Source organism: Ensifer sp. ZNC0028, assembly GCF_000799055.1.
GTDB lineage: Bacteria > Pseudomonadota > Alphaproteobacteria > Rhizobiales > Rhizobiaceae > Ensifer.
Map to the genome: position 1 here is coordinate 1 of NZ_JTLA01000132.1, position 57,671 is coordinate 57,671.

Genomic DNA, 57,671 nt, shown 5'->3' on the forward strand with positions numbered 1-57,671 from the left:
GGTGCTGCCGGCGGAGAGCCAGCCGGCACAATAGCCGAACACGAGGGCGGTGGAGCAGACCCACCGCTCTTTCTGACCTTCGACCAATCTCGCGGGGTCGCTGGGCGTAGTGACGCGCAAAAGCTTGTTGACGGCATCCATCACGGGCGCAACGGACCGCGCGTCGAGACACCGGACGATCCCGAAACCGCGTGCCGTCACGATCAGCAAGCTCGACAGACCATTCCCTGCCATGTGATCAACAGTTCGACACGAAATACGGCAACTGCCGTATTTCGCCTACCGGTTGCAAAGGATAGTTTTGCGCGGCCCGCGTCGTGAATTCCATGTCCTTTCAACGTCTTGCGCCCCCCGCGCCACGTCGCCGGCCCACGGGGACCTGCCTTGAAGAAGAACTGCCGTACCGCCATCCACCTCGCCACGCTCCTGCTGTCGTCCGCATTGTCGCAATTTGCGCTCGCACAGGATGTCGGCGACCCCAGTGATCCCGAGACCTGGCGCACGCCCGAATTCAAGGCGCAGTGGGGGCTTGCGGCAATACACGCCGAGTATGCCTACATGCTGGGCTACGACGGCAGCGGCATCAAGGTCGGCGTGGTCGACAGCGGCCTCGACATCACGCATCCGGAATTTGCCGGGCGTTATGCGGAAGGCATTACCTTCAACCCGGACAAGCCGTGGAATTCGGTCGCCGAGGGTCACGGCACCATGGTTTCGTCTGTCATTGCCGCCAATCGCGACGGGGTCGGCATGCATGGTATCGCTCCTGGCGCAACCATCGTCGCCGTGGGGCGTCGGACAGGCCGGGCTATGTCGATTTCGATGCGACCAATTACGGCATCCGGGCGCTGGTAGATCAGGGCGTACGGATCATCAACAACAGCTATGGCGGTGGGTTCGCAGGCGAATTGTCTGCCGAACAGTTCGAAGCAGAAATGCCGGGCAATCTCGCCACCTATCGCTATGCGGTATCTGAGGGGGCGCTACTGATCTTCGCAAGCGGTAATGCGGGCGGAACAGAGTCTTCGTTGTTGGCGGGCGCGCCATACCTGTTTCCAGAACTGGAGCCAGGGTTTCTGGCCGTCGCTGCAACCAGCCCCTCGCGCATAGCCAATTGGTCAAACCGATGCGGCGTCAGCATGAATTGGTGCCTCGCGGCACCTGGGGGCGACGATGTCGATCGATGGGACGAAGAGAAAGGCGAATGGGTATGGGCCAACCCGGAAAACAACATCATGGTTGCAACGCCCGGCGGCGGCTACTCAAGAGAAACCGGCACGTCGCTTGCGGCCCCTTTCGTTGCGGGCACGGCAGCCTTGGTTGCACAGGCTTTTCCTTACATGACGATGCACCAGGTGCGGCAGGTCTTGCTGGGGACGGCGACCGACTCCGGTGATCCGGGCGTTGACGCAATCTTCGGCTATGGCCTCGTCAGCGCCGGCAGAGCGGTGCGTGGTCCGGGCAAGTTCGACTGGGGCGATTTTCACGCGGACGTCCCCGACGGGCAGAGCAGTTGGTCGAACGACATCACGGGACAAGGTGGCCTGATCAAATCAGGCGATGGCGTGCTGATGCTGCACGGGAACAGCACATATGGCGGCGGCACGCGCATCGATGGCGGCATTCTGGCACTTTCCGGCAGTATCACCTCCAACACCGCTGTCGATAAAACCGGCACGCTTTCGGGCGACGGCATCATCCGCGGCAACATCGACAATGGCGGTGCGATCTATCCCGGCTGGGGCGGACAAGGCGGCGCTCTGACCGTGGACGGCAACTTTCGCCAGTCAAGCGACGCCTGGTTCCTCGTCAATCTCGATGCACCCGACGGCACCAGTCGGCTCGACGTCGCCGGCACTGCGGACATTGCCGGCATGGTCGATGTCATGATCAGGCCCGAAAACTACAAGGGTAATGGTCGCCACACGATCCTCTCCGCAGCCGGTGGCGTGACGGGCCGGTTCGAGGACGACTGCGGCTGCTACGCGTTCCTCGATCTCTCGCTCGCCTACGATCCGACCACCGTCTATCTCGATGTCGCCCGCAACGGCGTGGCCTTTGCGGACCTTGCGACAACCCGCAACGGAGCATCAGCGGCTCGAGCGATCGAGCGCCTCGGCCTCGGCCGATCCCTGCATGATCTCGCGGTGACCCTTGACGCCGGCACCGCCTCCGATCTTTTCGGCCAGCTGCCCGGCGAAGTCTACGGCTCGACCGTGACAGGCCTGATCGAAAACAGCCAGGTCATCGGCAACCAGATGAACGACCGGCTGCGCTCGGCCTTCGAGACCGTCGGCGCGAAGGCGCTGCCGATCGTGGCAGCGGACGATCTCACCACCGGGTCGATCGCGGCAGCGGAACGTTACGGCGCCTGGGGTTCCGCCTTCGGCGCCTGGGGCCATACGGATGGTGACGGCAACGCCGCCGCGCTATCGCGTTCCACCGGCGGCTTCGTGGCCGGTCTCGACGGCCTCGTCAACGATGACTGGAGGCTAGGCTTCCTCGCCGGCTACAGTTCGTCGAGCTTCAAGGTGGACGACCGCCGTTCGTCCGCCTCCAGCGACAACTATCATCTCGGTGTCTATGGCGGCACGCAGTGGGGCGCCCTGTCGTTCCGCTCGGGCCTTGCCTATACGTGGAGCGATATCGACAGCAGCCGCAATGTGATCTCGCCGGTGCTGGTCGGCAGCCTGACCGCCGACCACCGTGCCGGCACCACCCAGGCGTTCGGCGAACTCGGCTATGGCATGCAGGCGGGCAGTCTTTCCTTCGAGCCCTTTGCCAATCTCGCCTATGTCAACGTGCATACCGACAGCTTCACGGAGAAGGGCGGCGCAGCGGCCCTATCCGTACGCGGCGGCTCGGACGACATGACCTTCACCACGCTCGGCCTGCGGTTGGCGACCGATTTCGACCTTGGAACGGCAAAGGCTACCGCCCGGGGCGTCATTGGTTGGCGACACGCGTATGGCGACGTCACGCCGGAGGTTTCCCAGGCGTTTTCCGGCAGCGACGCCTTTTCGGTCGCCGGCGCACCGATCGCGCGCGACAGCGCCCTCATAGAGGCCGGTTTCGACTTTGCCGTCTCACCGACGGCAACGCTTGGCATCTCCTATCAGGGGCAGATCGCTTCGGCCGCTCACGATCACGGGGTGCGGGCCGATCTCGCCATCAAGTTCTAGCGGCTGCTGGCCACGCCGGTCACGAAGCGATCTGCTCGGGCGCCGGCGTCAGGTTTCGCGAATGGCTTGGCGGCGCGCCCATGATCTTGCGGAAGGCGCGGCTGAAGGACGCCTCGGAATCATAGCCGAGACGGTTGGCGACATGGGCGACGCGCTTTCCTTCGCGCAGCCACTGATGCGCCTGGTGCATGCGCATCCGTGCCACATAGCGCGCCGGCGTCTCGCCGACGGTATCGGCGAAGCGCTGGGCGAAACCGGAGCGCGACGCGCCCATGAGCTTTGCCAGTTCCGGCACCGTCCAGTCCTTCGTCGGGTCGAGATGGATGGCGGCGAGCACCCGGCCGACCTCCGGATGACGCACGGCGGCAAGCCAGCCGGTCGCCGTGCCGCAGCCGTGCTCCACCCAGGCGCGGATGATCGTCGCGGTCAGCACGTCGGCAAGCCGCGCCAGGATGCCGCCGGAGCCGACGCGCTGCATCGCTGCCTCGCGCGTCATGGTATCGAGCAGCGACGGGATCGACGGCTCGCTCGAAGCCAGATCACTGGTGCGCATGACCGACGGCATGAGCTGCAGGAGGGGATGAAGCCGGTCGACGTTGAACTGCATCACCGCGAAGAACAGCAGGTTCTGGGTATCGGAATTGGGGCATTGCACGTCGACGATGCCGTCGCAAAGCTGCCGTTTCGGCAGGTCGTGGATCGAGATCGTCGGCAGGCCGGGCTTGCTGGCAAGCACATGCGCGTCGCCACGCGGCAAGAGCACGGCATCGCCCGGCGTCAGCTCCACCCAGGCGCCATCGGGGCTCTGAAGATGGGCCGAACCGGACGCCAGAAAGTGAAAACGCGCGGGTTCCTGGGCCGGATAGGCGGTTGCCCATGGCGCACAGGGCTGGCAGCGCCCATATTCCACTCCGTCTAACCTCAGGCCGCGCAGGATGTCGGTCAGCGCATCGGTCATGAGTCACTCCAGCTTTGGACAAACGGCACAGTGTTTTGGATTTTCTAGCATAGAAACTCCAGTAAGCCATGCATATTTTCATCTCACCTGCAATGGAGATAGAAATTATGGATGGCATCGTCGCAAGGCCTTCAGGCGAGGCGGATGAACAAGAAAAGCCGCTATGGGCGGCGGTCGTATCCCTGGCGCTCGGCGTTTTCGGCCTGGTCACGGCGGAATTTTTGCCGGCAAGCCTGCTGACGCCGATGTCGGCCGATCTCGGCGTTACCGTCGGTGCGGCCGGACAATCGGTGACGACCACGGCCGTCGTTGCCGCCATCGCCGGCCCGGGGATCGTCGTCTACACCGGTCGCTTCGACCGCCGCAACGTGCTGCTCACATTGACGGCGCTTCTCATCATTTCCAGCCTGATCGCCGGCTTCGCATCCAGCCTTCCGATGCTGCTTGTCGCGCGCTTCCTGCTCGGCATCGGCCTTGGCGGTTTCTGGGCCCTGTCGCTGGCGCTTGCCATGCGGCTCGTTCCCGGCCGGCTGATGCCGCGCGCCATGGCGATCGTGATGTCCGGCGTGTCGATCGCGACCGTTTGCGCGGCCCCGGTCGGCGCCTGGATCGGCGCGACGCTCGGCTGGCGCTACGCCTTCCTGCTTGCCGCCGCCGTCGGCATCGTCACCTTCATCGTCCAGGCGCTGACCGTGCCGCGCCTGCCGCCGAAGGGAACGACCGGGCTCAACACCATTCTCAACGTCTTGAGGCGCCCGGCGATCCGGCTTGGCCTGGCAACGATCCTGCTCGTCGTCACGGGTCACTTTGCCGGCTTCACCTATGTCCGCCCGTTCCTTGAACAGGTGCCGCAGTTCGGCGTCGAGGCGATCACCGCGATCCTGCTCGCCTTCGGCGTCGGCGGTTTCTTCGGCAACATTGCCGGCGGTTTCCTCGCCGAGCGCAGCACGCGACTGTCGATGATGTCGGCCGCCGCGGGCGTCGCCGCCACGACGCTGGTCCTGGCCCTGGCGGGCGCGCTGCCGTCCGTCGCGATTGTTGCCACCGCCGCCTGGGGCTTCGCCTTCGGCGCCCTGCCGGTCAGTGTCCAGTCGTTCCTGAGCCGGGCTGCCGGCGACGAGGCCGAAGGCGCGGGGGCCGCAACGCTCACCACCTTCCAGATCGCCATTTCCACCGGCGCAATCCTCGGCGGCCTGCTCGTCGAACTACAGGGTCCGGCCGGCGTCTTCCTCTTTGCGGCCGTGGCCGCGATGCTCGGCACCTCGCTGGTGTCTGTCTATCGCGAGCGGGTTCTTCAACCAGCGGAGTAACAACAACCGCATCAGCTTGGTGCGGGAGTGGCAACTCGCACCTGCGCCTGCCGGGCTCCCAAAGGTTCGGCAGGCAAAGCAATTCTCAGCGCCGCGCAGCGACCAGGGGTCACGGCGGGCACTGCACACAGCGAGCGTAGTGGGCTTGGTCGGAGACCACACACCCCTCCACCCACGTCGCCAAGATCAATTCCCCGGAAGCCGCCGCTCCTTCCAGGCTGCTTTCGGCACTTCGCCACCGATCGCTATGCTGAAGGAGGTCACTTCGGTCGCATCTTCATTGACGACGCAATTGAAGTCGACGTCATACCAAGTCGATTTGTTCTGGTAGGCTCCACCGCTGGCGTCCATACGGTTTTTGGCGATGAAGCCGCCCCTCGGTCCGAACGGCACCAATCCTTCGGGCGGGGTATCCGGCCGTTGGCTGCGGATCTGTTCCAGCGCCTCGAGATTGCACAGTTGCAGGATCCGCCTCTTGACCGGCAGGTTGATCAGGGCCTGCTTCACCCGCGGATCGGCAATCGACTTTGCAGAATAAAGTTCCTTTGCTTCGGTCAACTTGCTCGGAACGGGCTTGAGTTCGACCTTTGCCGCAGCATCGGCCGGCTTGGTCTTTGTGGTCCCTTCCGATTTGGCCGTCTGCGGCTTGGCGTCAGGCGTCTCTTTTGGTTCGGGCTTGGCTTCGGCCACCGTTGCCGCAGGCTTTTCATCCGCCTTCTGCGTGGCGCTGTCAGTGGATCTCGCAGGCACGGCAAGCGTTGACGGAGGCTTCGGCTCCTTGACCGGTTCTTTTTTCTCGGTCGAAGGCGCCGTTGCCGGCTTATCCGCCGGCTTTGCCTTGTCGTCCACGGCCTTTGCCGGCTCGGAAGCCTCGGTCTTTTTCTCCGTCTCGCGCGCAGCCGGCGGAAGCTCTGCCTCCTTGTTGTCCTGCTTGGTCTTGGCCATCGCCGAGGCGAAGGATTGCGGCAGCTGTTGCGCCGGCTTGGGTTGCGGCTTCGGGTCTGCCTTCGGCTGGGGCTTAGGCTTGGGCTGCGGTTTCGGCTGTTCAGCCTTCTTCTCTTCGCCCTTTTTCGGCGCCGCCTTCTTTTGCTCTGCCTGCTTCTGTTCGGCCTTCTTCGGCTCTTTGGCCTCTGCCGGCGGCGGAACGAGCTCGACGTTGACGGTCTGCTCCTTCGGCGGCTTCGGCAGCTCGAACGGCAGGTCGTACAAAAGGAAAAGGGCTACGACGAGGTGCAGGGCGACCGACACCGGCGCGCCCCATCCCATCCGTTCCCGCCAATTTCCCGCAAAAAGCTGCATCGCCAAGGAGATAAACCAATCGACGGGCGGAACCTAGGAGCTTCCGCCGATCTCAACAAGAGGCATAGGCCTGCATATGCAGCCGGAGTTTTGCGCTGCAGCGTGCCGGTCATCGGTCGAGGGCCAATGCAATCCCCGCCTTCTGGGGTCATCGCCATCAACCGATGAGCTCTTGTCAAAAACGTTCCCGGCAAAAACGAGGCGGCGAAATCTGTTTCGGGTCCCGCGCTTATTTCGCACAATCATACCTATTATATAATTTCTATAGATTTAATTTTTAAGCACGCCTCGAGCGGCTCTGGCCGGTGGCGCAATGACATTCTTTGGCTTTGGGGACCCTTATGCAGCGAACTTCCACTCACCGAAAACTTTTCACAAAAGCCTTTGCCGCGACGGCAGCGCTGGCGGCGAGCCTGATCGCCACTTCGGCGCTCGCCGGCGAAACGCTCGACAAGATCAAGGCGCGCGGCGTCATCAAGGTCGGCGTCGGCACCACGCCGGGCTTCTTCTCGCCCGACAGCGACGGCCGCTGGCAGGGCTTCTTCGTCGATTTCGGCCGCGCCATCGCCATTACCGTCTTCAACGATGCCGAGAAAGTCGAGTTCACCAATTCGTCGCCGCAGCAGCGTCTGCCGGCGCTGCAGTCTGGCGAGTTCGACATTCTGCTTTCGGGCGTCACCCAGACGGTGAGCCGCGCCTTCAAGCTTGGCTTCCACTTCGGCCCCGTCGTCTTCTACGACGGCCAGGGCCTGCTGGTGCGCAAGGACCTCGGCGTATCCAAGGGCGAAGAACTCGACGGCGCGACGATCGGCGTCCAGAGCGGCACCACCGGCGAACTCAACATCGCCGATTTCTTCCGCAAGACCGGCAAGGCTTTCACGCCGGTCACGATCGAGGAAACCGGCGAGTTCCTGAAGGCGCTCGACAGTGGCCGCGTCGACGCGCTCACTCAGGATGCGACCGACCTTGCCGCCAAGCGCACCCAGCTCTCCAAGCCCGACGATTACGTGCTTCTGCCGGAGCGCCTGTCGAAGGAGCCCTTGGCGCCGGCTATCCGCGCCGGTGACGACCAGTGGCTCGAAATCGTCAACTGGACCGTCTACGCAACGATCCAGGCGGAAGAGTTCGGCATCACCAAGGACAATGTCGATACCTTCCTCAAGAGCGAAGACCCGGCGATCAAGCGCTTCCTCGGCGTCGACCCGTCGCTCGGCGAAGCCATCGGTCTCGATCCGAAATTCGCCTACAACATCGTCAAGACCGTCGGCAATTACGGCGAGATCTTCGAGCGCAATGTCGGCAAGGGTACGCCGCTCAATTTCGAGCGCGGCTACAACCAGCCCTGGACGGCTGGCGGCCTGCTCTATTCGCCGCCGTTCCGTTGAGCCGGTTCATGGCATTTCCCATGATACGCCACATCCAACCGGGCCCTTCGGGGCCCGGACCTGTCTCGCGCCTCCTTTCGTGGATCGGACCGCTGCCGTTGCAGCAAGGCCTGCTCTTTGTCGGCGTGCTGCTGCTTTTTGGCTTTCTCGGCCAGAACACCGCCGAGAGCATGCACCGCATGGGCCTGACGCCGGGCTTTGCCTTCCTCTCCCATCAGGCCAATTTCGAGATTGGCGAAAGCGTCCTTCCTTACGCAGCCGGCGACAGCTACGCCCGGGCGCTGGCCGCCGGCATCGCCAACACGGTCAAGGTCGCACTCGTCGGCTGCCTGCTTGCAACCGTGCTCGGTGTCGCGCTCGGCATCATCAGGCTCTCGGGCAATCTGCTGCTCGCGACCTTCGTGCATGGCTATGTCGAGCTTCTGCGCAATACCCCATTGTTGCTGCAACTGTTCCTCTGGAGCGCGATCATCCGCGCGCTGCCGCCACCGCGCGGCGCCTATACTTTCCTCGGCTGCGTCTATCTCAGCAATCGCGGCGTCTTCCTGCCCTCGCTTTCGGTCGACGGTCTGCCGGCCGCCGTGTGGCTGCCCGCGCTGCTCCTGACCGCCTTCGCCGCACTCATCATTTCCAGGCGCCTGCTGGCGGGCGCAACGTTCTATCTGCCGAAAACCGCCGGCACCGTGCTCGGCGCGCTGGCAATCTTCTATCTCGTGCTCACCTCCCTCGGCTTCAGCGCCTCGGTCGACGTGCCCGCCAAGGGCGGCTTCAACATTCGCGGCGGCCTGTCGCTGACACCGGAATTCGCCGCGCTGCTGATCGGCCTCGTCGTCAATGCCTCCGCCTCGATTTCCGAGATTGTGCGCAGCGGCATCCAGTCGGTGGCGTCGGGTCAATGGGAAGCCGCCCGCGCACTCGGGCTGAAACCGACGCAGATCATGCGACTCGTCGTGCTGCCGCAGGCGCTTCGCGTGATCACACCGCTGATGATTTCGAGCTTTCTCGATCTGACGAAGAACTCGAGCCTCGCGGTCGCGATCGGCTATCCGGATCTCGTCAGCGTCGCCAACACCACGGCCAACACCACCGGTCAGGCGCTCGAAGCGATCATCCTCATCGGCGCCGTCTACCTGACCATCAGCCTTTCGGTTTCGGCCCTCATGAACCTCTACAACCGGCGCGTGGTCCTGCGCGGAGAAGGAAAACAATGAGCCAGATCGAACTTGCGCCGCCGGTTGCACCCGACTGGCACCGCTGGCGCGAAGGCCTCTTCAGTGGCTGGGCCAATGGCCTCGTCACGCTGGCAACGCTCGCCGCGCTCCTCTGGCTTGCTCTTCCCTTTGTCCGTTGGGCCGTCATCGACGCCGTCTGGACCGGCACGGCGGCCGATTGCGCCGCGGAAGGCACTGGCGCCTGCTGGGCCTTTGTCGGCGCCAAGTTTCGGTTCATGCTGTTTGCCTTCTTCCCGCCGCCGCTACAATGGCGCCCCGTGCTGGTGATCGTCCTGATCGCTGCGCTGCTGACGGTCTCCGCCCTTCCCCGCTTCTGGAGCCTCCGCCTGGTGCCGATCTGGTTGTTGGCGCTTCTCGGCATCTGGCTGCTGATGGCGGGCGCGGCCGGACTGGAGCCGGTCTCGACCAATCATTGGGGCGGACTGCCGATCACCCTCACCGTCTCGATCGCCGGCCTCGCCTTCGCCTTCCCGATCGCGCTGCTGCTGGCCCTTGCCCGCCAGTCGGACATGGGCATCGTTCGGTCCCTGGCCATCGCCTTCATCGAAGTGCTGCGCGGCGTGCCGATGATCGCCGTTCTCTACGTGGCGATGCTGATCGTGCCGATGGCGCTGCCGAGCGGCGCGGCCATCGACAAGCTGCTGCGCGCACAGATCGGCGTCACGCTGTTCTTCTCCGCCTATCTCGCCGAGATCATCCGCGCCGGCCTCCAGGTGATCCCGGCGGGTCAGAAGGAGGCGGCCCTATCGCTTGGCCTCGGCCGGATCCAGATGCTCCGGCTGGTGGTGCTGCCGCAGGCGCTGCGGGCGGTCATCCCGGCCATCGTCAACCTGTCAATCGGTATCGTGCTCAACACCTCGCTGTTGGCCGTCATCGGCATCTACGATCTGCTGAATGCCGCCAAGACCTCGGCCACCGACCCCGCCTGGCTCGGCTTTTACAGCGAGGCCTATATCTTCGCGGCACTGGTCTATTTCGCCATCTGCTTTTCCGGTTCGCGCTACAGCCTCTGGCTGGAGAGAAAGCTCAACAGTGGCCATCGCCGATAGCCACATCCGACGGGGGTTGCGTGCCACGCGCCGCCGGGCCAAGAGTGCGCCGAAGCGAAATCTGTGACCGGGCAAAGCGCATGGGACAAAAAAACATCGCCGTCATTGGCGGCGGACCGAGCGGCTTGATGGCCGCCGAGGTGCTGTCCGAGCGCGGCCACGCGGTCACCGTCTATGACAGCATGCCGACGGTGGCGCGCAAATTCCTGCTCGCCGGCAAGTCGGGTCTGAACATCACCCATTCCGAACACTATGCCGCCTTTGCCGAGCGCTTCGGCGATGCTTCGCCACAGCTGCGTGCGGCGTTGGACGCCTTCACGCCCGACGATGTCAGGCGCTGGGCAAAGACGCTCGGCACGGAAACCTTCGTCGGCTCCTCGGGCCGCGTCTTCCCAGAGGTGATGAAGGCGTCGCCGCTGTTGCGCGCCTGGCTCAAGTCGCTGGAAGGTCGAGGCGTTCGCATCCTGACGCGGCACCGCTGGACAGGTTTTGAGGGCAACGCGCTTGCGTTCGATACTCCCGACGGCAAGGCGCTTGTCAGCGCCGATGCGACCCTGCTTGCGCTCGGCGGCGCCAGCTATCCGCGTCTCGGGTCGGATGCCGCCTGGGTTTCCTGGCTGGAACAGAGGGACGTGTCTGTCGCCAAATTCCAGCCTGCCAATTGCGGCTTCGATGTCGGCTGGAGCGAGACCTTCCGCGAGCGTTTCGCCGGCGCGGCGCTGAAGGGCGTCACCGCGACGTCGGACGCGGGCACCGTCCCGGGCGAATTCGTGGTCAGCGAGACCGGTATCGAAGGCAGCCTCGTCTATGCGCACACGAGCGCGCTTCGGGACCGATTGTCCGGCGGGGAACCGGCCGACCTGGTGGTCGACCTCGCCCCGGGACGTACCGTCGGGAAATTGGCAAAAGACCTTGGCCGCTTCGACAGCAAGACCAGCTTCGCCAATCGCCTGCGCAAGGGGGCTGGCCTCGAAGGGGTGAAAGCGGCGCTGGTGCGTGAGGTTTCGCCTGATGCCGCGCGCTTGCCGCCGCCGGAACTTGCGGCCTTGATCAAGGCGCTGCCGATCCCGCTCGTCCGCCCGCGCCCGATCGCCGAAGCCATCTCGTCCGCCGGCGGCATCGCCTGGTCCGCGATCGATGACGACTACATGCTGAAATCAATGCCCGGCACCTTCGTCACCGGCGAAATGATCGACTGGGAAGCGCCGACCGGAGGCTATCTGCTGACCGCCTGCTTTGCCACAGGCCGTGCGGCGGCGCGCGGTATCGATCGCTGGCTTAGCCCGCCGGCATAAAAAATCGCCGCGCCCTTGCCAGGCGCGGCGATCGTTTCAAGTGGCGTCAAAGCCTTACTGGTCGTTCAGCACCAGCCCCTTGGTCAGTTCCAGCGCCTGGCGCTCGAAGAGACCGCGGTAGATGCCGCCGTCGAGACGGATCAGCGCGTCGTGCGTGCCCTCCTCGGCGATCCGGCCGTGGTCGAAGACCAGCAGCCGATCGAGCGCGCGAACAGTCGACAGCCGGTGCGCGATGACCAGCGTCGTGCGCCCGAGCATCAGCCGCTCCATCGCCTGCTGGATCAGCACCTCCGATTCCGAATCGAGGCTCGATGTCGCCTCGTCGAGGATCAGGATCGGCGCATCCGCGAGGAACGCGCGGGCAATGGCGATGCGCTGGCGCTCGCCGCCCGAGAGCTTGACGCCGCGTTCGCCCACCAGCGTGCCGTAGCCTTTCGGCAGCGCCGTGATGAAGTCGTGGGCGCTTGCAAGCTTCGCCGCCTTCTCGATCTCGCTCTGCGTGGCGTTCGGCCGCGCATAGGCGATGTTCTCCGACAGAGAGCGATGGAACAGGATCGGCTCCTGCTGAACGATCGCGATCTGCTGGCGCAGCGAGGTCTGCGTCACCGACGCGATGTCCTGACCATCGATCCGGATCTCGCCGGCTTTCAGGTCGTGCAGGCGTTGGATCAGCTTGACGAAGGTCGTCTTGCCCGAACCCGAATGCCCGACCAGGCCGACACGCTCGCCCTCCCGGATGGTCACCGAGAACCGGTCGTAGAGCGGCTTGCGGTGCGCACCGTAGTGGAACGTCACATCCTTGAACTCGATGCGGCCGTCGGTGATCCGGATCGGCTTGGCATCCGCCTTGTCGTCGATGCCGAGCGACTGGCCGTGGATGTCGACAAGCTCCTCCATGTCGTTGATCGAGCGCTGCAGGTTGCGGATGTGCTGCCCGACTTCACGCAGGTAACCCTGCAGGATGAAGAACGAGGTGAGCACGAAGGTGATGTCGCCGGCCGTCGCCTGGCCCTTCGACCAGAGGAACAACGCAAAGCCGATCACCGCCGCGCGCAGGATGAGCAGCATGGCGCCCTGCGACGTGCCGTTGGTCGTGCCGCGGATCCAGGTGCGGCGCGTGCGGTCACGCCATTTGGCGAGCACCTTGGCAAGACGTGCGTCCTCGCGGCTTTCGCCACCAAAACCCTTCACGACGATGTTGCAGCTCACGGCATCGGCGAGCGCCCCGCCAAGCTTGGTGTCCCAGCGGTTGGCAAGGCTTGCCATCGGCGCGACATAGCCGAGCGACAGCACGATCGTCATCAGGATGAAGACGATCGACCCGATACCGATGATGACGCCCATCATCGGCCAATAGAACGACATCAGGATTGTCGATCCGACCAGCATCACGACGGACGGAAACAGGGCGACGAGCAAGGTGTCGTTCAGCAGATCGAGCGCCCACATGCCGCGCGTCACCTTGCGCACCGTCGATCCGGCAAAGCTGTTGGCATGCCAGTCGGTCGAGAAGCGCTGGATGCGATAAAACGCCGCCGATGCGATGTCGGTCATCATCTTGAGCGTCAGATCGGTGACCCCCAGGAAGGTGAAGTGCCTGAGGATGATCGCGCCGAGCGACAGCGCCATCAGCATCCAGAAGGCGGCAAGCGCCGCATCCCAGGCAAGCTGATCGGTCGCCACGCCGGAAACGACGGCGTCCACGAGCCGGCCCGAATAGAGCGGCGTCAGGACGTCGGCAAGCGTCGACAGGAGAACCATGCCGAGAATGACGCTGATGCGCAGCGGCTGCGCTTTCCAGTGCGACCAGGTGAATCCGAGAACGCTGCGGAACGCCCCGCCGCGCAGGTCAATACGAGTAAAAGCCATAACAATCGCCCGATGCGCGACGCATCGGCCTCAAACAAGATCAGAATGGAATATGCCGTTAAAAGGAACCCAGCTTCCGATGCGGCATCATTGGAGTGACCGTATCCTCAAGAGAGGAAGGGCCAAGGTCAGCGAAACGAAATCCGACCTGGAAAAGACGGAAAGGCGAAAATGCCCTTCCCGGCCCAGTTCAAGACTGCACGCCGCCCCGTAGGGAGAAAGAAAAAGCTGGCATCTTTTGAAACCTCCCTGATTGGTTGCCGGAAGACGAGCTATAGGCGAATCGCGCGCAACCGCCAAGTGCAGAAATCTTGCCATGGTGCCAATCGTCGCGGCTGCGACCTGTTTGCAACAGTCTCCGACATGCCTGCGGGGTTTACGGCGATGTGCTGTTCGTAGCAGAGTACGCCGCGATCGCCGACCGTGCATGGCACGAAACGGCGGCATCTTGGGGAGGGTCCGCGACAACCGGCACCGGCAATGACCGGACGGCGATGCGCGGTGGGAGTGAATTGACAAGGTTCCGATTCTATATCATTGCGGCCCTGCTGCCGCTGATCACCCTTGGCTTCATGGCGTTTGCAGGCCCTGCGCGTGCTGTCGAGAAGCAGGAACTCGTGGTGGTCACCTCCTATCCGCCGTCCTTCTTCGAGCCCTTCCGCGCTGCGTTCGAACGCGCCAATGCCGACATGCGAGTGACGATCGTGCAGCGCAACACCGCGAGCGCCAGCCGCTTCGTCATCGAGAAGGCGGATGTGCCGGCCGACATCTTCTGGGCCTCGGCGGCCGATGCCTTCGAACTCCTGAAGCGCAACGGGAGCCTGCGTCCGATCGCGCCGCGCAACACCGGCGCACCGGATCATGTCTTCGGCTACCCGGTGAACGACCCCCAAGGCTATTATCTCGGCTTCGCGCTGTCGGGCTACGGCTTCGTCTACAATCCCGCCCATCTCGCGCGCAGCAAACTGCCTGTGCCGGAGAACTGGCAGGATCTGCTGAACCCCGTCTATACCGGCCAGATCGGCATCACCACGCCGTCCCGTTCGGGTACGACGCACCTGATCGTCGAGGCCTTGCTGCAAACCTACGGCTGGGAGAAAGGCTGGGCGATGCTGTCGCAGCTCGGCGGCAATCTCTCAACGGTTACCGCCCGCAGCTTCGGGGTTGCCTCCGGCGTGGCGCAGCGGCGCTTCAGCATCGGCATCACCATCGACTTCCTCGCCACCTCGCCGGATTTCGCCGGCGCCGGCAACGTCTTCGTCCTGCCGCCCGACACCGTGTTCGTGCCCGCAAGCATCGGCATCCTCACCCGGGCGCGCAACGTGCCGGGAGCCGAACGCTTCGTCGATTTCGTGCTTTCTGAGGCTGGCCAGAAACTCCTGCTGTCGCCGGCAATTGCGCGCATCCCGGTCAATCCCGCGCTCAACAGCAACCTGCTGCCACAGGAAGACGGCGAGCGCCTGCTGAAATCCGGTGGCTTCGACGCGGCGCTGTCGGCGCGCAGATACGGGCTCGTCAATCTGATTTTCGACGACTATATCGTGCGCCGCCGGGCAACCCTTGCCCGACTGTGGAAGAGGGCCGCGGATCTGGAGGCGATGAATATCGAAGACGCGCAACGGCTGAGCATGCTGGCCCGGGCGCGACAGCTGTTGGGCCAGCCCCCGCTTTCGGCAAGCGAAGTCGCCAATGTGGCGGCGGCCCTGCAAGGCGAATGGCCGCGTGGCGTTGCCCGCTCCCCTGCCCATGCGGAACTCGCCAGCCGCCTGCGCGCGCGGATCGAGCAGAACCTCAGCGAGGCGGAGCAGTTGCTGTCCTCGGCCGCGCGATCCGGCGGATCCGTCAATCTCCATCCGTGGCGGCAGTGACGATGGCGGTGCTCGAAACGACCGCCCGGCAGCCGCGCTGGCGCTTCGGTATCGGCGCCCGCCTCGTGCTTGCCTTCGTCGCGATCGTCGGGCTTGCCGTCGGCGCCTGCGTGGTCGGCTGGCTTTCCTATGAGCGGCTGTCGGGCGAACTGTCGCGCATGGCCGACGAGCAGATGCCGCAGCTCGCCTTCGCGTCACGCCTCTCCAAGGCCGGGGCCGACATCGGCTCCGTAACGTCGGTGCTTGCCGGCGCCGAGAACCGTACCGAATACAACGAGATCCGCGCCGTCTACGCGACGCGCCTCCAGACCCTCCGCGCCCTGCTCGAAGAAAACACGGCGCAATCGAGCACGGCGGCGCTGCTGCCGCTCGCCGAGGCCATCGGCACCAACCTGAAAAAGATCGACCTTGCGGCCGGCAAGCGCTTCACGCTGCGCGAGGCGATGCGTTCGGACATCGACGAGTTACGTTGGGTCCAGGCCGATCTTCTGGAAGAAGCCGACCCGTTGGTCGACGACATCCGCTTCAACATCGAGGCGGAAACCCGCAAGGGCCAGGGTGCGGCCGCGCTCGCCGAACAGCAGAAGAGCGAAGCGCTGTTGACCGTCGTCTCCCAGGCAAACCTTGCGACCGGTCTCATCGGGCGGCTCGTCAACGCCACGACCGAAGAGGAAATGCAGGAGACCAACGCCTTCCTCGGCGACAGCGCCGACGAACTGGCAAGCCGCATCCGCTCGCTCGACAGCTGGCCCGACAGCATCACCGTGCGGCAGCTTGCCGGGCGCATTCTCGACCAGTCCAACGCCTCGACGGGCATCCCCAATCGCAAGCGCTCGGAAATGCTGCAGGCCGGCACACTTGCCGAACTTGCCAGCGAAAACGGCCGGCTGGTCGAGGAGCTTGGCCGCAAGATCGAGACGGAGGTGGTGGCGATCGAGGCAAGCGCCGGGGACGCCGCGCGACGCGCGGCCGCGGCAATCGAAACCGGGCGTAGCCTGCTCCTCGCGATCGCCATCCTCTCGGTGCTGGTGGCAAGCGCCATCGGCTACTTCTACGTCCACCGCAACCTCATCGCCCGTATCCGCCTGCTGGCGACGGCCGCCGGCGCGATCAGCGCGGGCCGGCATTCCACGGCGATCCCGCCGCCCGAGGCCGACGAGCTCGGCGACCTCTCGCGTGCGCTGACCCTCTTTCGCCAGACCCGCGACGAGCTGATCCAGTCGGCAAAGCTCGCGGCCCTCGGCCAGATGGCGGCCGGCATCGGCCACGAACTCAACCAGCCGCTGGCCGCCCTTCGCGCGCACATCCACAACGCCGCCACGCTGATCGGCCGCGGCAAGGGCGAACAGGCGGTCAACAACCTCGACAAGATGAAGGGGCTGACGGGACGCATGGCCGACCAGATCAGCCATATCCGCCGCTTTGCCCGACGGCCCGACGCGCAGCTGCGGCCGGTCGATCTGACCGCAGCAGTGCGGGACGCGCTCAGCCTGCTCGAACATCGTTTCGAGGAGGAGAGCGTGATGCTCGAGCTTTCGTTGCCGGAAGGCCTCCCTGCAATGGTCATGGCCGAACCGGTCCGGCTCGAGCAGGTTGCCGTCAATCTCGTCGGCAATGCGCTTGACGCGGTCTCTGACCAGTCGCTTCGGTGCGTGACGGTCAGCGTTGAGGTCACCGGTGGCGCCGCCCGCCTGATCGTCGGCGATACCGGGCACGGCATCGCCGCGGAAAACCTGCCGGCGGTGTTCGATCCGTTCTTCACCACCAAGCCGGTTGGTTCGGGGCTCGGCCTCGGCCTGTCGATCTCCTACAACATCGTCAAGGATTTCGGCGGCGACATCGCCATCCTCGAGACCGGCCCGACCGGCACACGATTCCTCGTATCCCTGAAAGGCCCGGAATGAGACCGGAAGCGGACATCATCCTGATCGACGACGACGCCAGCGTGCTTGAGGCCTGCTGCCAGGTGCTGGAATTGGAGGACTTCACCGTCGCCCCGCACGGTTCCGTCGTCTCGGCGCTCGCCGGCCTGCGCGCCGACAGCGACACCGTGATCGTCTCGGATGTGCGCATGCCCGATCATGACGGCTTCGACCTGGTCGCCGCCGTGCGCAAGATCGATCCCGATATCCCGATCGTACTGATGTCCGGGCATGGCGACATCCCGATGGCGCTGCGGGCGATGCGCGAAGGCGCCTGGGACTTCCTCGAAAAGCCGGCCGATCCGGTCCACCTGATCGAGACCGTGCGCCGCGCCCGCGATCACCGGCGCCTGCTGCTCGAAAACCGGCGGCTGCGGCTCTCCGTCGACAAGGACGGCTGGGAAACGCGGCTGATCGGGCATTCGGCGCCGATGGTGGCGCTGCGCGACAAGCTGCAGCGCATCGCGGCAGCCAGCGCCGACGTGCTGATCATCGGCGACACCGGCACGGGCAAGGAAGTGACGGCAAGGGCGCTGCACGACTTTAGCGGCCGCAAGGGCCGCTTCGTCGCCGTCAACTGCGGCGCCATCCCCGAGACTATGCTCGAGTCCGAGCTATTCGGCCACGAGGCCGGCGCCTTTACCGGCGCGCGCGAAAAGCGCATCGGCAAGATCGAGTATGCCGACGGCGGCACGCTGTTTCTCGACGAGATCGAATCGATGCCGCTCGCAGCCCAGGTGCGGCTGCTGCGTGTGCTGCAGGAGCGCGTGATCGAACGGCTCGGCTCGAACGTCGAACTGCCGGTCAACATTTGCGTGGTGGCGGCGACCAAGGCCGATCTTCACGACGCCGCGCGGCGCGGCGAGTTTCGCGAGGATCTTGCATACCGCCTCGATATCGCCCGGGTCGAACTGCCGCCGCTCGCGCGCCGCAAGGGCGACGTCGGCCTGCTGTTCCAGCACTTCCTCGGTCTTGCCGCCAAGCGTCAGGGACGCACCCCGCCACCGGTCGGCGCGGATCATCTCGCCGACCTCAATGCCCGCCCCTGGCCCGGAAACGTGCGCGAACTGCGCAACGTCGCCGAACGCTTCGTGCTCGGGCTTGAAGAACGTACCACCGCGGACCAATGCGTCTCAAGCGACGAGACGCTGGAAACGCAGATGGACCGGCTGGAACGGACCGTCCTCATCAACAGCCTCGCCAGGCACGAAGGTCGCGTGGGCGCGACGGCGGATGCCCTCGGCATCTCCCGCAAGACGCTCTATCTGAAGATGCGCAAATTCGACATCGACGCCCGCAGCGACGGCGACGAGGGGTGATGTTACCCTTTTGACCCCACCGCGCCGGCCCGAATGTTACCTTTCTTTCCCATCCGGGCGCGAGAACGCCTGGTTTTCTAGGTTTTTCAATCTGGCACGGGCCTTGCTCTCAAGAGGACAGCCGCCAAGCATTGGCGGTCTATTGGGAGGAGATACCTATGTTGAAAACCATCGCAGCAGCGATGCTGATGTCGGCTGCCTTCATCGTGACGGCGCACGCGCAAGACGGCGGCAAGGTGACGATCGTCACCTCGTTCTCCAAGGACGTGACCGATCCGTTCAAGGCCGGCTTCGAGGCCGCCAACCCCGGCTTCACCCTCGACGTCCAGAACAAGAGTACCAGCTCGGGCGTCAAGTACATCGACGAGACCAAGGTCAACAATCAGGTCGACCTGTTCTGGGCATCGGCCCCTGACGCCTTCGACAGCCTGAAGAGCAGGCAACTGCTCGCCAAGTTCACCCCGTCGGTGACGGGCCTGCCGGAAAAGGTCGGCTCCTATCCGGTCAACGATCCTGATGGTTTCTATTTCGGCTTTGCCGCATCGGGCTATGGCATCATGTCGAACGACCGTTACCTGGAAGCCAACAATCTGCCGAAGCCGGCCGAGTGGGGCGATCTCGCCAAGCCGGAATATTTCGACCACGTCGCCATCGCCGCCCCGTCGCGCTCCGGCACGACCCACCTGACGATCGAGACGATCCTGCAGGGCGAAGGCTGGGACAAGGGCTGGGGTACGCTGAAGGGCATCGGCGGCAACCTCCAGCAGGTGACCGAACGCTCCTTCGGCGTTCCGGATGCGGTCAACTCCGGCCAGACCGGCATCGGCATCGTCATCGACTTCTTCGCCTTCTCGGCCCAGGCGAGCGGCTTCCCGGTCAGCTTCGCCTATCCCTCGGTCACGACGGTCGTTCCGGCCAATATCGGCATCGTCGCCAATGCGCCGAACCAGGCCGGCGCCGAAGCCTTCGTCAATTACATCCTGTCGGAGAAGGGCCAGGAAGTCCTGCTCGAGCCGGCGATCCGTCGTCTGCCGATCAACCCGGCGCTCTACGCCAAGGCGCCCGAAGGCTTCCCGAACCCCTTCAAGGATCCGCGCTTCCAGTCGATGATCACCTTTGACAGCGACGTTTCGAAGAAGCGCACGGATGTCGTCGACACGCTGTTCGACCAGTTGATCTCCTTCCAGCTTGAAAACCTCAAGGGCGCCACCCAGGCGATCCATGCGGCCGAAAAGGCGCTTGCCGCCAACGAACAGCCGGCTGCCCGCGCGCTTCTCGACGAAGCCAAGGCCCTGGTTGCTGCCATGCCGATCACGGCGGAAGAAGCGGCGAGCAAGGAGACCCGTGACGCCTTTACCGGCGGCGAGGACAAGACCGCGCGCCAGGCGGAACTGGAACAGAAGTGGGCCGCCTTCGCGACGGAGAAGTATGCCGCCGCCAAAGCCAAGGCTGACGAAGCCCTGAACCTCGTCGACTAAGCGACGACAGCGACCGCCTGCCCATCCCGGCGGGCGGTCAAGCTCCCGCAAACATTCAAGCTTCGCCGACCCTGGCGCGCCTTTCGCGCCGGGCTGGCCGAACTCACTCCGGAGTCTGCCCCATGGCGCTCGTCGCTTCCGTTCCCATCCGGCCCGCCGCGGCCAAACCTGGCCAGATCCTGGCTGTCTCGGTGATCGCCCTGTTTCTGGCGATCTTCCTGGTCATCCCCGCCGGCACGGTCATCTACACCGCCTTCACCGAGAAGGGCACCGGTGCGCTGACCATCGTCAACTTCATCGACTTCTTCAACACTGACCTCTTCCGCCGGTCCTTCTTCAACTCCGTCTATGTGTCCGGGATGTCGGTCGTCTGGGCGAGCGCCATTGCGCTTCCGCTCGCGGTGTTGACGACCCGCTTCGACTTCCGCGGTTCGCTGATCATCCAGACGCTCGGCTTCGTGCCTTTGATCATGCCGCCCTTCGTCGGCGCGGTGGCCATGCAGCTTCTCTTCGGCCGCAACGGCACGGTGAACCTGCTTCTGAACGACTGGTTCGGCATCCGCATCCCGTTCATGGAGGGGCTGAACGGCGTCATCTTCGTGCAGTCGCTGCACTACTTCCCCTTCATCCTGATCAACCTTTCGACCAGCCTGCGCAACATCGACCGGTCGATGGAAGAGGCCGCCCAGAACCTCGGCTCCTCCGGCTTCCGGCTCTTCCGCCGCATCGTCTTTCCGCTTGCCATGCCCGGCTATCTCGCCGGCGCGTCGCTGGTCTTCGTCAAGGTCTTCGACGACCTGGCGACGCCGCTGCTCCTCAACGTCAAGGACATGCTGGCGCCGCAGGCCTATCTGCGCGTCACCTCGGTCGGCCTCACCGATCCGATGGGCTACGTCATCTCGGTGATCCTGATTGCCGTCTCGATCTTCGCCATGTGGCTTTCGGCGGTCGCCATGCGCGGCAAGGACTATTCGACGGTGCAGCGCGGCGGTGGCGGCCTTTCCAGGCGCAAGCTCAGCCGCGGCGAAAGCGTGATCGCCTATGGCGTCGTCGCGCTGATCCTGCTCTTGGTGCTGTCGCCCCATATCGGCCTGTTGCTGCTCTCCTTCGCGACCGTCTGGTCGTTCAGCCCGCTGCCCGATGCCTACACCGTTGCCCATTACGGCCGCGTCTTCGGCGAAAGCTCGCTCTACATCAAGAACACGCTAATCTACGCCAGCCTTGCCGGCCTGATCGACGTGGTCATCGGCGGCGCCATCGCCTATCTGGTGCTGCGCACCAAAGTCATCGGCCGCCGATGGCTCGACTGGGCAGCCACCGCAGCACTCGCCATCCCCGGCGTTGTGCTCGGCATCGGCTATCTCAGAACCTTCTACGGCATCACGCTGCCCGACGGCACGCCGCTGGCGACCCTCTGGGTCATGGTGGTTTTGGCGCTCGCCATCCGCCGCCTGCCCTATGCGCTTCGCGCCTGCTACGCTGCCCTGCAGCAGGTATCGGAATCGCTCGAAGAGGCCGCCGAAAACCTCGGCGCGACCAAGCAGCGGACCATCCGCCGCATCGTCCTGCCGCTGATGACCGGCGGACTGCTCGCCGGTTTCGTCACCAGCTTTTCGACGGCCGCCGTCGAACTCTCGGCGACGCTGATGCTGATCCAGAGCAATTCGGACGCGCCGATCGCCTACGGGCTCTACGTCTTCATGCAATCGCCGGCCGGTCGCGGACCAGGTGCAGCCCTCGGCGTCATCGCCGTGATCATGGTCGCGCTCTGCACGCTTCTGTCCCACTATGTCATCGAGCGCCGCCAGAAGGCGCTGGGTACGGCCAAGTAATTCGGGAGGAAAAACAATGACAGTGAACATCAACAGCGCTGCACTCGCCGCCGGCCCCGCCAAGGCGATCAGCATCAGCGACGTCAATCTCTACTACGGCGCGCTTCACGTGCTGAAGGACATCAACCTTGAAATCCGGCCGGGCGAGTTCTTCGCCTTCCTCGGCCCATCCGGCTGCGGCAAGACCACGTTGCTCAGGCTGATCGCTGGCTTCAACAATGCCCGCCAGGGCAAGGTCGTGATCGGCGGACAGGACGTGCTCGACATGCCCGCATGGAAGCGCGACATCGGCATGGTCTTCCAGTCCTATGCACTCTGGCCGCACATGACGGTCGCCGCCAACGTCGCCTTCGGCCTCGAAGAGCGTCGGCTTCCGCGCGCGGAGATCGAAAGTCGTGTCCAGAAGGCGCTGGACCTCGTCGGCCTCAAGCACCTCGCCGATCGCCGGCCGTCGCAGCTTTCCGGCGGCCAGCAGCAGCGCGTGGCGCTCGCCCGCACCATCGCGATCGAGCCGAAGGTGCTCCTGCTCGACGAGCCGCTCTCCAACCTCGACGCCAAGATGCGCGTCGAAGTCCGGCGCGAACTGCGCGAGTTGCAGCAGCGGTTGCAGCTGACGACCATTTTCGTCACCCACGACCAGGAAGAGGCCAACACCGTCTGCGACCGGATCGCCGTCTTCAACGAGGGCAGCATCCAGCAGGTGGGAACACCGATGGGGCTTTATGAGAAGCCGGCCAACCTGTTCGTCGCCAACTTCCTTGGCACCGCCAATATCCTCGACGGCAAGGTGGCCGGCAGCGGCGCTGCCAGGAGCTTCGAGGTCGTGGGCGGCGGCTCCATCCCGATCCCGGCCGGCACCGACGTGCCCGCCGGCGCCAAGCTCGTCTTCCGGCCGCAATATGCGACGATCGGTAGCCTCGAGCCCGGCGCCGTCGCGCTCGAAGGCATCATCGCGCATCGCGAATTCCTGGGCGCGACCGTGCGTTATGGCGTCAGGATCGGGGCTGCGACGGTGCTGATCGACGCGCCGTTCCATTCCGGCGACGCGCTTCTCGAACCCGGTGCGGCAACGACGCTCGGCCTCAAGCCGTCGTCGGCGCAATGGCTCGCCCACTAGAGAATACGACGCGCGTCCGCCGGTCTCGCCGGCGGGCGCCAGGTCCCCATTTCAAGCAGCGCCATACCGCTGACACCCGAGTTCCGCATGAAAAAAGATCTTCCAAGCCTCATCCTCATCCGCCACGGCGAAACCCAATGGAACGTCGCCGGCCGACTACAGGGCCGCAAGGACACGCCGCTGACGGCCAATGGCGTGCGCCAGGCGCTCGCCATTGGCCTGCGCCTTGCCGAACGGATCGCCGAGGAGGACAAGAACCTGACCTTCTGGGTGAGCCCGCTGGGCCGCGCCCGCCAGACCGCATCGATCCTCGCCGACACCTGGTCGATCCCCTTCGATCGTTTTGCCGAGGCGGCTGCCCTCGCCGAACGCTCCTATGGCGCCTGGGAGGGCCTGGCCCATGACGAGATCGAGCGCGATCTTGTGGACCAGTACGAGGCGCACAGCGCCGACCCGTTCGACTATTCGATGCCGGGCGGTGAAAGCCGGACGGCGCTTGCAGCGCGCCTCGAAGCCTGGCTCGACACGCTCGAGCGCGGCCGGCGCCATGTCGTGGTTACCCATAGCGGCTGCCTCAGGGCGCTGCGCGGCATCTACACCGACGCCTCGCGCGACGAGATTCTTGCCTATCGCGAACCGCAGACGGCCTCGTTCCTGCTCTCGTCAGGTCGCGAGACCATGCTCGACGTGCCCCTCAACATCCTGCGCGCCCTTGGCTGCGATGGCGCCGGAAGAACCGTCTGGATCTAATCGACCAGGCTGCCGCAACCAGCCACAAGAAAAGCCGCGCATGGAAGCCATGCGCGGCGTTCGATATTCAGAGGGATTGCCGCCCCCTTAGAAGCTCACCTTCAGCTTGGCGTTGACGCCGTGGTCGGAAACGCCGGAGGCGATCTGGCCGGTGTAGTTGACGCCAAAGGTCGCAGTCGGAGCGATCTTGAAGTCGATACCGGCTTCGACGAGTGCGGCATCCCGGGCTATCGGCGCGCCACCGACGGTAAAGCCCTGGCCGCCAGCAAAGGCAAGCGCGGAGGTCGGCACGACATAGCCGAAGGCATGGCGCCAGCCGACGGTGCCGCTCAGGACCGCCGCCGTTTCGCCGAAGGACACGTCGGTCGAGGTGCGCACGCCGATCGTTGTGAAGGTCGTGTCGGTGTTGTCCGAGCGGCCCGAGAGCGCCGCTGCTCCGCCCTTTTCACGGAAACCGTCCGTGTCGAGGTTGAGATAGGCGAGATTGGCGAAACCCTCGAAATCGAAGCGACCGGCACTTGCCGCATAGCTCGCCTCGCCGAAGATCTGGGCGGTGCGCGCATCATAGGCTGCCGACAGGCTGTCGTCGAAGCCGCCGAAGGCTACGCTGCGGGTCGTTTCGATGCGGTGCCAGCTATAGGTCGCACCCGTCGTCAGCGACAGCGCTCCAAGCCCTGTCCCGGCATAGGCGCCGATATGGTAGTTGTCGCTGTCTCCCGAGGAACGACGATCGACCACGTCGAAGGTCGAGCGGCTGTAGCCGCCGAAGAGGCCGGCGCGCCAGTTGTCACCGACAAGACCGTCGGCGCCCATGAGGAAACCACCGACATTGCGCTGGAAGCCGGCCGCGTTGCCGTTGCCGTCCGTGTCGCCCCAGGTGCCGAAGGCCTGGCTCCAGAAGGCGAAGCGCTCGGTATCGGCCGCAACGCTTTCGATGCCGCCTTCGCCATAGGCGAGCACCGGTGTCGCCTTGGTGCTGTCATCGCCGAAGGCCGCACGGATGCGGTTGGTGGCTGCCGCGTTCAGAAGCAGACCGTCCTGCAGCAGCATGCCCTTGGTCGAGGCATGGATCTCGCCCGAGAGCTGGTCGAAGGCAAAACGCGCCTGTGCGCCGTCGAGGTTGGTGAGCGCCGAATAGGCTGCATTGGAGAAGCCGAGACTTTCGGCGGCGATCGCCGTTGCCCGCTGGTTGGCGGACTCGGTAACGTCCGCGAAGCGGATGTCGTTGCGGCTGAGCGTCAACGTCACGTTGTTGGCGTCATAGCCGAGCGTCGGGTCGAGGAAGACGAGGCTCGATGCAACGTCGGCAAAGGTACCGCTCACGCCGCCGGCCGCCGTCAGGATCGTGTAGCTGGTTTGCGGCGCATAGCTGCCATTGGCCGCGAGCGCCAGGACCGAGCCGCCGTTGAGCGTCGCCTTGCCTGACGCGACGATCTTGTCGCTTTCACCCTTGTCGTTGGCCTCGACCTGATAGGTGGAGCCGGCCGCAAAATTGATATCGCCGGCAACGTTGAGCGTACCGATCGAATTGCCGGGCGCGATCACGCCGCCGTTGGCAATCGTGATGCTGCCGAACGTACCGATGCCGCCGATGGCGCCGTCCTTTTCGATGGTCAGGCCCGATGACGCGGCGATCGACCCTTGCACCGAGAGCAGGCCGGACTTGACCACGGTCGCGCCGGTATAGGTGTTCTGGCCGTTAAGCACGAGCGCGCCGGCGCCGAGCTTGGTGAGACCGCCGCTGCCGCTGATCGCCTTGTTGACGGCAACGACGTTGGCAGCGTCCGCCACGTCGAGCGAACCGCCGCCCGCTTCCAGCACGATATCGCGGTTGATCTGGTGCATGTCGCGGCCGGCGATCCGGAGCGCACCGCCGTCGAGCCGGAGCTTCGCCGCTGCGCTGCCGAGGGCTGCATCCTCTTCGACCACAACGGTACCGCCGTCGGTCACCAGCGTTTCGCCGATAAAGGAGTGATCGTCGATGCAATAGTCGCGGATCGCCTGCTGGAAGCGTGCATCCGTGCTCTTGCAGTCGAGCAGCGTCTTCTTTTCCTGGTCGGTCAGGCCGGCAAGGATCGGCAGGCCGTTCTCGTCGGTGATCTGGCCGAGATAGACGTCGTTGCGCATGTTGTTGCGGCTAAGGTTGAACACCTTGCCCTTTTCAGTGAAGGTCGAGGCTTCGTCACCCCAGACAATGCGGGTCTTGGCCGTCGCTGTCGCCGGATCCGTGTAGTTCTGCAGCACCGGGCCAACCCAGCGCACGGTATGCGCAACCGGCTCGTGGTCCGAAAGCGGCGTCTTCGAGCCATCCGGATTGGTCACGTAACTCACATCGGTGATGACGCCGGAATAGGGATCCTTCGGATCGTCGGCGAGCGTCCACCACTTGCCGAACGGGCGCGACGCCAGGAAGTGGTCGATCTTCACCCGGTGCCAGCTCGCCCAGGTGTTGGTGGCGTCCTCGCCGTGCGATGGCCAGGTGACGCTGCCGTCGTTCAGAGCATGCGGCGAGAACTGTTCGCGCTCGTTCGGAAGCTGCAGGATCTGGAACTGTTTCTTCAGGATGTTCATCGTCTGCGGCAGGTTGCCGGCAACCGGATACATCTCGTCGGCAAAGAGGCCTGACGGCACCGTCGAGGCGTTGATCGCCGAGGCGCTCTTGCCTTTCCACTCGGCGATATAGGCGTCGAGCTTCTGCTGGTCCTTGGCATAGTCGCGCAGGAGGCTCAGATAGAAGCTGTTGCTTGGGCTTTTGACATAGGTCTTCAGCAACAATTCCTGCTGGCTGACCGAATGCAGGCCGCGTTCCGAGACGTCGCCGGCATTGAAGTCGCCAGTGAGAATGATCGGCCGCGTCTCCCCCTTGGCCCACTGGTTGATACCCTTGGCCTCGCTGATGCGGGTCGTCGCCGGGTCGTAATAATTGAGGTGGGTGGTGCCGACGACCACCCGCGGCTTGCTGACGGTCGGATCGACTACCGTATAGGTCACGATGTCGCCAAGCGTGCTGGCGCCGAAGGTACCGGGCAGGCGCGAGAACACGCCGGTGTCGCTGTCCTGTCGTGTCGCGTAGGTGCCGAGGCCGGCATTCTTCAGGATGCCCGGGATGTCACGCGCGTAGGTGCTGTTGGCGCGGAACTCCTGGAAGGTCAGGATGTCGTAGTTCCCCTTGATGAAGAAGTCCGACATGACGCTCGGGTTGGCCTTGAAACGGTCCAGCCAGGTGTTCAGCGTCAGGATCTTCATGCTGTCGTCGGCGGCGCGCGCCTCGGCCGCCGAAAGCGTCAGACTCGTGCCGCAGAGAAGGATCGCCGTCGCCAGGCGCAACGGTTGCGTAAGGCGCGCAAAAGCCCGCACCCCGCGGAGGTCGTATCCACGTTGTCTCATTATCTTGCTCCAATGTCGCGATGCGAACACGCTCCGTCACAAGACCTTCATGGCGATGGTGTTGATGAGCGGAAGAGTTCACTGAAATGTACGATTACGGACATTAGGCGAGTCAAATGTCAGTTTTACAACATTTCATAGGGCGCCCTAAAATTTCGCGCGGCCCACAGGTGCTGCGCCGATTTCCTTGGAGATCGGCGTTGGCCCTATGGTAGCAAAACGTGCTGAGGGGCAATGAGGATGAGGGTGATGGACGATCGGGATGTTGTGGGTGGGGACAAGAAGGCGCGCAGGCAAGCGCAGCTTCTCAGCCATCTACAAACGAACCACTATATTTCGATCGAGGAGATTACCGGCCTGTTCGGCGTCACCACTCAGACGGCGCGGCGCGATATCATGGCGCTCGAACAGGAGGGCAAGGTGCGGCGCTTGCACGGCGGCGCGACCATTGCGACCCCGGTTGATCCCAACATCTACCGCCAGCGACGCATCGACAACGCGGAGCTGAAGGAACGCATCGGGCAACTGACCGCGGAGCTTGTTGCCGACGGCGCTGCCGTGTTTCTCGACACCGGAACGACGTGCGAGGCGGTGGCGCGGGGCCTTCTCAAGCGCCGCGACCTGCGCGTCGTCACCTATAGCCTGCGCGTCGCGACTACGCTCAGCGAAAGCAGCAGCTTTGCCGTCGCCGTGCCCGGCGGCTTCGTGCGCCAGGTAGATGCCGGCGTGTTCCGCGAGGAGACCGCCGACTACATCCGCAAATTCAAGTTCGACGTCGCCATCATCTCCGTCAGCGGCATCGACCAGGACGGCGATATCGGCGACGACGACCATGCCGAAGTCGCCGCTGTCTCGGCCGCCATGCGCCAGGCCGAGCGCGTCATTCTCGCCGTCGACAGCAGCAAGTTTGGACGGCGCGCGCTGGTACGGCTGGCATCGCTTGCCGATATCGATGCGCTGGTCACCGACCGGCTGCCCGACGAACAGATCGTCGCCCTGCTGCGCGAGCACGGCGTCAGCATTCATTGCTAGCGTCGGGGGGAGCCAGTACCGAGGGATGCCGGCAGCGATTTTTGCCGGGGGCTTGAAACCCTTCACGCGACACCACACATAGGCATCAACGAATTGCCCGTGGAGCGCGACGGATATGATCAACCGAAGGCTCCGGGCGTAGTTCGCGCGCAAACGCTGACCACGGATGTACTGGCAGTGTGACGCAGCGAACGGGAAAAAGGTCGGCGTTGCCGGCCTTTTTTGTTTTCAGCGCCGGCAAGCGCCCGTGCGACTGCTACCAGCGCACGGCCCAGCGACCGCCCAACGCCCCAAGCACCGTCAATATCAGGACCGCGATCGTGTACCAGGTCGCGACGAAGAGCGGCGAGTCGTCCGGGCAATGGGCGGCGTAGAAGGTCGCGGCAATGCCGCCGGCTGCAAGCCCCGCCAGGGCGCCGGCAAAGCCGGGGCGCGACGGCGCGCCATGGCGCAGCGCGACAAGGAACAGTCCAAGGGGTGCAAGGCCGATGAGCGGAATGAAGGTCATGCACACCAGATAATTGGTTCCGACGAGTTTCGCCGCCCAGGCGTCGGATGGCACGGCAAGAAGCTCGAACAGTACGCCACCGGCAACGAGCAGCGGCGCGATGCCAAGAAAAGGCACCAGCCGGCGCGGGTCCGCATCGGGCCAGGCAGCGACGCGCATGGCCGCAAAGGCGGCCGCGGCGAGCGCGATCGTCACCACGAACTTGAACAGGAACCGAACCGTCTCGGCAGCAGCGGCTATATCCGGCCGCGGGCCGAGCAGGATCGAAAACGCGACACCGGCGAGGACGAGCGCGCCGATCGCCACAGCGGGCCATACGGTGTTCATCGGCAGACCGGGGCGCCGATTGTCCGCTGCGAGAGCCTTGATGAGGTCGTTCGTATCCATCTCAGTTTCGTCCAAATCGGCGGGCGATTGCAGCAAGGCCGCGGTGCAGCGCCACCCGAACCGCCGTTTCGTTCATGTCCAGTTTCTGCGCCGTCTCGGCCACGGTGAACCCCTCGACCGAGATCGCGCTGACCACCGAACGCTGGCCCGGAGCGAGCCCCTCCAGCGCCCGGCCGATCTCCCAATCCCTGGCCGCCTCGGTTTCGACGCTCGGCAGCGTCTCTTCGAGCCCTTCGATGCCCACCGTCGGGCGGCGGGCCTGTCGGCGCACGGCATCCACGTATTTGTGCCGGGCGACGGCATGCAGCCACGGGATGACGGGTGCGTCCTCCCGCCAGGTATGACGTTTGACGTGCACCGCCAGCAGCGCCTCCTGCACGACGTCCTCCGCATCGACGCCGCCGCCGATAGTCCAGCGCCGGGCCCAGCCGCGGATCACCTGTGCCGCGTCCCGCAGGAAGTCGGCATAGGCCTTTTCGTCGCCGGCCACGGCCGCGCGAAGGAGCCCTGCGAGATGTTCGTCGTCCGCGCCGCTCACCCGGGCCCTTCCTCCCATTCGCCGATTCCCGGCATTTGTTACACGGCTATCGCAAATTCACGGCTGCTGTCTGCTCGGACCGGCCTCGCGAACCCATCACGAAAGCGTGTTGCCAACGTTATGTAACGCCCGACACCTGCGTGGCGAAAGACCCGATGTGCGCCTCAGTCACGAGCGCACTCGATCAATTCAACACGGAGACACATTCATGTCCACGAAGTCCACGATCAGCACCGCAATGTTGGCAGGTGCTGTGGCCGCGGCCCTGTCGTCGCTTGCGACCGCCGCACCGCTCACCGAAGCACAGGTCAAGTCCGCCATGGATGCGGGCAAGGAAAAATGCTTCGGCGTCGCGCTCAAGGGCCAGAACGATTGCGCTGCCGGCCCCGGCACCACCTGCCAGGCAACCTCGACGGTCGACTACCAGGGCAACGCCTGGAAATTCGTTGACGGCGGCACCTGCACGACGATGGAACTGCCCGACGGCCGCAAGGGCTCGCCGGAACCGCTCTCCCGCGACATGGCGTCCTGATCCACGACAAGACGGAAACGGGAGGCGGGGCAATCGCCTCCCGTTGCACTTCGGTTTTCAAGGGGATGGCCGGTCGAGGAACGCTCCCGCCCGCCATCAAAGCTCACAGGATTGGAACGGGATTGGCAATGCGCACTTCAACCAACGACGGCAGCGGACTTGCCCCGGTGAGCCCTCGCCTGCCGAACCATCAAATTGCCGGGCTGGCCGGAACGAGCTTCAAGCACCAGCACCTTCAGGCGATCCTCGCCGACGAAGCCCCGGGCGGTTTTTTCGAAATTCATGCGGAAAACTACATGGGCGCCGGGGGCCCGCCGCACGCGGCGCTGAGCCGCATCCGCGAGCAGTTTCCGGTCTCTCTCCATGGCGTCTGCATGTCGATCGGCGGCCCGCAGCCGCTCGACAAGGCGCATCTCGCCCGGTTCAAAGCACTGGTCGACCGTTATGAGCCGACGCTCGTCTCCGAGCATCTCGCCTGGTCGACCCACGAAACCACCTTCTACAACGACCTTTTGCCGCTGCCCTATACCGAAGCGACCGTTGCGCGCGTTGCCGCGCATATCGACGAGGTCCAGGAAACGATCGGACGCCGGCTGCTGCTCGAAAACCCCTCGACCTATGTGACGTTCCCGGAATCGACGATGGGCGAAACGGCGTTCATCCGCGAACTGGTGAAACGCACCGGCTGCGGGCTGCTGCTCGACATCAACAACGTCTTCGTCTCGGCCACCAACCAGGGCTATTCGGCGCGCGACTACCTCGGCGACTTTCCGCTGGAGCATGTCGGCGAGATCCACCTTGCCGGGCATGCGGAGCAGGAAGACGACGAAGGCGAGCTTCTGCTGATCGACAGCCATGACGGCCCGGTCGCAGACGCCGTCTGGAAACTCTACGAAATCGTCATCGCCAGGAGCGGCGCCATCCCGACACTGATCGAATGGGACAGCGCCATTCCCGACTGGCCGGTGCTGAAGCGCGAGGCCATGGCGGCGCAAGCGATCCTCGATGCTCACGGGCAGCGGCTGTCGCAGGAGAAGATCCGTGTCCGCGCCTGACGCAATGCTCCCCATCCCGATCGGCCGAGCCGGCAGCTATGCCGCCGGTTTCGTGCCGCCTTTGCTTGCACCCGACCGGCCGACACCGGCGCTTGTCGCCGGCCCGAACGGCAAGGCGGCGGTGAAGCGCTTCAATGTCTACCGCAACAACGTCACGGTCAGCCTGATCGAGGCGCTGGCGGCGACCTTTCCGGCAAGCGAGCGGATCACCGGCGAGGCCTTCTTCCGCGCCATGGCGCGCTTTCACGTGCGGGAGACGCCGCCGACTTCGCCGCTGCTTTTCGAATACGGCCACGACTTTCCCGATTTCATCGCGTGCTACGAATACGCGAAGGGAATGCCCTGGCTTGCCGACGTTGCCAGGATCGAGCGCGCCTGGCTCGACGCCTATCATGCCGCCGATGCGCCGGCGCTTGCGCCGTCAGCCCTTTCCCTGGTTCCGCCCGAGCGGCTTGGCGACGTCGTTTTCGAACCGCATCCGGCAAGCAGGATCGTCCGTTCCGATTATCCGGCCGTCACGATCTTTGCCGTCAACCGCGGGCGCGGACCGGTCGGGCGCATCGAAACGGCTAATCCGGAGAGCGCGCTGATCACCCGGCCCGGCCTCGACGTCATCGTTCGAAACCTCGCGCCCGGCGCCGATCTCCTGCTTTCGCGCCTGCTGGCAGGCGTTCCCCTCGCCGCGGCCGCCGCGGAAGCTTCAACCCGATCTCACACGCTCGATCTTACGGCCGCAATCGCCACCGCGCTCGAAGCCGGCGCCTTTGGGGCCATTCATCACGGAGGATGAAACCATGATGTCCGCATCCAGATTTTCGCAGAACGGCAGTCCTGCCGACCTGTCGCAATGGGCCCGTCGAGCGAACCGCGCCGTCGGCGTGCTTGCGCCGCTCTGGCTCTCCCAGCTTGTGCTGCGCTTTGGCCTTGCCGTCCCCTTCTTCCGATCCGGCATGAGCAAGTGGGACGGCTTCCTGCAGTTGAACGACGTGGCGGTGCTGCTTTTCAGCTCCGAGTTCCAGCTGCATCTGCCGGGCGGACCCTATTCCTATCCGGCTCCCGCCGTGACGGCCTTTGCCGCCGGTTCGGCGGAAATCATTCTTCCCATCTTGCTTGTCTTCGGCCTGGGAACGCGTTTTGCCGCCCTCGGGCTGCTGGTCATGACGATCGTCGTGCAGCTGACCGTGCCGGATGGCTGGCCGATCCACATTACCTGGGCCGCCATGGCGCTCGCGCTGATGGCTTCCGGTCCCGGCAAGCTGTCGCTCGATCACCTGCTGTGCGCCTGGCGCAACGGCGGACGATAGGCTCCACGATCCCGGCGCCTGCCTCTGCCGCAGGCGCCGTCCCTCAATTCGGGCGCAGCCGGACCGGGGTATCGACGATCAGCTTGGTCCAGTCGTCGATGAAGCGGGACCGCTGCAGCCGGTCCTGGGCGGCAAGCAGTGCCGGGCCGATGCGGATCGGCCGGCCGATACCGGACTCCACGAGTTTTGCCGGGCCGTCGACCTCGGCCGGCAGTGCGCCGTTCCACGAAAAGAAGAACGCTTTCTCCCGCGCCACCTCCTGTCCTCGTTCCGAGAGCAGATAGTCGAGAAAACGTCCGGCAAGATCGCGCCGTTTCGCCCCCACCGGGACCAGCGCGCCGCGGCTGAGGATCAGCGTATAGTCGCGCGGCAGCACGATCCTGAGCTTGGCGTTCCGGCGCGAGGCGGCATAGGCGTAGGAGCCGAGGATGTTGTAACCGATATAGACGTTGCCGCTGTCGAGTTCCGACAGCACCGCGTTGTTGCAGCAGCGCAGTACCGCCTGGGCGCGGCTCAGGCTTTCGAGCAGGCGGCCGTAGGTGGTCGAGGCCTGTTGGGCATCGAGGAAGGCGAGCAGATAGCCGATGCCGGACTGGCGCAGATCATAGGTGCCGATGCGGCCGCGATAATAATCCGGCTTGAAGCGCAGCAGATCGGTCAGCTCGCCATGGGTGTGCGGCACGTCCTCCGGCGGCACGAAGTCCTTGTGATAGACCATGACCGAGGGCTCGAAGGTGAAGCCGAAGACCTCGTCGCGCCAGTTCGCCCAGGCCGGCACGCTGCCAGTCTCCGGCGAGACATGCGACAGAGCACAGCCGTCGTTTGCAAGCTTCACCAACTGGTCGACGGAGGACGACAGCAGGAGGTCACCGAAGGGCTGCTGCAATCGGCAGGCGATGTCGGCATCGTGATAAAGCTCGTTGGTCACGTAGTCGGTATAGTCGATGGCGACATCCCGCGCCGTCAGCTGAAAATCGCGGATCAGCGGCTCCATCGCCTCGATGTCGGTCGCGCCGTTGATGACGAGCCGGCCGCGCTCAGCGTCGAGCGCCGGAAAGAACGCACGCGTCCCCTCGACCGCGCCGGCCGGGCCGGCAAGGCCAAGGACCGCGACAAGTGCTATCGAAGGAAGCTGTCGCCACATCCTCATGGTCCCTCCCGATAAAGGGGAACGTCGAGAATGACGGTGAAGTCGTGCGCGCCTTTCTCCAGAAACCGGACCGTGCCGCGATGGGCAAGCGCCACCTCAGCCGCGATTGCAAAGCCGAGCCCCATGCTTCCCTCTCCCGTCTTTGAACTGACGAACCGCGTGGTCACCAACGCCCATTCGCCCGGCGGAATGCCGGGACCGTCGTCGGCGACCTCCACCAGGGCCTGATCGTCGTCGCGCCGCACGCGTACGGCCAGCCGTTGCGCGACACCGTGCTGCAGCGCGTTGTCGATGATGTTGGCGATCGCCTCGCGCAGGCTCACCGCATCGCCGAGCACGAAAACCGGCTCGCTGCAGTCTTCGAAGGAGACGACGACATCCGGGTCGACGGTAATCGGTACCGTCGAGCGAAACGCTTTGCGGGCGATATCGCCAAGATCGACCGGCTTGAAACGCACGGAATCGGATCGGTGGATGACCATGGCATGGCTGAGCAGCTGGTTGGTGAGCCGCGCCAGCTGGCTGACGCGATCGCGCACCCGCCCCAGATGCCGTCTGCGGTTGGCGTCGAGGTCGTCGTCTTCGAGCATGTCGACCTGCGCCGAAAGGGCCGTGAGCGGCGTGCGGATCTGATGGGCCGCATCGGCGATGAAGCGCTGAAGCAGGGTGACGCGTTCGTCGAGGCGGCCCATGAAGTGATTGATCGACCCGACGAAGGGCTTGAGTTCCCTCGGCATGTCGGCCTCGACGGGAGTCAGGTCCTGCGGATCGCGGGCACGCAGCGTCGCGGCAAGGGCATCGACGGGCAGCAGCGAATAGCGGATGGCAAGCACGGTGCCGGCAATCGCAAGCAGGCTCATGATGCCGACGAGGATCATCGCGCGCGTCGTCAGTTCGCCGGCAAGCCCGCGCCGCGCCTCGGTCGTCTGCGCCATTACCACATAGGCCCAGCCGGAAAAGGACGGGTCCGACAGCGCCCGCGAGACCACGGCCACGCGCACCGGCACCTTGCGATATTCCGTCGTCAGGAACACCGGGCCGGCCCGGGCCGCTGTCACGTCGACACCGGTGTCGAGATCGTCGTAGCCGGTCAGGGTTCGGCCATCCGGGCCAACCACGCGATAAAAAATGCGGTCGCGCTCCGCAAGGCCAAGCAGTTCGAACGCCGACGACGGCAGCGAAACGCCCAGATTGCCGGCGTCAACGGTCATGTTCGCGGTGATCTGGATCGCCGCACCGAGCAGCAGCCGGTCGTAGGCATCGTCGGCAGCCGCGCGGGCATAGTACCAGGCAGCCGCCGAGAGCAGCGCCGCCCCAGCGCAAAGCACCAGCGCCACGCGCAGCACCAGCCGCCAGAAGAGAGAGGTTTCACGCCGCTTCATCGGCCACCAGTTGATAGCCGAGACCACGGATGGTGACGATGCGCACCGACGAGCCCTCGATCTTCTTGCGCAGCCTTCCGACATAGAGTTCGACAGCATTGGGGTTGACGTTTTCGTCGAAGCCGAACAGCCGGTCGAGCAGCTCGTCCTTGCTGAAAACCCGCCCCGGCCGGGCGGCGAGCACCTCCAGAAGCGTGATCTCGCGGCGCTTGAGCTGGACCTCGCGGTTGCCGACGCGCACGGAGCGGCTGTTGCGGTCGAGCACCAGATCGCCGCACTCGATAAGGTTGGTCGGATCGCCCTGGCGGCGGCGCAGGAGCACACGCGTACGCGCTTCGAGCTCGCGGAAATCGAACGGCTTGACGAGATAGTCGTCGGCGCCGAGGTCGAGCGCGCCGACCCGGTCCTCGATTTCGGAACGCGCCGTCAGCACCAGCACCGGCGTCGTCTTTCGCCGGGCGCGCAGATGGCGCAGGATCTCGAACCCGTCGAGCCCCGGCAACATCACGTCGAGGATCACGAGATCATAATCGGTAAATTCGAGTATGTCGGCGGCGGCTTGACCGTCCGTCTGCCAATCGACGGTGTGCCCGACCTTTTCCAGTCGACGGCTGATTGCCTCCCCGACATCCCTCGTGTCCTCCACCAGAAAGATGCGCATGAGCAAGCAGTGACACGGAAGATTCCGCCGATCAACCCGGCGGATATGACCGCTTTCGTGACAGCGTGGTGACAGGTTCGGGGAGGAAAGAGGGTTGCCTGACCGCGACAACGGGAGATGCGGCCAGGGTCTGGAGGACAATCATCGCCGGGGCATTTTCGGGCGGCCGCATACGCGGTCCGTCGATGCTGGTCGACGCCCGTCCGGGCCCTGGATGTCACGGTGGAGCAGGTGCGCGACAGCGCCTTCGAAAGAACAACTCATGGATGGGAGAGAGACCATGACCCGAACCTTCGTAAAGACCCTTCTGGCGGCCGGACTGTTTGCCGCCGTTGCATCGCCGGCCGGCGCCGAGCCCACCAAGCCTGAATGCCTAGCCGGAGCCAAGCCGGGCGGCGGCTTCGACCTCACCTGCCGGCTCGCCGCCAATGCGCTGCTCGAAGCCAAGATCATCGGCAAGCCGATGGCCGTCACCTACATGGAAGGCGGGGTCGGTGCGGTTGCCTACAACCACGTCATCGGCAAGCGCGGCACCGACGGCAACCTGATCACCGCGGCCTCGTCCGGCTCGGCGCTTCTGATCGCCCAGGGCAAGTTCGGCCAATATGACGAAACGGCCGTGCGCTGGCTCGGCGCGCTCGGCGCCGACTACGGCGTGCTCGTCGTTGCCGCCGACTCTCCCTACAAGACGCTTGGCGAACTGATCGCCGCCTACAAGGCAAGCCCGACCGACTTCTCGGTCGCCGGCGGCGGCGCCGTCGGCTCGCAGGACTGGATGAAGGGTTCGCTCCTGGCAAAGGCCGCCGGACAGGAGCCGAAGCAGATGCGCTATGTGGCGCTCGAAGGCGGCGGTGCGGTGCTGACGGCGCTCGAAGGCGGCCACGTCAAGGTCGGCGCCGGCGATGCGGCGGAAATGTCCAAGCACCATGCCGCCGGCAAGGTCCGCGTGCTCGCCGTCATGGCGCCTGAGCGCCTTCCGGGCGAACTCGCCGAAGTGCCGACGGCCAAGGAACAGGGCGTCGACATCGAATGGCCGGTCTGGCGTGGCTACTATGTCGGCAAGGACGTCTCCGACGCGGACTACAAATGGTGGGCCGACGCCTTCACCAAGCTCGTCGCAACGCCGGAATTCGTGAAGGAGCGCGAGGCGCGCGGCCTCTACGAATACAACCAGGTCGGCGATGCCTTCGACCGGCAGGTCAAGGCGGACGTGGCACGCTTCAAGATCATCGCCAAGGAAGCCGGCATGTAATGCCGAGGATCGGAGCGGGACGACCTCCCGCTCCGGTCGCCATCATCCTGCGGGCACACGGGCACCGGGCGATCCGATCCGGCCGTGAAGGAATGCCCGTTTTCCGTGACGACGTGATCATCGGGAAACCCAACATGTCAGACACTCCATCCTCACCCTCCCTCATCGGCAGGATCGGCGGCCTTGCCATGCTTGCGCTGGCGATTGCCTACGGCATCGGCGGCAGCCAGATCGAATATGCCTTCGCCTCCGATCCGCTCGGTCCACGCGTCGTGCCGGTGCTGCTTGCCATCATCCTTGCCGTCCTGTGCCTCTTCTATCTGAAAAGCCCCGGAACGGCCGAAGCCTTCCCGCGAGGACCGCTTCTCGTGAAGATCGTTGCGGTACCGTTCCTGCTTCTCGCGTCGGCGCTGCTTCTGGAGCCGGCCGGCTTCGCCGCCTCGATCTTCCTTTTGACATTCGGCGTCGGCTGGATCTTTGGCGCACCGCTGCGTCTCGCGCTGATTGGCGGCGTCGGACAGGCAGCCCTCTGGTGGTTCGTCTTTTCCTACCTGCTCGACGTCTATCTGCCCGCCGGCCGGCTGTTCGGCTGATCCCGCCGGTCAAGGAGTTAAACCCATGAATCTCGAATATCTCTGGAACGGTTTTACCGTCGCCCTGACGATGCAGAACCTGCTCATCGGTCTTGCAGGCTGCTTCATCGGCACTCTGGTCGGCGCCCTGCCGGCGATTGGACCGATCAACGGCATCGCGCTTCTGATCCCGATCGCCTATACGATGGGACTGCCGGCTGAAAGCACGATGATCCTGCTCGCCGCTGTCTATTGCGGCGCCGAGTATGGCGGCCGCATTTCCTCGATCCTTCTGAACGTGCCGGGCGATGCCGGCGCCGTGATGACGGCGCTCGACGGCAACCCGATGGCCCGCCAGGGCCGCGCCGGCGAAGCGCTGATGCTCTCGGGCCTCTCCTCCTTCGTCGGCGGCGTCTTCGGCGCCGTCGGGCTTGCGCTGTTTGCGCCGCTGCTTGCGGGACTCGCGATCGGCTTCGGCCCGGCCGAATATTTCGTGCTGATGGTCTTTGCCTTCGCCACGCTCGGCTCCATGGTCGGCAGCCAGCCGGTAAAGACGCTGATCGGCTGCACGCTCGGCCTTATGCTCGCAACGGTCGGCCTCGACGCCACCTCCGGCGCCTACCGCTTCACCTTCAACGAGCCGGAACTCGGCGACGGCATCGAATTCGTCGTGCTGGTCATCGGCCTGTTCTCGGTGTCCGAGGCGCTGCTGATCCTCGAGCACCAGGCAAGCGGCGTCACGGTCATCCGCGAACTCGGCCGCATGACCGCCCGCCTCGACGACATCCGCAAGTCCGTCGGCGCGACGTTGCGCGGCTCGGTCATCGGCTTCATCGTCGGCGTGCTGCCCGGCACCGGCGCATCGGTTTCGAGCGCGGTTTCCTACACCACGGAAAAGCGCATCTCCGACACCGAGGGCACCTTCGGCAAGGGCGACGTGCGCGGCCTCACGGCACCGGAGGCGGCCAACAACGCCACCGCCTGCGGCGCCTTCGTGCCGATGCTCACGCTCGGCGTGCCCGGTTCCGGCACGACCGCCGTCATGCTCGGCGCGCTGATGCTCTACAACATCCAGCCGGGTCCGATGCTGATCACCGAACGACCTGAAGTGGTCGGCGGCCTCGTCGCGTCGCTGTTTATCGGCAACGTGCTGCTGCTCCTCCTCAACCTGCCGCTCGTCAACATCTTCGCCCGCGTACTGACGGTGCCGAACTGGCTGCTGGTTCCGGGCATCCTGGTGCTGTCGGTTGTCGGCGTCTATTCCACCCACGCGTCGGTGTTCTCGATCCTCCTGATGCTCGGCATCGGCGTCATCGGCTGGCTGCTTCGAAAGGCCGGCTTCGACATGGCGCCGATCATCCTCGGCTTCGTGCTCGGGCATGTGATGGAGGTGAACCTGCGCAATGCACTGGCGATCAGCGGCGGCGACATCTCGATCCTGTTCCAGAGCAAGATCTCGATCATCCTCTGGATCCTGGCGGGCGCCATGGCCGTGATGCCGCTTCTTGTCGGCTGGAGGAAGGCGAAGCGCATGAAGACCGCGACGAGCTAGCTGATCCCCTCCCTGTCGGCTGCCTGGACAGCGGCGCGCGAACTCATCGCGCGCCGCTGTTATCGTTTTGAGTGGAGCCAAGACTACAAATCCAATATAGACAATTTCGTCTACGCATGTTTTAAGGGGCGCCATCGAGGAAGAGGAACGCCGTGACCCCAGAACTCCGCCCCTATTGCCTGGTCTGCGACGCGGTCGCCTTGCTGTTCCAGCCCTATGCCGAAGTCGTGCTGCATGACCTCGCAAGCGAAACCGTTGTCCATATCGCCGGCAACTTCTCCAAGCGCGAGATCGGCGAACCCTCGCTGCTGAGCGAAATCGGCTTCCGGCAAGGCGATGCGATCATCGGCCCCTACGAAAAGGTCAACTGGGACGGGCGCTCGATCAAGGCGATCAGCGCGGTCTTGCGCGATGCGGCCGGCAAGGCGATCGGCGTCCTTTGCATCAACGCCGATGTCTCGGACTTCCATGCAGCACTCCGCACGCTCAACGCGCTCGTGCGCGTCCCGGTCAATGCAGACAAGCCGGAGAGCCTGTTCAAGGAGGATTGGCACGAGCGCGTCAACGAATATGTCCAGCAATGGACGGCGGCGCGCGGGCTGACAGTCTCGAGCCTGAGCCGCACCGACAAGCAAGAATTGGTCATCGCCCTTTCGTCAAACGGCGCCTTCGGCGGCAAGAATGCGGCCTCCTACATCTCGCGCATCCTCGGTATGGGGCGGGCGACCGTCTACAAATATCTGAGCCAGTGGAGCGCGCCATGATCGTCGTCGGCCGCGAGAAACTCGCATCCCTGCCGTTGCTGACGCTCGCCGCACCCGCCATCCGCGACGCCTATATCGCCGTCACGGATGGCCGCGCCAACGTGCCGCCGGTCGGCTATCTGCCGCTTCCCCGTCGCAATGCGGATTGCCACATCAAATACGGCTACATCGAAGGCGATCCGATCTTCGTCGTGAAGATCGCCTCCGGTTTCTACGACAATCCGGCCAAGGGACTGCCGTCGAGCAACGGCATGATGGTCGCCGTATCCTCGCAGACCGGCGACGTGGTGGCCGTGCTCGACGACAAGGGGCTGCTCACCGATCTGCGCACCGGCATCGGCGGCGCGCTCGCGACCATGGCGCTCTGGCGCAACGACGCGCGGAGGATCGGGATCGTCGGCACCGGGACGCAGGCGCGCATCCAGATCCGGGCGCTTGCCGCACTCTCGGATCGACCACTGCGGTTCACGGTCTGGGGGCGATCCATGGAACGGGCGAACGCCGTGCTTGCCGACCTTGAGGACCTCGACCTTTCCATCGCTGCAACGACCGATCTCGAAACCCTCTGTCGCCAGTCCGATGCGATCGTCACCACGACGCCATCGAAGGAACCGCTGATCCGATCGGACTGGATTGCGCCCGGCGCCCATATCACCGCCATGGGCGCGGACGCACCCGGCAAGCAGGAACTCGACATTGCCCTCGTCGCGCGCGCCGACCGGCTGGTCGCCGATCTCGCCGAGCAATGCCTTGACCATGGCGAATTTTCTGCAGCGGCCCGCGCCGGGTTGATCCAAGAGGAGCGCTGTGTCGCGCTCGGCGCGACCTTTTCCGGTGCGGCCGAAGGCCGGCGCTCGGACCGCGACATCACCATCGCCGACCTCACAGGGATCGCGACGCAGGACATCGCCATCGCCCGCACCGTGCTCGATGAACTCGGCCTGCTCGGCCGCCCGCAAGGAACAACCGCATGACCAAAGACGTCCTCGAAACGGCGGCGCGCTCTGTCCGTGCGCGCCAGCGCATCTGCCCCTTCATCTATGAGACGCCGCTGATCCCCTCGCGCGCGATCGGACGGCAGACATCCTCGACGGTGCTGTTCAAGGCGGAAAACCTGCAGCTGACCGGCTCCTTCAAGATCCGCGGTGCTGCGAGCAAGATGACCTCGCTGCCACGGGACCAGCAGGTGATCACCGCCTCCTCCGGCAACCACGGCATCGGTGCGGCCCATGCGGCAAGCGCGATCGGGCAAAAGCTGACTGTCGTGCTGCCGGAGGTCGTCAAGCCGGCGAAGCTGGAACGCATCCGCGCCTACGGCGTCGACGTCGTCCTCCACGGTTCCGAAACAGGGCTTGCCGAACAGCATGCGCAGCAGCTGGCCGCGACCGAAAAGCTCGGCTACGTCTCGCCCTACAACGACAAGGAAATCATCGCCGGTCAGGGCACGATCGCGCTTGAACTGCTGGAGCAGGCCGAGCGCATCGACAATGTCTTCATCGCCATGGGCGGCGGCGGGCTGATCAGCGGCATCGGTTCGGTGCTGAAGAGTTTCAGCCCGTTGACCCGCGTCATCGGCGTCTCCGCTAAAAATTCGGCGGCACTCGCGGCTTCGATGAAGGCCGGTCGGGTGGTCGAAACAGAACACCTCGACACGCTCGCCGATGCCGTCGCCGGCGGTCTTGACGAAGACAGCATGACACTCGAGCTTGCGATGGCCGTCGTCGATGAGGTCGTCACCTGCTCCGAAGCCGAGATTGCCGCGGCGATGCGGGACGTGCTTCTCGACGAGCATATGCTGGTCGAAGGGGCGGCAGCTCTCGCGCTCGCCGGTTTCCGACAGATCGCAGCAAAATGCGCCGGCCAGACCAATGTCGTCCTGCTCTGCGGCGGCAATGTCGATGGCGCCAGCGTGTTGCCTTCGTTGCTGGGCTAGAGGCGCGGCTGAATGGCCCTGCCCCGCCTCTAGAGGCTGACGCGCTCGACGTAGTAGCGCGGGATCTTCACCCGGTCCCGGTCGCGATAGAAGTCGATGCAGAAATCGACGAAGGCCTTGAACCGCTTCGAGACGTGCCGGCGGCGCGAATAGATGAGGTTGATCGCCGTCTGCGGCGAGCGCCAGTCCGATAGCACCGGCTCGAGCAGCCCCGCCTGCCGCTCGGTCTCGACGAAGAAGTCGGGCAGATAGGCAATGCCCTCGCCGGCGACGGCGAAATACTTGATCGTCCAATAGTCGTTGGTGGTGCAGGTGGCGGTCGGAAGCAGGTCAACCTCGTCCTCGCCGGGCTGCGTCAGATACCAGGACTGCAGCCGCGTCGGCTGGCGAAAGACGAGGCCGCGGTGGCCGGCAAGCGCATCCGGATCATCCGGCTGGCCATGGCGGGCGATGTATTGCGGGCTGGCGAAGAGGCCGTAGGAGGAGACCGAAAGCCGCCGGCTGATGTAGTCCACGTCGGAAGGCTCGCCCCAGTGGAAGATGCCGTCGAGCGCCTGTTCGGTCACATCGGAAAAGGGCTGGCGTGAGGACAGGAACACGACGTCGAGATTGACCTGCGGATATTGCTGGCGAAAGGCGTAGAGCAGTTCCGAGGTGATGGTCGTGCCGAATTCGCCGGTCGAGCCCACGCGCAGCGTGCCCGCCACCTCCTGGCGCATCTCCGCCATCGCCGTTGCCGCATCGTCGCAATTCGACTGGATCAGGCGGGCGTAGCGCAGGAACTCCGCGCCGGCATCGGTCACATGCAGTTGGTGCCCCTCGCGCACGAAGAGTTCGATGCCGAACTCGTCCTCCAATTGTCGGATCTTATGGCTGAGCGTCGATTTCGGCAGGCGATGGCGCCTGGAAGCCGCTGAAATCGAACGGGAATCCGCAACTTTCACAAAGCAGTCGATGAGCGAGAGATCCATATTTCGTCCAAAAACTTGTACGATATGTCCATAGATTAGCCTATTTCGGCCCATTGTGTAAACGACTGGGAATTGGGAATATTCACTGGAGCTAAGGGAGAAGAGGTTCCAGTGAGCGATATCAGAGAATTCATTCGCGCCGCATCCGGCACCGGCGGCAAGGCAACCCTGGCGATCCGCGGCGGTCGCCTGGTCAACGTCGTTTCGGAAGAGATCTATCAGGCCGACGTCGCCATCTATGGCGAACGCATCATCGCGGTCGGCGACATCACCGACTATATCGGGCCTGAGACGAAGATCGTCGACGCCACCGGCAAGTACCTGGCACCGGGCATGATCGACGGACATCTGCATGTCGAATGCTCGAAGATGTCGCTGACGAGCTTTGCCAAGGCTGTCGTGCCGCTCGGCACCACCTCGATCGTCACCGGTCTCGACCAGATCATCGTCGTCGGCGGCCCCGCCGCTGCGCGCGAGTTCCTCGATGAAGCCAAGCAAACGCCGCTCAAGGTCTTCTGGGGCGCGCCGTGCAAGACGCCCTACACCATGCCGCGCTCGACCGTCGGCCACTATTTCAGCCCGGCCGATCACCAGGCGACGCACCACTGGCCGGAATGCGTCGGCATCTGGGAGACCGTGCGCGAATTCATCCAGGAAGAGGACGCCGACGTCCTGGCGGCGCTCGAACTCGCCGAAAAGAGCCGGCTGCCGGTGCTCGGCTGCTGCCCGATGACCCGCGGCGCACGGCTCAACGGCTACCAGCAGTCCGGCGTGCGCGCCGACCACGAGAGCTACTCGCCGGAAGAAATGCTCGAAAAGCTGCGCGCCGGCATGCATGTCGTCGTGCGCGAATCCTCGATCTCGCATTTCCTTTCCGACAACCTGCGCATCGTCACCGAGATGGGCGTCAAGGCGCTGCGCCGCATCAGCTTCTGCACCGACGACGTGGTAGCGAGCGACATCCTCAAGCGCGGTCATCTCGACAACATGGTTCGCATGGCGATCGCCATGGGAATTTCGCCGATGGCAGCGATCCAGATGGCGACCATCAACGGCGCCGATGCGCTCAGGATCGACGACAAGGTCGGCTCGATCTCGCCCGGCCGCGCCGCCGACATCCTGCTCGTCGACGACCTGCGCAACTTCAGCATCGAAACCGTCGTCGCCAAGGGCGAAGTGGTCGCCCGCAACGGCAAGATGGCGATCGAGCTGACGCCGCCTGAGCGCAGCGTCGCCCTGCTCAATTCGGTCAAGGTAAAACCGCTGCAGCCCGGCGATCTCAAGGTTGCCTATCGCGGCGCCGGCGAGGCGGCGGACGCGATGGCGATCGCCGTCACCCCGGAAAAGATCTTCGTGCGCACTCGCCGCGACGTGACGCTTAAGGTCAAGGATGGCGAGGTTCTCGCCGATCCCGCTGCGGACGTCCAATATGTCACCGTGGTCGAGCGTTACGGCAAGACGAACAACCGCCCGGTCGCCTTCACCTCCGGCTTCGGCCTGAAGGAAGGCGCGATCGCCAGCTCCACGGCTCCCGACGACAACAACATCATCTGCATCGGCGCCGATCTCGAGGACATGCGCACCGCCATCAATCACCTGATCGCCAACAATGGCGGCCAGGTGGTGGTCCGGAACGGCAAGGTCGAGGCCTTCCTGCACCTGCAGATCGGCGGCATCGTCTCCGACATCGAGCCGGCCGAGATGGCGGCGCTGGAAGACCAGCTCGACGATGCGGCCCGCGCGCTCGGCTGCCCGCTGCCCTGGCCCTTCATGTACATGTTCGTGTTGCAGATCACCGCGATCCCGGAATATGCGATCACCGATCTCGGTGTCGTCGACTGCGTCGGGCTGAAGGTGATCTCGCCGTTTTCGCCCGCCGGCGGGGACGAGCGCGCCGTCGCTGCGGAATGATGCCTTGGAAGGGGGCCGGTCACGCCGGCCCCCTTCTTCGTTCAAAAAAAGGGGAACAAGATGAACTATCAGAACAAGTCCGTGGAGGCGGCACCGAGCCCGGAGACATCCTGGCTCGCAGCGCTGCTCGACCGCTACTTCCAGATTTCGCGGCTCGGCTCGACCGTCCGCACCGAGATCCTCGCAGGCCTCACCACCTTTCTCGCCGCCTCCTACGTCATCGTCGTCAATCCCTCGATCCTTTCGCATGCGGGCATTCCGTTTTCGGCCGGCGTGACGGCGACGGTGCTCGTCAGCTTCATCGGCAGCTGCGCCATGGGGCTTTATGCGCGTAGCCCCATTCTGGTGGCGCCCGGCATGGGCATCAACGCGCTCTTTGCCTACACCATGGTCGTCGGCGCCAAGGTGCCGCTCGAGGTCGCGCTCGGCTGCGTCTTCTGGGCTGGCGTGCTCTTCACCGTCATGGCGTTCTTCAACCTTCGCCAGACCATCATCGAGGCGATCCCGGTCGATCTGCGCTATGGCATCGCCTGCGGCATCGGCCTGTTCATCGCGCTGATCGGGCTGGAAAACGCCAAGTTCATCGTCGCCAACCCCGACACGATCGTCGGGCTGACACAGTTCAATCCTGTCACCCTCACCTTCATCGCCGGTTTCGTGCTGACGGTTGCACTGGTGGTGCGGCGGGTGCCCGGCGCCATGATGGCCGGCATGATCCTCACCACCGTCCTGTCGATCCCGATCGGCCGCTGGTGGGGCGACGGAGCGGCGTTTTGGCCGGAGACGCCGGACGTGCACACGCTCGTCAACTGGAGCGGCTTCTCCGCTGCGCCGGATTTCAGCTTCGTCGGCCAGATCGATCTCCTGGGCGCGCTGAACCTGATCTACCTGCCCTTCATCTTCGTCTTCCTGTTCACCAACTTCATCGAAGCGCTTTCGACCTTCCTCGGTCTCGCGGAAGCGGCCGACCTCAAGGATGAAAACGGCATGCCGCGCAACATCCGGGAATCGATGCATGTCGACGCCATCGCGGCGCTGATCTCCGCACCGCTCGGAACGAGCCCGGCGACCGTCTATCTCGAATCCGGCGCCGGCATCCAGCAGGGCGGACGCACTGGTCTCGTCGCGCTGGTCGCGGGTCTTCTCTTCGTGCCCTTCCTGTTCCTGTCGCCGCTGCTTTCCCTGGTGCCGGCGGTCGCGACCGCACCGGTGCTGATCCTCACCGGCCTTTTCATGTCCGAGCCGATAAGCAACATCCGCTGGAACACGCTCGACGAGGCGATCCCGGCCTTCCTTGCGATCGTCTTGATCCCGCTCACCTTCTCGATCACGCTCGGCCTGTCGCTTGCGATCATCGCCTATGTGCTGATCAAGCTAGTCTGCGGCCGGGCCGGCGATGTAAAACCGGTCATGTGGTTCGTGGCCCTGCTTGCCGCAGCGCTCGTCGCCCAGACCCAGTAACCGCCAGAAAATCCTTCGGCGCCCTCAATGCTGGGGCGCCGACATCGCCCACCCGAAGGAAACTGTCATGCTTCAATCCTGGTCGAAGACCGCACCCGAACTGGTCGACGTCGCCATGGGCCGCAAGCCCGCCGATCTCGTGATCCGCAACGGCAAATGGGTCAATGTCTACTCCGGCGAAATCATCCCCGGCACCGACATCGCCGTCAAAGCCGGCCGCTTCGCCTATGTCGGCCCGGACGCCAGCCACACGATCGGCGAAGGCACCAAGGTCGTCGACGCCGCCGGCCGCTATCTCGTTCCCGGCCTCTGCGACGCGCACATGCATGTGGAAAGCGGTCTCGTCACCGTCACAGAATTTGCCCGCGCGGTCATTCCGCACGGCACCACCACCATGTTCATCGACCCGCACGAAATCGCCAACGTGCTCGGCCTCGACGGTGTCCGGCTGATGAACGAGGAAGCCCAGAGCCTGCCGATCAACGTGCTCGTACAGGTGCCGAGCTGCGTGCCGAGTGCGCCGGGTCTCGAGACCGCCGGCGCCGAGCTTTCGGCTGAGGATGTTGCCGAGGCGCTTGCCTGGCCGAACGTCATCGGCCTTGGCGAGATGATGAATTTCCCCGGCGTCGCCGGAAACGACCCGAAGATGATGGCCGAGATCGCCGCCACCCAGGATGCGCGGCTCACCGTCGGCGGACACTATGCCTCGCCGCATCTCGGCCGCGAGTTCCACGCCTATGCCGCCGGCGGCCCGGCCGACGACCATGAAGGCACGACGGTCGACGACGCGATCGCTCGTGTTCGCCAGGGGATGCGCGCCATGCTGCGCCTCGGCTCGGCCTGGTACGATGTGGCGGCACAGATCAAGGCCGTCACCGAATCCGGCCTCGACCCGCGCAATTTCCTGCTCTGCACCGACGACAGCCATTCCGGCACGCTGGTTCACGACGGCCACATGAACCGCGTGGTGCGCCATGCCATCGCTCAAGGCCTGAAACCCGTGACCGCGATCCAGATGGCGACGCTGAACACCGCCCAGCATTTCGGCCTCGAGCGCGAAATCGGCTCGATCGCACCGGGTCGTCGGGCAGACCTGATCGTCACCTCGGATCTCGCCGCTCTGCCGATCGAAATGGTCTTTGCCCGCGGCGAGCTGATGGCCGAAAACGGTGCGCTGGCGCGCGATATCCCGGCCTATGTCTACCCGGAAAGCGCCCGCAACACCGTCCACCTCGGCCGGTTGCTGGCGGCTGCGGATTTCGACATCCCATCCAACGCACGGGCGACACGCGCGCGGGTCAACGTGATCGGCGTCGTCGAGAACCAGGCGCCGACGCGGGCGCTTCAGGCCGAAGTCGCGATCGAAAACGGCCTCGTGCAGATGGACCGGGCCAACGACGTCTGCCAGATCGCACTCGTCGAGCGCCACCGCGGCACCGGCGACGTGGTCAACGCCTTCGTCTCCGGCTTCGGCTATGACAGCGATTGCGCCATGGCGAGCACCGTCGCGCATGACAGCCACCACATGATCGTCGTCGGCACGAACAAGGCCGACATGGCCACGGCCGCCAACCGGCTGCACGAGGTCGGCGGCGGCATCGTCGTCATCAAGGAAGGCCGCGAACTGGCCCTGGTCGAGTTGCCCGTCGCCGGGCTGATGTCGGACCAGCGGGCAGAGATCGTCGCCGAAAAGGCCGCCGCCATCGTCGAGGCCATGCGCGCCTGCGGCTGCCGGCTCAACAACGCCTATATGCAGCACTCGCTGCTGGCGCTGGTCGTCATCCCGGAACTCAGGATTTCCGACAAGGGCCTGATCGACGTCCGAACCTTCCAGAAGACCGACGTGATTCTGAGCACGCACTGAGCATGACAGCGATTGGCCACCGGCAACCCGGTGGCCAACGGGCCTGTGGTTCTTAATTCCGGGTGATCGCGGGATGGGTGAAGCCACATAATCCCCTGAAAACTTCCTTTATGGTTAACCGATACTTAAACGGCGCCCACTAGGTCCGTTGCCCAGGCGTATGTGCCGTTTGCTTGGCCGCGACCGGCCGCAATAGACACCTGAAACCCCCGTTGATACGGCGTCCCACAATGGGACATGCGCGCCGGCGGGGCCGAAACGCCCACAGCCGTTCCGCCCCAAATTGCATGCAATGATGGCAAATGATACAAGAGGAAGCTTATATACAACCGTGTGGGGCAAAGGATATCGAGCAGCGCTCGCCATGCTCCGAAGCGAGGTTTCCACAGGTAAGATCGCAGGCAGCCTATTGGCATTGACCCGGGCGGGCGACGCGGTAGCTTTGCAGAAGGACGAGCCGAACCGGAGCGCCGTTGGAGCGGGCTTTCACATTCTTCGGGCGCGTTCGAAACAGAGAGGGAAAGGCAAGCATGCCGGACACTGATGCAACCTTGTCTGCTTCAGCTTCAGTGCAAGATCCCGTTGCGGCTCATACGGACGAAGTTCTCTCGTTCTATGACGAGGCCTTTCATCTGACCAGCGCCTCGCCGGCGCTGCAGGAAACCTACGAAGTCGGCACGCTGGTCGATGCCACCCTGTGGCACCTCTATCCCGAATTGCTTGCGCCCGTTTCCAAGGCGGCAGTCGAATCCGTCATCGCCTATGGCGTGCCGCGCAGCGTCGAAGTGGTCGACGCCGTTACCAAGTCGCGGCGCACGCTGCTCGTGTTTCGCGCGATGCGCGGCATCGGCGTGCTCGAAACGGGCGGCCGCGCGACCCGCCGCGAGGTCGGCAGCCATGGCGAAAGCGAGCGCGCGCTGCTGCTGCACCAGGCGACCCACGATGTGCTGACGGGCCTGCCCAACCGGCGGCAGTTCAGCGACGACCTGCAAAGCATCCTGCCGACACCCGGCGAGAAGCTGGCGCTGATGCAGATCGACCTCGACGATTTCAAGCCGGTCAACGACACGCTGGGTCACGGCGCCGGCGACGCCGTCCTCAAGATGGCGGCCGAGCGCATTCGCGGCGCCCTTCGCGACCGCGAAGTCGCCTATCGTCTGGCCGGCGACGAATTCGCCGTCATCCAGCGGCAAAGCGACCAGCCGGCGGACGCCGAATATCTCGCAGAAGCCCTGATCGAGGCATTCAGCGAACCTTTCACCATCGACGGCATCTCCGTCTTCGTCGGCGCCAGCATTGGCATTGCCATTGCGCCGAATGACGGAAACGACATCGAGCAGCTGATGAAGGCGGCAGACATCGCGCTCTATGCCGCCAAGAAGGACGGACGGGGCCGGGCAAAGACCTTCAGCCGCTCCATGCTGATCGTGCTGGAACAGCGCGAGATGCTGCGCCGCAGTCTGCGCACCGCGCTGCAGGACAGGCAGTTTTCGATCGAGTACCAGCCGCTCGTCGAACCACCGTTCTCGATCGTCGGCTTCGAGGCATTGGTGCGCTGGCACCATCCGCTGGTCGGCACGATCCCGCCCAACGTCTTCATCCCGATGGCGGAAGCCGACGGCCTGATGAACGAGATCGGCCAATGGGTGCTGGAGGAGGCCTGCCGGCAGGCCGCCACCTGGCCGTCGCACTTCACCGTCGCCGTCAACCTGTCGCCGGCGGAGTTCCTGCGCGAGGGCCTGACGGACCGGATCGCGCAGGCGATCGACATGGCGGGCCTGAGGGCCGACCGGCTGGAGCTGGAAGTCACCGAATCGGTACTGCTTGAACGCACGACCAACAATCTCGACACGCTGAACACGCTCAACGTGCTCGGTATCCAGATCTCGCTCGACGATTTCGGTACCTTCTATTCGTCGCTCAGCTACCTCAAGAATTTCCCCTTCGATACGATCAAGATCGACCGCTACTTCATCAAGGATCTGGAAAGCGACGAAAAGAGCCAGACGATCGTCCGGTCGATCATCGGCCTTGCCCACGGTCTCGGCATGCGCGTGACCGCCGAGGGCGTCGAGACGATCGGGCAGGCCGTGTGGCTTCGAAAAGAGGGTTGCGACCGTCTGCAGGGTTATTTCCTGGGCATGCCCATGCCTGCAGACGCGATCGGCGCCTATCTTCGCCGCTCATCGGCAATGGCGACGCTGTAGCCCCCCGCATCCGTGCGTTGCGCCCGATGCGGCGCGAGGCAAAACCCGGGTTGTCTTCATGCGAGATCCCGGGGTTGCGTGGTTAGAAATCATTATAGAAAGTCGCGTATGGCCGTGGCAGAGTTCGGGGTGCGGAGGGCATTGCTGCATGGGTGCTAGTGTCAACAAGACCACGGAAACGGCTTTCGAGCCGTTGCTTCAGTTCGACATGGAGATGGAAGATTTCCTCTCGGACTGGCACCATTGCGATCATGTCTCGAGCTACCTCGCCCGAATGATCAGCCACAACAGGACCGATCCGGTACGGCATTCGAACTTCTTTTCCTCCGCCCTCAACGAGCTTCTGGAAGTTTCGTTTCGCGGCGGCACCACCGACGGAAAGATCGGCCTGTCGATCTATCGCCAAGGCGCCACGGAGCGGGTTCAGCTGAGCTTCCCATGCCCGCCTGGTCAGGCGCGCTTCTATCGCGAGGCGGTCTCGAAAACCCGTGAGAGCGATGCCCAGGCCCGCTATCTCGACGCCATCTCCAACGACCTTGCCCCCAGCCGGGAATCGGTGCTTCTGGACCTCGCGGTCAATTATGACGCCCGCCTCCGGCTTGACGAGGATGCCGCTCCAGCCATCACCCTGATCGTGGATCTTCCTCTTGAAGGAATGGTGAGTTGATCGCGGCGAGCCTTCCTCAGCGTTTCAAGGTCGACTTCGATCCGAACAGCCAGATCTTCTCGCTTGCCGGAACGATCCGTCCGCGTTCGATCGATGAGATCGCCGAGAGTATCCATGCGCTGCGGGAAGCGATCGATACGGTGCGCGGCGTTCTCTATATCGATGTGAAGCGCCTCATCCAGATGAACAACACGGCCTTCCAGGCCTTCATCCGGGTGGCCCTCGACGCCTGCCGGGAGCGGTCCGACCTGCGCCTGATCGTCGTCACCTCAAGCGTCGTCAGCTGGACGACGCGCATGTTCCGGCACCTGAGCACGATCGAGCCGCAGATCTCCGTCGAGGTCTACGATTCGATGTTCTATCCCGGCCAGGACTATTTCGAGGATACGAGCTTCATTCCAATCCTGCGCGCGCAGACGAAATTGACCTGGCGTCATGAGCGCACCATCCTGCCGCGCCACGGCATGCGGCCCGGCATCGCCGTGGCCGACATCTGCTGCGGTATCGGCGATTTCGCCGTGCTCGCGCAGAAGGAGTTCCAGCCGTCGCGGATCGTCGCCCTCGACCACTCGAAGCCGAGCCTCGCCTATGCCCGCAAGGTGGCCGCCGAGTTCGGCGTGACGGATATCGAATACACCTACGGCGACGCCTCGGAGATGCTGCTCGAGGACAATCAGTTCGACTTTGTGAGCTGCCGCCACTCGCTGCAGGTCTTCAATCAGCCGGAGCTTCTTCTCAAGGAACTCTATCGGATCGTGAAGCCGGGCGGCCGCGTCTACATCACCAACGAGAAGAACTCGCACTGCCTCGGCGAGCCGCGGGCGCAAAGCATCCAATGGACCTACAATGAGCTCGCGCGGCTTTTGACCAATTTCGAGATCGATGTGGAGTTCGGGCCGAAGAGCCGGCGTTATCTTGCCGACACGGGCTTCGACGACATCCTGGTCGAATCCTTCATGGTCACCAATCTGGACGGTGATCCACAGGATTTCGCCGATATCATCGCCGGCTGGGAGAAGATGTTTGCGGACATGGCGGTGAGGCACGGCGAAACACCCGAATTCATTGAGCGGTTCCGTCAGGGCTTCCGGGATCACGTCTTCGCTGCCCTGCATCCGAAGGGTTATGCGGGCTGGCCGATCTGGGCAGCGTCCGGGCGCAAACCACTATGAACGCGAGCAATATCCAACGTCCCCGGTTCGGTTTGAGATCCTTTCGCGCCAAGTTCGTGCTGGTGGTCGGCAGCGCCGTGCTCTTCGACCTCCTGCTGACAGGCGGCCTGGCGCTCTGGAACGTTCAAAGGCTGTCGCGCGACGCGACGGCGGAGGTCGGACAGGGCCTGCAAAACGCCAACGAAGATTACATGCTCACCTATGCGGAATCGACGGCCGCGCGGGTTAATCTTCTGCTCGGCCAGGTTCACGCCGACGTCGCCACGCTCGCAGGCGTAATCCAGGCGCAGATCGACCGCCCCGTGCGCCGCTCCGACGTCGGTGAAGCGCTTGCGCGGCATGCACCGGAATCCGTTACCGTCACCTACGATGCCAAAGGTGGATGGGCGCAGAACCTTCCGGGGCAGCTCTCAAGCGTAAGCGTGTGGAGCTATCTGCTCGGCCCCGACCACCGACCCCTGCCCGAGGTGCAGGCCGATATCGAGAACAGTGCCGTTCTCGATCTGGTTGCGCCTGCCTTGCTTGCGCACGGCCGCTCCAAACTGCAGATGTACTACGTCGGGCCAAAGGAACGGCCGATCTTGCGGATGGCGCCCTATGCGGACCAGGCGCAGACGTTCGACCGTCTCTACCCCGGCCATAACGAAGCCAACTTCTGGAACTTCTTCTTCCCCGGTCTCTACGACTCCTGGGAGGAATGGGCGAAGAACCCAAGCCTCAGGCCCGTTGCAGCCGATACCACGCAGACGGCACCCTACACCGATGCGGCCTCGGGCAAGCTGATCGTCAGTTTCTTCCAGCCGCTCTGGACACCCGACCGCAAGGGTGTCGCCGGAGCGACCGGAACCGATATCACGCTCGACCAGCTGGCCGAGGTCGTCGAAAGCGTCAAGGTCGGCGACAGCGGCTTCGGATTTCTTGTCATGTCCGACGGCAACGTGCTTGCCATCAATCCGGTCGGCGAAAAGGTGATCGGCCTGCGGCGGTCCAGCGACACGGGTGGACAAGGCGTCACCGGACTGGAGCGCTCGCTGCGCCGCAGCGCGCAGCCCGCAATCGCAGAGCTGCCGCTCGGCACCGATGGCGCCATTCAGCGGGTGCTGCTCGACGAAGCCGGTGAGAAGGTCCCCTATCTCATTCTCTTAAAGCAGCTCGAGCCGGAGAACCTCTGGGTATCCGGCCCGGTGCGCCGCGAGACCATGTCGATCGGCATCGTCGTGCCGGAGCGGGAGATCTACGCCTCGCTGTTTGCGGCACAGGCGAGTATCTCCGAAGCGACGAACCGCATCCTCATCTACCAGATCCTGGCCCTGCTCGCTTCGCTGCTGTTCGTCACGCTCGCCGTGTTCGGCATCTCCAAGCGGGTGACCCGCGGCATCAGCGCGCTCGCCGGAGCGGCAACCAGCATCGAAGCGAAGGACTATTCCGTCCGTGTGCCCATCACCACGCGCGACGAGGTCGGTGAAGCCGCTATCGCCTTCAACAGAATGGCTGAGGAGATCAGCTACCACACCGAGAACCTCGAAAACCTGGTGACCGAACGCACCAAGCAGCTCGAGGACGCCAACCATCAGATTTCGACGCTGAACACACAGTTGCGTAGCGAGAACCTGCGGCTCGGCGCCGAGCTTGCCGTTGCCAAGCAGATCCAGATGATGGTGCTGCCGAAGGCAGGCGAGCTCGCGGAAATCGCCGATCTCGAAATCGCCGCCTATATGCGCCCGGCCGACGAGGTGGGCGGCGACTACTACGACGTGCTGCGCGACGGCGAGCGGTTGAAGATCGGCATCGGCGACGTGACCGGTCATGGCCTTGAAAGCGGCGTATTGATGCTGATGGTGCAGTCGGTCGCAAGAGCCCTGCAGGAAGCCGGCGACATGGACCCGGAGCAGTTCCTCAATCGCCTCAACCGCGCCATTTACAAGAACATCGTGCGCACCAACACCGACAAGCATCTGTCGCTGGCCTTCCTCGACTACGACGCCGGCCGCCTGACGCTGTCGGGGCAGCACGAGGAACTGATCGTCGTGCGCAAGGGGGCCGAAATCGAGCGGATCGACACGCTCGACCTCGGCCTGCCGATCGGCCTGGAATCGGACATTTCGCGCTTTGTTGCCACCCGCGAGATCTCCTTCGGCCGCGGCGACATGATCGTGCTGCACACGGACGGCGTGACCGAGGCTGCGAACGCCAAGGGCGAACTGTTTGGCATCGAGCGACTGTGCGAGAGTGCCGGAAAGTTTTACGGACAGAGCGCCGAGGACGTCAAATCGGGTATCATCGAGGACCTGATGGCGCATATCGGCAAGCAGAAGATCTACGACGACATCACGCTCGTCGTCATGAGACACAGGTGATCAGATGACCACGCTCTACGGACTGGCGGACCTGACGATCGGCGCCCACCAGAAGATGACCCGGCTGCGTCTTTACGACGGGCCGCTGGATCTCAGCTGGAAGCATTGCGCCATGGCTTCGGATTTCGTCGCGGAACTGGCGGCGCTGCGCTACCGCGCGTCGCGCAACACCTATCGGGAAGTGCGCCACAACATCGGCTACCTGACCAACGAACTGGTCGAGAATGCCGTGAAGTTCCGCGCTTCCGGGTCCGTAGTCGTCGAGGCCGCCCTCGAGGCCCAAAGCTTCCGCACGAAAGTGTCGAACGTGATCGACAACGAAGCGGCTGCGCGCTTCCAGGATCTTTTGTCCGAGATCGCCGACGGCGACCCGGGCGATCTGCTCATCGAGCGCATCGAAGCCAACGCAACCGGGCTCGGCAAGAGCGGCTCGGGGCTTGGTCTTTTGACGCTGATGAGCGATTATGGCGTTCGTTTCGCTTGGGTTTTTGGCGCCCAGGGTGACGACGGCGAAACCTCATTGGAGACTTATGCCTCCATTGCGGTCCCAGACCTCTCGAACTGATGAGCCGGTGAACATGGAAAACAAGGACGAAGAAGAGTATCGCGTTTGGTCCGAAGGCAACGATATTCATTTTGAAGGCACGATGCGGCTGCCGGGAACGGAAGCCTATGCGCCGATCTTCTCGACGGTGATGGGCGTGCTGGAGACCGAGCCCGAGCACGTCACGATCGACCTCACCGAACTGCAGTTCCTGAACTCGTCCGGGATCAACCTCCTCGCCAAGCTGACGATCGAGGCACGCAACCGCCCGAACGTGCAATTGACGGTGCGCGGAACCTCGGAGATCCCGTGGCAGTCGAAATCGCTGCCGAACCTCAAGAAGCTGCACCCCGGTCTCGATCTCAGGCTCAACTGAGATCGCACCGTGCCGGGAACCCGTTCCCGGAGTTAAAGCCTGAGCATCGCGCGCCCCACCGGCGCGCGACTGCCGTTCTGCGAAGCTAAGGCTCACGCACCAGCCGCCGACAAATCCGGTCGCCGAAACCAGTCGTGCGCCCGCTACACCTCTCTCTCTCTCTCTCTCTCTCTCTCTCTCTCTCTCTCTGTCACGCTTGACTCTCCGAACGCCTCGCCCTATCGGTCAAATCATCTGATGACTTGATGAGCAGACGATGCAACCGATCAATCGTACGAGCCTTGCCGAGAGCGCTGCCGAAAGCCTGCGGGCGGAAATCCTCAGTGGGCGCTGGGCCATTGGCGAGCGCATACCCAACGAAACGGCGCTGACGGAACTCCTGGCGGTGAGCCGCGGGACCGTGCGCGAGGCCGTTCGCGTCCTGACCTCGAAAGGGCTGCTCGACGCCCGCCAGGGCTCCGGCACCTATGTCCGCTCGACGGTCGACAGTTCGGGCGCGCTTGACCGCGTCAAGCGGGCGAGCCTGCGCGACCAATGGGAGGCGCGCGCGGCCCTCGACGTGGAAGCCGCCCGCCTGACGGCGCTCCGGCATACGCCCAAGGACCTGGAACAGATGAAGCACCTTCTTCTCGCCCGCGGCACGGTTGCCGATGGCGGGCGTGAGGCCTTCGGCCGACGCGATATCGCCTTCCACCGGTCGATCGTCGAAGCCTCCGGCAACAGGGCGATCGTCGAGCTCTATGACTTTTTCACCTCGGCCATTCTCGAAACCATCCACTCGACGCTGTCGGGCGACCTGCCGGAGCCGGACGACCGGGCGCATGCGGCTATCGTCGAGGCCATAGCGACCAGTGACCCGGACAAGGCCGCGGCCGCCGTTCGGGCGTTCATGGCCCCCGTCCTCGCTGAACTTGATCGGCTACTTTCCCAATGAACCAGACTTTTCGCGACCCCCACAAGGCCGAAGCCGCCGAACCGCTGGACATCGAAGACCAGTTGATCGATGCCGAGGCCGACAGCCTGCCAGCCCCGCAGCCACCGGTGTTGAGCCGCAACGCCCGCATCCTTTTGGGCGCCAGCCTCGTGCTCATCGCCTTCAACCTCCGGCCGCTGTTTTCGAGCCTCTCGGTGCTGCTGCCCGAAGTGATGCAGGCGACCGGCCTTTCCACCGCAAGCGCCAGCGTGCTCACCACGCTCCCGGTGCTTTGCCTTGGTCTCTTCGCGCCGCTTGCGCCGAAGCTCGCGCAGCGCTTCGGCGCCGAACGCACGCTCCTCGGGGTGCTCGTTCTGCTCACGCTCGGCACGGGTCTGCGCGGTGTCCAGTCCGTGCCGCTGCTTTTCCTTTCGACATTTGCCGCGGGTGCGGCGATCGCGATCGGCAACGTGCTGCTTCCCGGCCTCGTCAAGCGTGACTTTCCCGACCGCGCCGCGATGATGACGGGGCTCTACACCATGGCGCTCTGCGCCGGTGCTGCCAGTGCCGCCGGCCTGACGCTGACGATCGAACACCATGTGGTCGGCTCCTGGTCCGGCGCGCTCGCGGCCTGGGCGGTACCCGCCCTCATCGTCCTGATGATCTGGGCACCGCAGGCGCTGCGCGGCAAGGCGCAAGCCCGCCACAGCGGCTTCCGCGTCGTCGGCCTCTGGCGCGATCGCCTCGCCTGGCAGGTGACCCTGTTCATGGGGCTGCAATCCGCGCTCGCCTATTGCGTCTTCGGCTGGATGGCCCCAATCCTGCGTGAGCGTGGCCTCGATGCCGCAACCGCCGGCGCGGTCGTCTCCGCCTCGATCATGATGCAGGTCGTCACATGCCTGCTCGTGCCGTCCTTCGCCGTCCGTCGTCGAGATCAGCGCGCCGTCTGCGTGGCGCTCGTCGCCGCTGCCGTCATCGCGCTGATCGGCATCCTTTTCGCGCCGCTCTCGACAGTGCTCGTCTGGGCCGTTTTGCAAGGGATCGGCCAGGGCGGCCTGATTGCCGCGGCGATGACACTCATCGTGCTGCGCTCGCCGGATTCCCACGTGGCGGCGCATCTCTCCGGCATGGCCCAGGGCGTCGGCTACGTGCTTGCCGCCATTGGCCCGCTGCTTGTCGGCTTCATCCGCAGTTGGACCGGCAGCTTTGCCGCCAGCGCCGTTCTCTTCATCGCGCTCGGTATCGGCGTGGCGATCATGGGAATGGGCGCGGGACGGGCGCTGCATGTCGGTGCGCGAACCGTCCGGATAGATGAGCGCTAAGACAGACGGATTGGAGTTAGAACAATCCAAAG

General features: G+C 64.5%; 47 protein-coding genes. 36 read left to right on the forward strand and 11 right to left on the reverse strand.

The window, feature by feature from the left end:
- On the reverse strand, positions 1–210 hold a 210-nt coding region (locus L981_RS35410), incomplete at its 3' end, for a hypothetical protein (RefSeq protein WP_210166427.1).
- 174 nt (positions 211–384) lie between these two features.
- Between L981_RS35410 and L981_RS35855 the strand changes: the two genes are divergently transcribed.
- The gene (locus L981_RS35855; protein ID WP_043624360.1) at positions 385–855 is read left to right on the forward strand and encodes a S8 family serine peptidase; all 471 of its coding nucleotides are present in this window, start codon (positions 385–387) and stop codon (positions 853–855) included.
- A 17-nt stretch (positions 856–872) separates the two neighbouring features.
- Positions 873–3,182: an autotransporter serine protease gene (locus L981_RS35695; protein ID WP_256364298.1), complete on the forward strand. Its 2,310-nt coding sequence runs from the start codon at positions 873–875 to the stop codon at positions 3,180–3,182.
- Between the two features lie 19 nt (positions 3,183–3,201).
- Here L981_RS35695 and L981_RS28180 read toward each other — a convergent pair whose 3' ends face one another.
- The gene (locus tag L981_RS28180; protein WP_043624363.1) at positions 3,202–4,140 is read right to left on the reverse strand and encodes an AraC family transcriptional regulator; all 939 of its coding nucleotides are present in this window, start codon (positions 4,138–4,140) and stop codon (positions 3,202–3,204) included.
- Between the two features lie 107 nt (positions 4,141–4,247).
- Here L981_RS28180 and L981_RS28185 point away from each other — a divergent pair, with 107 nt between their 5' ends.
- Positions 4,248–5,450, forward strand: coding sequence for an MFS transporter (locus L981_RS28185; RefSeq protein ID WP_052202065.1), 1,203 nt, complete (start codon positions 4,248–4,250; stop codon positions 5,448–5,450).
- 186 nt (positions 5,451–5,636) lie between these two features.
- Here the strand turns inward: L981_RS28185 and L981_RS28190 are convergent, their stop codons facing one another.
- Positions 5,637–6,716, reverse strand: coding sequence for a DUF930 domain-containing protein (locus tag L981_RS28190; RefSeq protein ID WP_052202066.1), 1,080 nt, complete (start codon positions 6,714–6,716; stop codon positions 5,637–5,639).
- 374 nt (positions 6,717–7,090) lie between these two features.
- Between L981_RS28190 and L981_RS28195 the strand changes: the two genes are divergently transcribed.
- From L981_RS28195 to L981_RS28210, 4 genes are all read left to right on the forward strand, one after another.
- Entirely contained in the window at positions 7,091–8,134 is a 1,044-nt protein-coding gene (locus tag L981_RS28195) for an amino acid ABC transporter substrate-binding protein (protein ID WP_043624367.1), read from the forward strand.
- Between the two features lie 98 nt (positions 8,135–8,232).
- Positions 8,233–9,345 (forward strand): amino acid ABC transporter permease, encoded by a 1,113-nt coding sequence (locus L981_RS28200; protein WP_245281731.1) that lies wholly within the window; start codon positions 8,233–8,235, stop codon positions 9,343–9,345.
- Complete coding sequence (locus tag L981_RS28205; RefSeq protein WP_043624369.1) at positions 9,342–10,415, forward strand: amino acid ABC transporter permease; 1,074 nt, start codon at positions 9,342–9,344, stop codon at positions 10,413–10,415. The genes L981_RS28200 and L981_RS28205 overlap by 4 nt, the downstream gene beginning before the upstream one ends.
- A gap of 80 nt (positions 10,416–10,495) precedes the next feature.
- Positions 10,496–11,710 carry a TIGR03862 family flavoprotein gene (locus L981_RS28210; RefSeq protein ID WP_043624372.1) on the forward strand — a complete coding sequence of 405 codons (1,215 nt, stop codon included), beginning with the start codon at positions 10,496–10,498 and terminating at the stop codon, positions 11,708–11,710.
- Between the two features lie 54 nt (positions 11,711–11,764).
- Here L981_RS28210 and L981_RS28215 read toward each other — a convergent pair whose 3' ends face one another.
- The gene (locus L981_RS28215; protein ID WP_043624374.1) at positions 11,765–13,579 is read right to left on the reverse strand and encodes an ABC transporter ATP-binding protein; all 1,815 of its coding nucleotides are present in this window, start codon (positions 13,577–13,579) and stop codon (positions 11,765–11,767) included.
- A 512-nt stretch (positions 13,580–14,091) separates the two neighbouring features.
- Here L981_RS28215 and L981_RS28220 point away from each other — a divergent pair.
- From L981_RS28220 to L981_RS28250, 7 genes are all read left to right on the forward strand, one after another.
- A complete protein-coding gene (locus L981_RS28220; protein WP_052202067.1) occupies positions 14,092–15,447 on the forward strand; it encodes an ABC transporter substrate-binding protein in 1,356 nt (451 codons plus the stop codon).
- A 2-nt stretch (positions 15,448–15,449) separates the two neighbouring features.
- Entirely contained in the window at positions 15,450–17,351 is a 1,902-nt protein-coding gene (locus L981_RS28225) for an ATP-binding protein (protein ID WP_043624375.1), read from the forward strand.
- Positions 17,348–18,688, forward strand: coding sequence for a sigma-54 dependent transcriptional regulator (locus L981_RS28230; RefSeq protein WP_043624376.1), 1,341 nt, complete (start codon positions 17,348–17,350; stop codon positions 18,686–18,688). Before L981_RS28225 ends, L981_RS28230 begins: the two co-directional genes overlap by 4 nt.
- Positions 18,689–18,846: 158 nt before the next feature.
- Positions 18,847–20,166, forward strand: coding sequence for an ABC transporter substrate-binding protein (locus L981_RS28235; protein WP_043624379.1), 1,320 nt, complete (start codon positions 18,847–18,849; stop codon positions 20,164–20,166).
- Positions 20,167–20,288: 122 nt separating this feature from the next.
- Positions 20,289–21,998 carry an iron ABC transporter permease gene (locus L981_RS28240; RefSeq protein WP_043624382.1) on the forward strand — a complete coding sequence of 570 codons (1,710 nt, stop codon included), beginning with the start codon at positions 20,289–20,291 and terminating at the stop codon, positions 21,996–21,998.
- A 16-nt stretch (positions 21,999–22,014) separates the two neighbouring features.
- Entirely contained in the window at positions 22,015–23,115 is a 1,101-nt protein-coding gene (locus tag L981_RS28245; RefSeq protein ID WP_043624384.1) for an ABC transporter ATP-binding protein, read from the forward strand.
- An 87-nt stretch (positions 23,116–23,202) separates the two neighbouring features.
- Positions 23,203–23,865: a histidine phosphatase family protein gene (locus L981_RS28250; protein WP_043624387.1), complete on the forward strand. Its 663-nt coding sequence runs from the start codon at positions 23,203–23,205 to the stop codon at positions 23,863–23,865.
- An 87-nt stretch (positions 23,866–23,952) separates the two neighbouring features.
- On the opposite strand, the gene L981_RS28255 is transcribed toward L981_RS28250, so the two are convergent.
- Positions 23,953–27,252 (reverse strand): autotransporter domain-containing protein, encoded by a 3,300-nt coding sequence (locus L981_RS28255; protein WP_082006191.1) that lies wholly within the window; start codon positions 27,250–27,252, stop codon positions 23,953–23,955.
- Between the two features lie 240 nt (positions 27,253–27,492).
- Here L981_RS28255 and L981_RS28260 point away from each other — a divergent pair, with 240 nt between their 5' ends.
- Positions 27,493–28,284, forward strand: a complete 792-nt coding sequence (locus L981_RS28260) for a DeoR/GlpR family DNA-binding transcription regulator (protein WP_371258914.1) — start codon at positions 27,493–27,495, stop codon at positions 28,282–28,284.
- A 256-nt stretch (positions 28,285–28,540) separates the two neighbouring features.
- On the opposite strand, the gene L981_RS28265 is transcribed toward L981_RS28260, so the two are convergent.
- Together L981_RS28265 and L981_RS28270 are read right to left on the reverse strand one after the other, a co-directional pair.
- On the reverse strand, positions 28,541–29,179 hold the full coding sequence (locus L981_RS28265) for an NrsF family protein (RefSeq protein WP_043624395.1): 639 nt from the start codon (positions 29,177–29,179) through the stop codon (positions 28,541–28,543).
- 1 nt (position 29,180) lies between these two features.
- The gene (locus tag L981_RS28270; protein WP_043624398.1) at positions 29,181–29,717 is read right to left on the reverse strand and encodes a sigma-70 family RNA polymerase sigma factor; all 537 of its coding nucleotides are present in this window, start codon (positions 29,715–29,717) and stop codon (positions 29,181–29,183) included.
- Between the two features lie 208 nt (positions 29,718–29,925).
- Between L981_RS28270 and L981_RS28275 the strand changes: the two genes are divergently transcribed.
- The 4 genes from L981_RS28275 to L981_RS28290 all read left to right on the forward strand — a co-directional run bounded on the left by L981_RS28275 (position 29,926) and on the right by L981_RS28290 (position 32,608).
- Entirely contained in the window at positions 29,926–30,249 is a 324-nt protein-coding gene (locus L981_RS28275; protein WP_043624401.1) for a DUF2282 domain-containing protein, read from the forward strand.
- A gap of 128 nt (positions 30,250–30,377) precedes the next feature.
- Positions 30,378–31,304, forward strand: a complete 927-nt coding sequence (locus tag L981_RS28280; RefSeq protein WP_043624404.1) for a DUF692 domain-containing protein — start codon at positions 30,378–30,380, stop codon at positions 31,302–31,304.
- 4 nt (positions 31,305–31,308) lie between these two features.
- On the forward strand, positions 31,309–32,094 hold the full coding sequence (locus L981_RS28285) for a DNA-binding domain-containing protein (protein WP_043624407.1): 786 nt from the start codon (positions 31,309–31,311) through the stop codon (positions 32,092–32,094).
- 7 nt (positions 32,095–32,101) lie between these two features.
- A complete protein-coding gene (locus tag L981_RS28290; RefSeq protein WP_156134269.1) occupies positions 32,102–32,608 on the forward strand; it encodes a DoxX family protein in 507 nt (168 codons plus the stop codon).
- A gap of 43 nt (positions 32,609–32,651) precedes the next feature.
- On the opposite strand, the gene L981_RS28295 is transcribed toward L981_RS28290, so the two are convergent.
- From L981_RS28295 to L981_RS28305, 3 genes are read right to left on the reverse strand one after another with little or no spacing between them, the layout of a single operon-like run.
- Positions 32,652–33,758 carry an ABC transporter substrate-binding protein gene (locus L981_RS28295; protein ID WP_043624414.1) on the reverse strand — a complete coding sequence of 369 codons (1,107 nt, stop codon included), beginning with the start codon at positions 33,756–33,758 and terminating at the stop codon, positions 32,652–32,654.
- Complete coding sequence (locus tag L981_RS28300) at positions 33,755–35,140, reverse strand: sensor histidine kinase (protein WP_043624417.1); 1,386 nt, start codon at positions 35,138–35,140, stop codon at positions 33,755–33,757. The genes L981_RS28295 and L981_RS28300 overlap by 4 nt, the downstream gene beginning before the upstream one ends.
- Positions 35,127–35,801 carry a response regulator transcription factor gene (locus tag L981_RS28305; protein WP_043624419.1) on the reverse strand — a complete coding sequence of 225 codons (675 nt, stop codon included), beginning with the start codon at positions 35,799–35,801 and terminating at the stop codon, positions 35,127–35,129. The genes L981_RS28300 and L981_RS28305 overlap by 14 nt, the downstream gene beginning before the upstream one ends.
- Before the next feature lie 280 nt (positions 35,802–36,081).
- Here L981_RS28305 and L981_RS28310 point away from each other — a divergent pair, with 280 nt between their 5' ends.
- The 6 genes from L981_RS28310 to L981_RS28335 all read left to right on the forward strand — a co-directional run bounded on the left by L981_RS28310 (position 36,082) and on the right by L981_RS28335 (position 41,874).
- Positions 36,082–37,053 carry a tripartite tricarboxylate transporter substrate binding protein gene (locus L981_RS28310; RefSeq protein WP_043624422.1) on the forward strand — a complete coding sequence of 324 codons (972 nt, stop codon included), beginning with the start codon at positions 36,082–36,084 and terminating at the stop codon, positions 37,051–37,053.
- Positions 37,054–37,187: 134 nt separating this feature from the next.
- Positions 37,188–37,646, forward strand: a complete 459-nt coding sequence (locus tag L981_RS28315; protein WP_043624480.1) for a tripartite tricarboxylate transporter TctB family protein — start codon at positions 37,188–37,190, stop codon at positions 37,644–37,646.
- A 25-nt stretch (positions 37,647–37,671) separates the two neighbouring features.
- Positions 37,672–39,177 carry a tripartite tricarboxylate transporter permease gene (locus L981_RS28320; RefSeq protein WP_043624425.1) on the forward strand — a complete coding sequence of 502 codons (1,506 nt, stop codon included), beginning with the start codon at positions 37,672–37,674 and terminating at the stop codon, positions 39,175–39,177.
- A 152-nt stretch (positions 39,178–39,329) separates the two neighbouring features.
- Positions 39,330–39,941, forward strand: coding sequence for a transcriptional regulator (locus L981_RS28325; RefSeq protein WP_043624428.1), 612 nt, complete (start codon positions 39,330–39,332; stop codon positions 39,939–39,941).
- Complete coding sequence (locus L981_RS28330; RefSeq protein WP_052202068.1) at positions 39,938–40,915, forward strand: ornithine cyclodeaminase family protein; 978 nt, start codon at positions 39,938–39,940, stop codon at positions 40,913–40,915. The genes L981_RS28325 and L981_RS28330 overlap by 4 nt, the downstream gene beginning before the upstream one ends.
- Positions 40,912–41,874 carry a pyridoxal-phosphate dependent enzyme gene (locus L981_RS28335; protein WP_043624431.1) on the forward strand — a complete coding sequence of 321 codons (963 nt, stop codon included), beginning with the start codon at positions 40,912–40,914 and terminating at the stop codon, positions 41,872–41,874. Before L981_RS28330 ends, L981_RS28335 begins: the two co-directional genes overlap by 4 nt.
- Before the next feature lie 29 nt (positions 41,875–41,903).
- On the opposite strand, the gene L981_RS28340 is transcribed toward L981_RS28335, so the two are convergent.
- Complete coding sequence (locus L981_RS28340; protein ID WP_043624434.1) at positions 41,904–42,845, reverse strand: LysR family transcriptional regulator; 942 nt, start codon at positions 42,843–42,845, stop codon at positions 41,904–41,906.
- A 111-nt stretch (positions 42,846–42,956) separates the two neighbouring features.
- Between L981_RS28340 and L981_RS28345 the strand changes: the two genes are divergently transcribed.
- The 11 genes from L981_RS28345 (at position 42,957) to L981_RS28395 (ending at position 57,639) form a co-directional block, all read left to right on the forward strand.
- Positions 42,957–44,756 (forward strand): adenine deaminase, encoded by a 1,800-nt coding sequence (locus tag L981_RS28345; protein WP_043624437.1) that lies wholly within the window; start codon positions 42,957–42,959, stop codon positions 44,754–44,756.
- Positions 44,757–44,816: 60 nt separating this feature from the next.
- Positions 44,817–46,217 (forward strand): NCS2 family permease, encoded by a 1,401-nt coding sequence (locus L981_RS28350; RefSeq protein WP_043624438.1) that lies wholly within the window; start codon positions 44,817–44,819, stop codon positions 46,215–46,217.
- A gap of 67 nt (positions 46,218–46,284) precedes the next feature.
- Positions 46,285–48,081: an adenine deaminase gene (ade, locus tag L981_RS28355; RefSeq protein WP_043624441.1), complete on the forward strand. Its 1,797-nt coding sequence runs from the start codon at positions 46,285–46,287 to the stop codon at positions 48,079–48,081.
- Between the two features lie 530 nt (positions 48,082–48,611).
- Positions 48,612–50,288 (forward strand): bifunctional diguanylate cyclase/phosphodiesterase, encoded by a 1,677-nt coding sequence (locus L981_RS28360; RefSeq protein ID WP_043624443.1) that lies wholly within the window; start codon positions 48,612–48,614, stop codon positions 50,286–50,288.
- Positions 50,289–50,436: 148 nt separating this feature from the next.
- Positions 50,437–50,955, forward strand: coding sequence for a hypothetical protein (locus tag L981_RS28365; RefSeq protein ID WP_034790260.1), 519 nt, complete (start codon positions 50,437–50,439; stop codon positions 50,953–50,955).
- Positions 50,952–52,127 (forward strand): class I SAM-dependent methyltransferase, encoded by a 1,176-nt coding sequence (locus L981_RS28370; protein ID WP_043624447.1) that lies wholly within the window; start codon positions 50,952–50,954, stop codon positions 52,125–52,127. Before L981_RS28365 ends, L981_RS28370 begins: the two co-directional genes overlap by 4 nt.
- A complete protein-coding gene (locus L981_RS28375) occupies positions 52,124–54,484 on the forward strand; it encodes a SpoIIE family protein phosphatase (RefSeq protein WP_043624450.1) in 2,361 nt (786 codons plus the stop codon). The genes L981_RS28370 and L981_RS28375 overlap by 4 nt, the downstream gene beginning before the upstream one ends.
- Before the next feature lie 4 nt (positions 54,485–54,488).
- Positions 54,489–55,049, forward strand: coding sequence for an ATP-binding protein (locus L981_RS28380; RefSeq protein ID WP_043624452.1), 561 nt, complete (start codon positions 54,489–54,491; stop codon positions 55,047–55,049).
- A 13-nt stretch (positions 55,050–55,062) separates the two neighbouring features.
- Positions 55,063–55,404 (forward strand): STAS domain-containing protein, encoded by a 342-nt coding sequence (locus L981_RS28385; RefSeq protein WP_043624455.1) that lies wholly within the window; start codon positions 55,063–55,065, stop codon positions 55,402–55,404.
- A gap of 256 nt (positions 55,405–55,660) precedes the next feature.
- Positions 55,661–56,338: a FadR/GntR family transcriptional regulator gene (locus tag L981_RS28390; protein ID WP_043624458.1), complete on the forward strand. Its 678-nt coding sequence runs from the start codon at positions 55,661–55,663 to the stop codon at positions 56,336–56,338.
- Entirely contained in the window at positions 56,335–57,639 is a 1,305-nt protein-coding gene (locus tag L981_RS28395) for an MFS transporter (protein ID WP_052202069.1), read from the forward strand. Before L981_RS28390 ends, L981_RS28395 begins: the two co-directional genes overlap by 4 nt.
- Positions 57,640–57,671: the final 32 nt, after the last annotated feature.

What these genes read in the sequence shown, in the direction of transcription:
- L981_RS28210 (WP_043624372.1), top strand. Translation starts at nt 10,496, where the DNA reads ATGGGACAAAAAAACATCGCCGTCATTGGCGGCGGACCGAGCGGCTTG.
- L981_RS28185 (WP_052202065.1), top strand. Translation starts at nt 4,248, where the DNA reads ATGGATGGCATCGTCGCAAGGCCTTCAGGCGAGGCGGATGAACAAGAA.
- L981_RS28235 (WP_043624379.1), top strand. Translation starts at nt 18,847, where the DNA reads ATGTTGAAAACCATCGCAGCAGCGATGCTGATGTCGGCTGCCTTCATC.
- L981_RS28260 (WP_371258914.1), top strand. Translation starts at nt 27,493, where the DNA reads ATGAGGGTGATGGACGATCGGGATGTTGTGGGTGGGGACAAGAAGGCG.
- L981_RS28290 (WP_156134269.1), top strand. Translation starts at nt 32,102, where the DNA reads ATGTCCGCATCCAGATTTTCGCAGAACGGCAGTCCTGCCGACCTGTCG.
- L981_RS28390 (WP_043624458.1), top strand. Translation starts at nt 55,661, where the DNA reads ATGCAACCGATCAATCGTACGAGCCTTGCCGAGAGCGCTGCCGAAAGC.
- L981_RS28225 (WP_043624375.1), top strand. Translation starts at nt 15,450, where the DNA reads ATGGCGGTGCTCGAAACGACCGCCCGGCAGCCGCGCTGGCGCTTCGGT.
- L981_RS28205 (WP_043624369.1), top strand. Translation starts at nt 9,342, where the DNA reads ATGAGCCAGATCGAACTTGCGCCGCCGGTTGCACCCGACTGGCACCGC.
- L981_RS28215 (WP_043624374.1), bottom strand. Translation starts at nt 13,579, where the DNA reads ATGGCTTTTACTCGTATTGACCTGCGCGGCGGGGCGTTCCGCAGCGTT.
- L981_RS28230 (WP_043624376.1), top strand. Translation starts at nt 17,348, where the DNA reads ATGAGACCGGAAGCGGACATCATCCTGATCGACGACGACGCCAGCGTG.
- L981_RS28285 (WP_043624407.1), top strand. Translation starts at nt 31,309, where the DNA reads ATGCTCCCCATCCCGATCGGCCGAGCCGGCAGCTATGCCGCCGGTTTC.
- L981_RS28380 (WP_043624452.1), top strand. Translation starts at nt 54,489, where the DNA reads ATGACCACGCTCTACGGACTGGCGGACCTGACGATCGGCGCCCACCAG.
- ade (WP_043624441.1), top strand. Translation starts at nt 46,285, where the DNA reads ATGCTTCAATCCTGGTCGAAGACCGCACCCGAACTGGTCGACGTCGCC.
- L981_RS28250 (WP_043624387.1), top strand. Translation starts at nt 23,203, where the DNA reads ATGAAAAAAGATCTTCCAAGCCTCATCCTCATCCGCCACGGCGAAACC.
- L981_RS28190 (WP_052202066.1), bottom strand. Translation starts at nt 6,716, where the DNA reads ATGGGATGGGGCGCGCCGGTGTCGGTCGCCCTGCACCTCGTCGTAGCC.
- L981_RS28365 (WP_034790260.1), top strand. Translation starts at nt 50,437, where the DNA reads ATGGGTGCTAGTGTCAACAAGACCACGGAAACGGCTTTCGAGCCGTTG.
- L981_RS28340 (WP_043624434.1), bottom strand. Translation starts at nt 42,845, where the DNA reads ATGGATCTCTCGCTCATCGACTGCTTTGTGAAAGTTGCGGATTCCCGT.
- L981_RS28295 (WP_043624414.1), bottom strand. Translation starts at nt 33,758, where the DNA reads ATGAGGATGTGGCGACAGCTTCCTTCGATAGCACTTGTCGCGGTCCTT.
- L981_RS28305 (WP_043624419.1), bottom strand. Translation starts at nt 35,801, where the DNA reads ATGCGCATCTTTCTGGTGGAGGACACGAGGGATGTCGGGGAGGCAATC.
- L981_RS28375 (WP_043624450.1), top strand. Translation starts at nt 52,124, where the DNA reads ATGAACGCGAGCAATATCCAACGTCCCCGGTTCGGTTTGAGATCCTTT.
- L981_RS28300 (WP_043624417.1), bottom strand. Translation starts at nt 35,140, where the DNA reads ATGAAGCGGCGTGAAACCTCTCTCTTCTGGCGGCTGGTGCTGCGCGTG.
- L981_RS28180 (WP_043624363.1), bottom strand. Translation starts at nt 4,140, where the DNA reads ATGACCGATGCGCTGACCGACATCCTGCGCGGCCTGAGGTTAGACGGA.
- L981_RS28385 (WP_043624455.1), top strand. Translation starts at nt 55,063, where the DNA reads ATGGAAAACAAGGACGAAGAAGAGTATCGCGTTTGGTCCGAAGGCAAC.
- L981_RS28320 (WP_043624425.1), top strand. Translation starts at nt 37,672, where the DNA reads ATGAATCTCGAATATCTCTGGAACGGTTTTACCGTCGCCCTGACGATG.
- L981_RS28280 (WP_043624404.1), top strand. Translation starts at nt 30,378, where the DNA reads ATGCGCACTTCAACCAACGACGGCAGCGGACTTGCCCCGGTGAGCCCT.
- L981_RS28315 (WP_043624480.1), top strand. Translation starts at nt 37,188, where the DNA reads ATGTCAGACACTCCATCCTCACCCTCCCTCATCGGCAGGATCGGCGGC.
- L981_RS28310 (WP_043624422.1), top strand. Translation starts at nt 36,082, where the DNA reads ATGACCCGAACCTTCGTAAAGACCCTTCTGGCGGCCGGACTGTTTGCC.
- L981_RS28330 (WP_052202068.1), top strand. Translation starts at nt 39,938, where the DNA reads ATGATCGTCGTCGGCCGCGAGAAACTCGCATCCCTGCCGTTGCTGACG.
- L981_RS28360 (WP_043624443.1), top strand. Translation starts at nt 48,612, where the DNA reads ATGCCGGACACTGATGCAACCTTGTCTGCTTCAGCTTCAGTGCAAGAT.
- L981_RS28240 (WP_043624382.1), top strand. Translation starts at nt 20,289, where the DNA reads ATGGCGCTCGTCGCTTCCGTTCCCATCCGGCCCGCCGCGGCCAAACCT.
- L981_RS28265 (WP_043624395.1), bottom strand. Translation starts at nt 29,179, where the DNA reads ATGGATACGAACGACCTCATCAAGGCTCTCGCAGCGGACAATCGGCGC.
- L981_RS28275 (WP_043624401.1), top strand. Translation starts at nt 29,926, where the DNA reads ATGTCCACGAAGTCCACGATCAGCACCGCAATGTTGGCAGGTGCTGTG.
- L981_RS28335 (WP_043624431.1), top strand. Translation starts at nt 40,912, where the DNA reads ATGACCAAAGACGTCCTCGAAACGGCGGCGCGCTCTGTCCGTGCGCGC.
- L981_RS28350 (WP_043624438.1), top strand. Translation starts at nt 44,817, where the DNA reads ATGAACTATCAGAACAAGTCCGTGGAGGCGGCACCGAGCCCGGAGACA.
- L981_RS28255 (WP_082006191.1), bottom strand. Translation starts at nt 27,252, where the DNA reads ATGAGACAACGTGGATACGACCTCCGCGGGGTGCGGGCTTTTGCGCGC.
- L981_RS28195 (WP_043624367.1), top strand. Translation starts at nt 7,091, where the DNA reads ATGCAGCGAACTTCCACTCACCGAAAACTTTTCACAAAAGCCTTTGCC.
- L981_RS28245 (WP_043624384.1), top strand. Translation starts at nt 22,015, where the DNA reads ATGACAGTGAACATCAACAGCGCTGCACTCGCCGCCGGCCCCGCCAAG.
- L981_RS28395 (WP_052202069.1), top strand. Translation starts at nt 56,335, where the DNA reads ATGAACCAGACTTTTCGCGACCCCCACAAGGCCGAAGCCGCCGAACCG.